The 57,671-nt window shown below is 44.1% G+C and carries 42 protein-coding genes and 1 pseudogene (1 of these 43 running past the window's edge); 19 read left to right on the plus strand and 24 right to left on the minus strand.

All coding sequences use genetic code 11. From position 1 onward, the window contains the following. A pseudogene (locus tag GTW09_RS17830) lies at window positions 1–122 on the plus strand (IS3 family transposase); the annotation flags it as partial. An 802-nt stretch (window positions 123–924) separates the two neighbouring features. Here the strand turns inward: GTW09_RS17830 and GTW09_RS16535 are convergent. Continuing rightward, window positions 925–1,380 (minus strand): CHRD domain-containing protein, encoded by a 456-nt coding sequence (locus tag GTW09_RS16535; protein ID WP_239059454.1) that lies wholly within the window; start codon window positions 1,378–1,380, stop codon window positions 925–927. A 648-nt stretch (window positions 1,381–2,028) separates the two neighbouring features. Here GTW09_RS16535 and GTW09_RS16540 point away from each other — a divergent pair. Further along, complete coding sequence (locus tag GTW09_RS16540) at window positions 2,029–4,329, plus strand: S8 family serine peptidase (protein ID WP_163112754.1); 2,301 nt, start codon at window positions 2,029–2,031, stop codon at window positions 4,327–4,329. Between the two features lie 308 nt (window positions 4,330–4,637). Here GTW09_RS16540 and GTW09_RS17835 read toward each other — a convergent pair whose 3' ends face one another. After that, window positions 4,638–4,796: a hypothetical protein gene (locus tag GTW09_RS17835; RefSeq protein ID WP_420809562.1), complete on the minus strand. Its 159-nt coding sequence runs from the start codon at window positions 4,794–4,796 to the stop codon at window positions 4,638–4,640. 230 nt (window positions 4,797–5,026) lie between these two features. Here GTW09_RS17835 and GTW09_RS16550 point away from each other — a divergent pair, with 230 nt between their 5' ends. Then, complete coding sequence (locus GTW09_RS16550; RefSeq protein WP_163112756.1) at window positions 5,027–6,016, plus strand: proline iminopeptidase-family hydrolase; 990 nt, start codon at window positions 5,027–5,029, stop codon at window positions 6,014–6,016. Between the two features lie 746 nt (window positions 6,017–6,762). Here GTW09_RS16550 and GTW09_RS16555 read toward each other — a convergent pair. The 13 genes from GTW09_RS16555 to GTW09_RS16615 form a co-directional block, all read right to left on the minus strand. Beyond that, window positions 6,763–8,064, minus strand: a complete 1,302-nt coding sequence (locus GTW09_RS16555; protein WP_163112757.1) for a glycoside hydrolase family 2 TIM barrel-domain containing protein — start codon at window positions 8,062–8,064, stop codon at window positions 6,763–6,765. 124 nt (window positions 8,065–8,188) lie between these two features. Then, window positions 8,189–10,936, minus strand: a complete 2,748-nt coding sequence (locus GTW09_RS16560; protein WP_163112758.1) for a TonB-dependent receptor — start codon at window positions 10,934–10,936, stop codon at window positions 8,189–8,191. 12 nt (window positions 10,937–10,948) lie between these two features. After that, entirely contained in the window at window positions 10,949–14,317 is a 3,369-nt protein-coding gene (locus GTW09_RS16565; RefSeq protein ID WP_163112759.1) for a glycoside hydrolase family 16 protein, read from the minus strand. A 763-nt stretch (window positions 14,318–15,080) separates the two neighbouring features. Then, window positions 15,081–15,770, minus strand: a complete 690-nt coding sequence (locus tag GTW09_RS16570) for a thiopurine S-methyltransferase (RefSeq protein WP_163112760.1) — start codon at window positions 15,768–15,770, stop codon at window positions 15,081–15,083. Window positions 15,771–16,047: 277 nt separating this feature from the next. Next, the gene (locus GTW09_RS16575; protein WP_071979382.1) at window positions 16,048–16,404 is read right to left on the minus strand and encodes an outer membrane protein assembly factor BamE; all 357 of its coding nucleotides are present in this window, start codon (window positions 16,402–16,404) and stop codon (window positions 16,048–16,050) included. Between the two features lie 124 nt (window positions 16,405–16,528). Beyond that, on the minus strand, window positions 16,529–18,214 hold the full coding sequence (recN, locus tag GTW09_RS16580) for a DNA repair protein RecN (protein ID WP_163112761.1): 1,686 nt from the start codon (window positions 18,212–18,214) through the stop codon (window positions 16,529–16,531). Between the two features lie 260 nt (window positions 18,215–18,474). After that, a complete protein-coding gene (locus GTW09_RS16585) occupies window positions 18,475–18,819 on the minus strand; it encodes a DUF805 domain-containing protein (RefSeq protein WP_163112762.1) in 345 nt (114 codons plus the stop codon). A gap of 440 nt (window positions 18,820–19,259) precedes the next feature. Continuing rightward, window positions 19,260–19,769: a DNA starvation/stationary phase protection protein Dps gene (gene dps, locus GTW09_RS16590; RefSeq protein WP_163112763.1), complete on the minus strand. Its 510-nt coding sequence runs from the start codon at window positions 19,767–19,769 to the stop codon at window positions 19,260–19,262. 348 nt (window positions 19,770–20,117) lie between these two features. Further along, the gene (gene nadK / locus GTW09_RS16595) at window positions 20,118–20,993 is read right to left on the minus strand and encodes an NAD(+) kinase (protein WP_071979378.1); all 876 of its coding nucleotides are present in this window, start codon (window positions 20,991–20,993) and stop codon (window positions 20,118–20,120) included. Window positions 20,994–21,061: 68 nt separating this feature from the next. After that, window positions 21,062–21,844: a 3-hydroxybutyrate dehydrogenase gene (locus GTW09_RS16600; RefSeq protein ID WP_163112764.1), complete on the minus strand. Its 783-nt coding sequence runs from the start codon at window positions 21,842–21,844 to the stop codon at window positions 21,062–21,064. Next, window positions 21,837–22,889, minus strand: a complete 1,053-nt coding sequence (locus GTW09_RS16605) for an extracellular catalytic domain type 2 short-chain-length polyhydroxyalkanoate depolymerase (protein ID WP_163112765.1) — start codon at window positions 22,887–22,889, stop codon at window positions 21,837–21,839. The genes GTW09_RS16600 and GTW09_RS16605 overlap by 8 nt, the downstream gene beginning before the upstream one ends. 9 nt (window positions 22,890–22,898) lie before the next feature. Continuing rightward, complete coding sequence (locus GTW09_RS16610; RefSeq protein WP_203565809.1) at window positions 22,899–24,218, minus strand: E22 family MetX-like putative esterase; 1,320 nt, start codon at window positions 24,216–24,218, stop codon at window positions 22,899–22,901. Window positions 24,219–24,296: 78 nt separating this feature from the next. Continuing rightward, window positions 24,297–25,592, minus strand: coding sequence for a GntP family permease (locus GTW09_RS16615; RefSeq protein ID WP_071979374.1), 1,296 nt, complete (start codon window positions 25,590–25,592; stop codon window positions 24,297–24,299). A gap of 267 nt (window positions 25,593–25,859) precedes the next feature. Here GTW09_RS16615 and GTW09_RS16620 point away from each other — a divergent pair, with 267 nt between their 5' ends. Further along, window positions 25,860–28,184, plus strand: a complete 2,325-nt coding sequence (locus GTW09_RS16620; RefSeq protein ID WP_163112766.1) for a TonB-dependent receptor — start codon at window positions 25,860–25,862, stop codon at window positions 28,182–28,184. Between the two features lie 138 nt (window positions 28,185–28,322). Beyond that, the gene (locus GTW09_RS16625) at window positions 28,323–28,958 is read left to right on the plus strand and encodes a response regulator transcription factor (protein WP_100971409.1); all 636 of its coding nucleotides are present in this window, start codon (window positions 28,323–28,325) and stop codon (window positions 28,956–28,958) included. Window positions 28,959–29,128: 170 nt separating this feature from the next. On the opposite strand, the gene GTW09_RS16630 is transcribed toward GTW09_RS16625, so the two are convergent. The 3 genes from GTW09_RS16630 to GTW09_RS16640 all read right to left on the minus strand — a co-directional run bounded on the left by GTW09_RS16630 (window position 29,129) and on the right by GTW09_RS16640 (window position 32,082). Next, window positions 29,129–29,797, minus strand: a complete 669-nt coding sequence (locus GTW09_RS16630; RefSeq protein WP_071979371.1) for a glutathione S-transferase family protein — start codon at window positions 29,795–29,797, stop codon at window positions 29,129–29,131. A 144-nt stretch (window positions 29,798–29,941) separates the two neighbouring features. Beyond that, window positions 29,942–31,345 (minus strand): hypothetical protein, encoded by a 1,404-nt coding sequence (locus GTW09_RS16635; RefSeq protein WP_163112767.1) that lies wholly within the window; start codon window positions 31,343–31,345, stop codon window positions 29,942–29,944. A gap of 80 nt (window positions 31,346–31,425) precedes the next feature. Then, window positions 31,426–32,082 (minus strand): hypothetical protein, encoded by a 657-nt coding sequence (locus GTW09_RS16640; protein ID WP_163112768.1) that lies wholly within the window; start codon window positions 32,080–32,082, stop codon window positions 31,426–31,428. 272 nt (window positions 32,083–32,354) lie between these two features. Here GTW09_RS16640 and GTW09_RS16645 point away from each other — a divergent pair, with 272 nt between their 5' ends. After that, complete coding sequence (locus tag GTW09_RS16645) at window positions 32,355–33,074, plus strand: hypothetical protein (protein ID WP_163112769.1); 720 nt, start codon at window positions 32,355–32,357, stop codon at window positions 33,072–33,074. A gap of 80 nt (window positions 33,075–33,154) precedes the next feature. Here GTW09_RS16645 and GTW09_RS16650 read toward each other — a convergent pair whose 3' ends face one another. The 3 genes from GTW09_RS16650 to tnpA all read right to left on the minus strand — a co-directional run bounded on the left by GTW09_RS16650 (window position 33,155) and on the right by tnpA (window position 34,509). Beyond that, entirely contained in the window at window positions 33,155–34,012 is an 858-nt protein-coding gene (locus tag GTW09_RS16650) for a capsular polysaccharide export protein, LipB/KpsS family (RefSeq protein ID WP_163112770.1), read from the minus strand. A 97-nt stretch (window positions 34,013–34,109) separates the two neighbouring features. Then, window positions 34,110–34,253, minus strand: coding sequence for a transposase (locus tag GTW09_RS17840; RefSeq protein ID WP_420809563.1), 144 nt, complete (start codon window positions 34,251–34,253; stop codon window positions 34,110–34,112). After that, entirely contained in the window at window positions 34,249–34,509 is a 261-nt protein-coding gene (tnpA, locus tag GTW09_RS17845; protein ID WP_420809561.1) for an IS200/IS605 family transposase, read from the minus strand. Before tnpA ends, GTW09_RS17840 begins: the two co-directional genes overlap by 5 nt. A gap of 38 nt (window positions 34,510–34,547) precedes the next feature. On the opposite strand from tnpA, the gene GTW09_RS16660 reads away from it, so the two are divergent. Together GTW09_RS16660 and GTW09_RS16665 are read left to right on the plus strand one after the other, a co-directional pair. Next, window positions 34,548–35,777, plus strand: coding sequence for an RNA-guided endonuclease InsQ/TnpB family protein (locus GTW09_RS16660; RefSeq protein ID WP_163112771.1), 1,230 nt, complete (start codon window positions 34,548–34,550; stop codon window positions 35,775–35,777). 285 nt (window positions 35,778–36,062) lie between these two features. Further along, the gene (locus GTW09_RS16665) at window positions 36,063–37,775 is read left to right on the plus strand and encodes a response regulator (protein ID WP_163112772.1); all 1,713 of its coding nucleotides are present in this window, start codon (window positions 36,063–36,065) and stop codon (window positions 37,773–37,775) included. 37 nt (window positions 37,776–37,812) lie between these two features. Here GTW09_RS16665 and GTW09_RS16670 read toward each other — a convergent pair whose 3' ends face one another. Next, on the minus strand, window positions 37,813–41,391 hold the full coding sequence (locus tag GTW09_RS16670) for a sodium:solute symporter family transporter (protein ID WP_163112773.1): 3,579 nt from the start codon (window positions 41,389–41,391) through the stop codon (window positions 37,813–37,815). Between the two features lie 244 nt (window positions 41,392–41,635). On the opposite strand from GTW09_RS16670, the gene grpE reads away from it, so the two are divergent. The 6 genes from grpE (at window position 41,636) to GTW09_RS16700 (ending at window position 49,176) form a co-directional block, all read left to right on the plus strand. Then, window positions 41,636–42,265 (plus strand): nucleotide exchange factor GrpE, encoded by a 630-nt coding sequence (grpE, locus tag GTW09_RS16675; RefSeq protein ID WP_163112774.1) that lies wholly within the window; start codon window positions 41,636–41,638, stop codon window positions 42,263–42,265. A gap of 116 nt (window positions 42,266–42,381) precedes the next feature. Beyond that, window positions 42,382–44,310 (plus strand): molecular chaperone DnaK, encoded by a 1,929-nt coding sequence (gene dnaK, locus GTW09_RS16680; RefSeq protein WP_163112775.1) that lies wholly within the window; start codon window positions 42,382–42,384, stop codon window positions 44,308–44,310. Window positions 44,311–44,502: 192 nt separating this feature from the next. After that, on the plus strand, window positions 44,503–45,636 hold the full coding sequence (dnaJ, locus tag GTW09_RS16685; RefSeq protein ID WP_163112776.1) for a molecular chaperone DnaJ: 1,134 nt from the start codon (window positions 44,503–44,505) through the stop codon (window positions 45,634–45,636). Between the two features lie 265 nt (window positions 45,637–45,901). Beyond that, a complete protein-coding gene (locus GTW09_RS16690) occupies window positions 45,902–46,300 on the plus strand; it encodes a DUF3718 domain-containing protein (RefSeq protein WP_163112777.1) in 399 nt (132 codons plus the stop codon). Between the two features lie 288 nt (window positions 46,301–46,588). Continuing rightward, on the plus strand, window positions 46,589–47,086 hold the full coding sequence (locus tag GTW09_RS16695) for a c-type cytochrome (protein ID WP_163112778.1): 498 nt from the start codon (window positions 46,589–46,591) through the stop codon (window positions 47,084–47,086). A gap of 188 nt (window positions 47,087–47,274) precedes the next feature. Next, window positions 47,275–49,176 (plus strand): propionyl-CoA synthetase, encoded by a 1,902-nt coding sequence (locus tag GTW09_RS16700; RefSeq protein ID WP_163112779.1) that lies wholly within the window; start codon window positions 47,275–47,277, stop codon window positions 49,174–49,176. 78 nt (window positions 49,177–49,254) lie between these two features. Here the strand turns inward: GTW09_RS16700 and GTW09_RS16705 are convergent, their stop codons facing one another. Next, the gene (locus tag GTW09_RS16705; RefSeq protein WP_163112780.1) at window positions 49,255–49,965 is read right to left on the minus strand and encodes a cytochrome b/b6 domain-containing protein; all 711 of its coding nucleotides are present in this window, start codon (window positions 49,963–49,965) and stop codon (window positions 49,255–49,257) included. Between the two features lie 325 nt (window positions 49,966–50,290). Between GTW09_RS16705 and dapB the strand changes: the two genes are divergently transcribed. From dapB to GTW09_RS16730, 5 genes are all read left to right on the plus strand, one after another. After that, window positions 50,291–51,094, plus strand: coding sequence for a 4-hydroxy-tetrahydrodipicolinate reductase (gene dapB / locus GTW09_RS16710; protein WP_163112781.1), 804 nt, complete (start codon window positions 50,291–50,293; stop codon window positions 51,092–51,094). Window positions 51,095–51,511: 417 nt separating this feature from the next. Further along, window positions 51,512–52,642: a glutamine-hydrolyzing carbamoyl-phosphate synthase small subunit gene (gene carA / locus GTW09_RS16715; protein WP_163112782.1), complete on the plus strand. Its 1,131-nt coding sequence runs from the start codon at window positions 51,512–51,514 to the stop codon at window positions 52,640–52,642. Window positions 52,643–52,654: 12 nt separating this feature from the next. Continuing rightward, entirely contained in the window at window positions 52,655–55,876 is a 3,222-nt protein-coding gene (gene carB / locus GTW09_RS16720) for a carbamoyl-phosphate synthase large subunit (protein ID WP_163112783.1), read from the plus strand. Window positions 55,877–55,994: 118 nt separating this feature from the next. Beyond that, window positions 55,995–56,471 carry a transcription elongation factor GreA gene (gene greA, locus GTW09_RS16725; protein WP_071979355.1) on the plus strand — a complete coding sequence of 159 codons (477 nt, stop codon included), beginning with the start codon at window positions 55,995–55,997 and terminating at the stop codon, window positions 56,469–56,471. Window positions 56,472–56,623: 152 nt separating this feature from the next. Continuing rightward, entirely contained in the window at window positions 56,624–57,166 is a 543-nt protein-coding gene (locus GTW09_RS16730; protein ID WP_163112784.1) for an NUDIX domain-containing protein, read from the plus strand. A 69-nt stretch (window positions 57,167–57,235) separates the two neighbouring features. Here GTW09_RS16730 and GTW09_RS16735 read toward each other — a convergent pair whose 3' ends face one another. Further along, on the minus strand, window positions 57,236–57,671 hold the 3' portion of the coding sequence (locus GTW09_RS16735; protein WP_071979353.1) for an Hsp20 family protein. 20 nt of this gene lie beyond the right edge of the window; only the last 436 of its 456 coding nucleotides appear in the window; its start codon lies beyond the right edge, outside the window — the gene reads right to left on this strand; the stop codon is at window positions 57,236–57,238.

Genomic DNA, 57,671 nt, shown 5'->3' on the forward strand with positions numbered 1-57,671 from the left:
GAAGCGAGAGCTGACGTATTCGATTACGTCGAGCGGTTCCATAATCCAAGAATGCGACGTAGACTAGCAAATCAAGACAGCAAGTTTACGTCTTTATCAAACCGTCCGTAAAAACGGGGTAGAACCCGTTTGTTGATTTTGAAGCGCAAGTCGAAAGTAGCGACGGAGATGAAGAATTGATTGTCAATGACAAGGGAGGAAACTCGAGTTCCTTTGCGACCACCATGATTCGCACCAAAGAGGGGAAATATTATGAGTGGTCGGCGACGGGTCGAATTGGCGTGTCACTGGCACAATTTTCGTCTGCCAATGACCTCGCCTTTTCCTTTAGACGAGCAGCATCTCGGTTAGTAGAAATGGGGGGAAAGGAATGGGGACGGCAATGACGACATAAGGTAAAGTGCCCCACCAACAAAAAAGTACCTCTAACCGGTTGCAGAGACATCATCCTAGTTTGCTAAAAGTTAGACTTCTTGTTCCTGAATCGCTATGACCAAAAACGTCTGCAATTGATTCAGGTTGTGTAAAAACTTCACCAACCCAATTAATTACGCAATGCTACGTAATATGTAAGTTTTCTTAGTTTTTAAACTTGGTCAAACTTTAATGTGAGTCACGCTCTCACATTTATTTTTTTCAGGTGAATAATAGATGCGTTTTCTTTGCTTCATTGCAATGTTTCTCCTTAAATAAGGACAGCGTTGTATTCACTAATTGAAATCAAGGTACTTTGAAGACCCACGAAAAGCACTGATTGGCATCAAGAGACAAGGAGCAGACGTCCGTCGTGGCTCCTAAGTGCATTGACGAATCATCATCCATTTTTTTGTCTGAAATGAATATCAGTATTACGCTAATGCGGTAGCGTTTCCCTTCAGTGTCTGGTTACAGCCACAGCAAACGCTGAGGCTGCAAGATTAGCAATCAGTTTCCCTGTTGCATTAACTGCCCTCTAATTGCACCAGCAGGAAAATCTGGATTATGCACATTAATATAATAGTCTTCGGGATGTGTAAGAATTTCTTGGACCACAGGACCTGCAGGGAATTTACTCGATTCAAGTCCTTCTGTCAGACAGTCTGCAGCATTTCCATCTTCAGGGCCCGCCAATACAGCGACTACTGGCCCGTTTGAACCCGCTTCTCCTTTATGGATATGTGCAGCCATGCCTTCACCTACAGGTACCAATTGTATTTTATCTACTGTGATCACATAACAAAGTGTACTGGGATCACCATCAATGCCAAATACATAGGCTTCCCCTCTTCCATTCGGATCGCCGGAGATCCGGTTATTTTTCGTATTACTGACCTCCTGACGACCATCAAGTGACGCTTCCAATACATTATTTGTATGACCAGCCAGCGCTGACCCAGACATTCCCAGAATTGCGATAGATATAGCAAGCTTTTTAAACATGGTGTTATCTCCAAAAATTATTCATATTGACACTTCATAAGCAGGACACTGCCAAGACTAGTGTGAAAGATTCGAAGGCACCTATAACTGCATATACTCGCCACCAGCACTGGATGTCGAAAGATCTCTTCGTCTCTTAACAAGCCAAACGAATGACACTGTATGGTGGATGCAGAATTTTACATTTTTTTTACGATTGTATTTTAATCTGCAACTTTAAAAAATTCGGAACTTAAGCAGAGGACGAAAACGTAAAATGTACGTTATTGCCCCGGTCTTGGCTTGCTTTTTCAAATATGCTGCTCGATGGATGACATGCATGATTTTGTTAAGTTCTTTGGGATATCTACAAAGTAGCAGCATCAAAGGCATGGGTAGACTCAACACCCAACTCACGTATTTATTAATAAACCTTTAATTTTCTCATCTCGAATACTACAAAAGTTAAAATGTAATACTTTCAATTGCTTAAATTTTTTCGATTTATGATTTAGTAAAATCAGATACAAACCAGCATACCTTTGTATCAAATGAAACCTTAGCGAATTGACCACAAAATATAATAGTTACTGTGATGCGGTACGGTTAAAACTTGAGGTTAATTGGGCAATGAAGAAAACAATTCAACGCAATGTAATGTCACTTATCGCCATAAGTGCGACAGTGAGCTCTATAACAATAGCGGCCGAAGAGGCAGCTATGCAACCGGGCACGATTCTTTTTAAAGTTAGTGATAGTGCGGCTCCTAATGAGCTTAAAGGCTTGAATGCTTTACTCAAAGCACAAGGGCTCATGAGTTCAACAACAATGAAGGGAAGCGCGCTGACCGTTGCAAAATTTAACGCACATGGTCGCGAAAAAGCGATAGCAACGCTACTTGAAAAAAGCGGTTATGTAGAGTTTGCACAACCTGACTACATGGTTGAACCCATCCTTCAACCCAACGATCCTAGCTTTTCAAACCAATGGCACCATAACAACATCAATAGTGAGCAAGCATGGGACGTAACTACCGGTAATAATGTAGTTGTTGCCGTATGCGATACTGGCTTTGATGTAAATCATCCTGACCTAGCGGCCAACCTGCGCACAGACTTGGCGTACAACGCACAAGATGGCAGCACCTATATATTTGATGCCAATGGACACGGCACTGGTACTGCCGGTTCACTGGGTGCTGTTGGTAACAACGCCACAGGCGTAGCGGGTGTAAATTGGAATGTCGATATTATCCCTGTGCGAATTGCCATTAGTGACTCGAACAGCTCTGCGTATATTTCGACCATGGCAAAGTGTATCGAATACGCTGCTGATAATGGTGCGCGCATTGTGAATTTAAGTTATGGCGGTATTCAATATGCGGCTATAGACTCAGCAGCGCAGTACCTTCGTAGTAAAGGCGGGCTTTTGTTCATGTCAGCAGGTAATGACGGGCAAGAATTTGCTAGCTACCCAGATTACAGCAGCTTTGTTGGCGTGGGCGCCACCGATCAAAATGATAACCGTGCCAGCTTTTCCAGCTATGGAAATTATGTTGATATAACAGCGCCTGGGGTAAGTATTCGTACCACCTATCCAGATAATCGCTATGTTAACTACAGCGGCACTTCTTTCTCTTCCCCTATCGCCGCGGGTGTTGGTGCTTTGATGATTGCTGCCAATCCCAGCATTACGGTTGAGCAAATTGAAGCCGGCATTTTTTCAACGGCCATTGATATAGGCGCAAGTGGTGATGACAATGTTTTTGGACACGGTTTGATTGATGCCGCAGCAGCAGTTAATTACGCAATAAATGTTGGCAGTGTAATAGCGCCAACCTCACAAATAACGGTAAGTGCTGCCAGTGTGCCTTTTGGCACAGATGTTTTCTTTAGTGGGCTTAACTCCTTTGACGACGATGGCGATATCGTAAACTACGCATGGAACTTAGGCGATGGCACCATTTCTGAACAAGCAGAACTGCCTCATACTTATGGTGCAACAGGTGCTTATCAAGCAAGCTTGACTGTAACCGACAACGACGGTTTGACGAACACGTCAAGTGTAACCATTACCGTTACCACCGAGCTTCCCAATGCCATTATAAGTGATATATCTACTGCGTATTCGTTAGGCGATACCATTGCCTTTGATGCAACTACATCTACTGATCCCGACGGCAGCATTGTTGACTACGCATGGTCGTTTGGCGATGGAGCAGAAGGTAACGGCTCTTTGGTTGAACATACCTACACCGCAACTGGAAGTTATCAGGTTGTACTTACTGTTACAGATAACGCAGGTGCGATAAATACAGATACGGTGATGATAAATGTTATTGATCCACTTTCTCTCAGTGCACCGTCAAACCTAACAGCTCAAACGAGTAGACTTTCAGTTGAGTTAAGTTGGCAAGATACCAATACCAGTGAAACACAATTTATTGTTGAGCGTGGAGAGAAGCTCAGAGGAAAAGTGAGATTCAGTACAATAGCAACCTTACCTGAAAACAGTGAAAGCTATACAGATGTTGTACCGAGTAGTGGCGATTATCACTATAGAGTTACCGCGGCAAATAGCAGTAACTCAGCAACCTCTTCGGTACTTCGGGTGAATGTTTCTGACACAGGTACTCCACCGCCCAGTGATTTAGCAGCACCGAGTAACTTAAGCGCCTCTTTGAATGGTAGCAATGTAACACTCTCGTGGACTGACAACGCCAGTAGCGAGCTTGGATTCTACATAGAGCGCGGAATTAAAGAAAAAGGCAAGATAAGCCATGAACGCATTGCCATCGTTGGCAAAAATTCAGTGCAGTACACTGATAGCGCTGCAGGCTTAGCAAGTGGCAACTACAGCTACCGCGTCAGTGCCTATAACGATGAAGGTACGTCTGCTTACAGCAACACATCTGAGGCTCGCGTAAAATAGCCTTTCAAAGGCGACGTTAAGATATGCACTCCCTCTTGCAATGAGGGAGCGCATATTTTATGAGTTAGCTGCTGTATATTCTATGCCTGCACTTCCGATATAGCGTAACTATAGTGTCACTATTTACAAATCGAGAAAAAATTTATCTATATCACGCTGAATAGGCCCGGCCTCCTCTAAATAGTTCGTAATGCGGTGTTGATGATATTGTCAATTACCCGTTCCATTCGGCTATGGCTTGCAGCTTTAACCCGATTGTTCAACCAATTGGTATAGCAATGTTTGCTCTGGCCGATTCACAGATCTGTTCATGTCGGGCTGGCTTCAAGTCTGGATAAGGTACAAGTATTTTGCTGGTTTACCCAGGTCAGGGCTTTGTGCCCCTCTATTTCTTCTAGCCACAGGTAAGGATCTTCCATTGACTTTGGCTTTACTTCTGTTGTTTCTAAATGTTTAGGATCGGCAATCGGGCTCTCTTCTCGGAGTGAACACCAACTATTCCGAGTATTACAATATACTTGAACAACTTACTGATAAATTCCATGGTAAGTTTTCTTTTCCTTAGTGTCGCCTGTTTCAATCCACTGTTTGGCGCTAACACACCACTATGCGAACGCGCTTGTGTTGTTGTTACGTTCCAAGTAAAACATACTACTAAAATGAATATTTCGCTTTATTCATACTCTAGGAATTAATCATGAACAAAGCCTTTTACTACCTCATGTCTGGTTTATTAAATATAGTATGTCTTTCATTGTTGGCATTCAGTGCATACGCTATATCCCTCGTGGTTAAACCAGATAAGGAACTCATGGTTCCCGTTGAAGGCGGGAACGTTTATATCAGGCTTAACGGCGTCACACACACAGATGCCATTCCAGTGGTGTTTATTCACGGAGGTCCTGGCGGTACACACAATGGCTTTGTAGGCATGACTGAACTGGCAGACGAGCGCATGGTGATTATGTATGACCAACTTGACAGCGGAAAATCAGATCAGCCAAACGACCCAGTAAACTGGCGAGTTACACGTTTTGTTGAATCATTGGATGCTATTCGAAAGCATTTAAAGGTTGAGCGATGGCATCTGGTGGGACATAGCTGGGGCTCAGCCATTGCCTTGGAGTACACAGCAAAATATCCACAGCACACGGTATCGACTGTGCTTGGCGGCACATTTATTTCCACGCCACACTGGATCATGGATGCAAACTTGTTGGTAAACGCAGCCCCTCAAAAAGTACAAGACACCCTTAAACAGTGTGAATCATCTCAACCACCGGAAGCACCAGTCTGCAATGCTGCATATATCAAGTTGTATTCTGCTTATTACACGCCAGGTAAGCCCGATGAAGCGATTATCGCTTATGAAGAAAACGTTGGGGGAAATGGATTCAACCCGGTGATTTACAATGCCATGTGGGGGCCAAGTGAATTTTCGTCTACGGGTGTATTGAAGCACTACGACGCGACCCATTTGTTGGCCGATATCGACCCTACGAGAACGTTGTTTATGATTGGTCAGTACGATTCAGCGCGCATTGATACCGTTCAAGATTATCTTGCGTTAGCGCCCGGCGCCGAACTGGCCGTGGTGCCGGGTGGGGCACATGGTTTTTACGACGACAGACCTTTAGTGACACTGGCGTTGCTGCGCAGTTGGTTAAGGCGCAAGGATGCAAATTAATGTGGTCGATATCTTTTGCTGAACCTTAATTACAGCATCTTAAATGTGCATGGTAGGAACACTACCTACCTTAAATTTCAACCTTCAATTTCTTCAACAAACTTTTCGATTAACTTTCTAAATATGAGCGCTCTGTGCGCCCTAGGGCAGGCCAACGACACTTACAGGTGATAGCAACCATATACAACGGGAAACCTTCGCTACTGGACTTGTTACCGAAATTTGGCACACCTCAAGTGACTGCAAGTGAACAGGCCTAGCTTCTTATCTGCCGCTCGCAACTAGTGCGCCAAGGCCAGCTTCACGTAAACAGAAGCCCTATAAGCCCAAGGCAAATTGAGACAAAAAGCGGAAGGTCAATATTTTTAGTGTAGAAGACCGCTGCGTGCCATTTTCGGAGCATCAAACGCAGTGTGTTGACTAAGATGGATAGAGAGTATTGTTATTAGTGTGCTTCTCGGCTGACAAACGAGGCTGCAAACTAGTTTCTTAGCAAATATGCGGGCGTAATCGCATAAGCATGCCCAAGGCAATTGACCCGACTCTCAATGCGAAAGTCTTTGTCCCAACAGTTAGTGCTTAAATCAACTATTTATATAGAAATCCCTGATGTTGAGCTCAAATCGCTCAACTGGAGGTTCTGTATGAAGCGGCGTGTATGCCTGTTTAGACGGTTTAGCAGAATGTCAAAGCTAAACTCTCTTCGAGCCACTTTTCACTTATAGCTACGTAATGTCTAATACAATCTACTTCACAAAAAACGGAATATTCGCGTGTGCCGCATTTCCATTTCCATCATACACATAGGCATAGAGACGGTAAGCTCCGGGTGTGTTGGGGGCCTTAAACTTAATTTTCTGAACTGAGGCATCTTCTATCAAGCCCTCCACCAGTTCAGGGATCTCTTCTTTATCACCTCCTACTTCGGTGGCGGTAGACTCTTTTCGTATTTCCCACTTAAAGCTTAATTTATCATTATCTGGGTCTACGGCGTTCAATGTTGCCTCATACTCGTCACCCATAAAAAGATAAATATTGTCGAAGGCAACTTTACCGTCTAAGCCTATTGGGCTGACGCGAGGGGTTCTGTTGGCCGGCCATTGTCCAGTCCAGATGTAGTGCATAACATCAACGGCTTCAGTGCGCTCCCCAGAATCTAAAAACATACCATACCAAGTACCTGTTCGCTCTTGCTTTTGACCCCACAAAAAAACGTAGTTACCTATAACTTGTTTTGCTTCTGGCTGAATGGCTTTCAGATAACTTTTAGCGTAATTGCTCGCTTTCTCAGAGCTTGTTGTTTCAACCGGTGCGTTCCATTTTGTTTTATATACCTCCCAGTGTCCTACCGCGCCCCACTCTGTAATCATGTAGGGTCCTTCATACCCATAAGACTTTACATATTTAGGCAAGTTAACCACGTCTGCATAAAGCTGAAAGCTGATGAAATCTAACGCGGGAGCACGTTGTGTGATGGCATCCATAGCATCTTCATCGAAACCTGCCAAGGTGGTGGTGGTTGGATGATGAGGATCTAACTGCTTTATCATTTCGGCAACTTGATTAACCGCGTCGTAAACCTTCGGATTGGTAAAATCAAAGTTGAGCTCGTTGCCAATAAACCAAGTGAGAAGTGCAGGGTGGTCTTTATGTTTAATTACCTGAGCTTTTACTTGCTCTAGTTGTTCAGCAACAGCGACGGGATCGTTGTAATCAAAACCATGTCGCTCACGCGCGAAGTCGATACCTAATGAGACCGTCATACCAAGCTCATGGGCTTTATCTAAGAGGACTGAGGCAGGGTAGACACCACCATCAACAGACCAGGTACGAATAGAATTTGCACCATGAGCAGCCAGTGTTTTTAAATCAGCGCCGTCTACGCCAGCACCTTTAACTGTGTAAGGCTTATCTCCGCGCATAAGCACAAAACCGTCGTCTTGAGTTTTAACTACTTCTACATGAATGGGTTTAGCAAATAGGACTGGTGAGAGGAAAAGTAAGCAGGCTAACAATAAAAACGATTTTTTCTTACGATGTGTTGCCACTACGTCACTCCTTGAAAATTTAAGTTTGTTGCAAAGGCGTCGAGCAGAAAAGTGCGATACCAGTTGCGATACCCTTTTAATAATATCTAAGGGTATCGCGCGGTGATCTTGTTATGGATACCTTTTAATAAGTATAGCGCATACGGACACCAAAAGTTCTTGGGCGCGTAAAGAAGCGAGTGTTATCAAACTGAGTAATGATAGTGGCCGCAGTGCGCACCTCATCAAACAGGTTATTAGCAAATGCTTCAAAACGCAGTGCACCATCGCCATGGGTATATCCAAGCCCGGCGTCGACTGTCCAATAAGCATCTACGCTATCGTCAAGTCGGCGACGAGGGTTATCAGGGTTTTGATAATCTATACTGTTAAAAATGGTTAAGAACTGCTCATCACGCCAGCCAGCGGATATCACGTAATCAATGGTGCCCGAGTTAATATCGAATATTTGACTTAAGCTTGCGTTAAGCTGGTAGCGAGGGGTACGAGGAAGTCTATTTCCATCAATAGATTGAAAAACGGCTTCATCTGGTGCCACGTCAGCTTGGAATCGTGAGTCTTGAATATCTTGGCTGTCTTCAATCTCAGCTTCAAGCCATAGGGCTGTCCAACTAAGATTAATGTCGTAAGGCAGTTCAAATTTGCCATCGAACTGCATGCCGTAAATGGCAGAGTCTGCAGCGTTAAAACTAAATGACACAACCAAAGCTCCAGGCGTAGCGTCGAGTGGGTCAACGGGCGCACCAGAGTTAAATTCAAGCGCTTGCTCTACAGACAGCAAGTTGGTGAATACTTGGTCTCGGTAGTCGTTGTAAAACGCAGAGAAATTGAATGTAGTGGGTACATCTCCCCAATCGAATTCATTTTTAGAGCCAAACTCAAACAACGTAACGCTTTCTTCCTGATAGGTGGGAGCTAGTGTCAGTCCTGTTGTTGGATCGCTGAACGTATCGTTAAAACCACCCGATTTATGACCGGTAGCAATAAGGCCATATACAAGCTGGTCATTGTTTAAATCGTGCTCTAAGCGCAAACGCCAGTCGACAAAGCTATTATCTATGCGGCCATCTTGCACAGTAATAGAGTTATTAGGCGAAATGGGAACGGCAAACGAATGGGTACCATCCTGATTACAAATCAAGTTGTCAGTGACATCGCTGTCTGAGCAGGCTGGACGTACATCTGCGCCACCTGGAGTGATGCCATTTGCGAAAATATCGTCTAGCGTATCGCGTTCACCAAACTGAGCAATACCATCAAAGTAAAAGCTTAAGAACTCGTCGTCAGAAACTGAACCATCACCATCTTGGTCGGGATCATAAATAGAACGTCCAAACCCTGCAAATGCGAATCCTTCAGTACCAACTCTGGCACCCATACAGCAGCCAAACGGATTGCCCGTGTTGACGTCAAAACCGCCTAGCGCAAATGCATAACGTGCATTCACGCCCTGACGGGTTTTGGTGTCCTCGGTGTATCGCAAGCCTATTGTGAAACGAGTATCTGCACTGAACTCGTACGTCGCATCGGCATAAACAGAGAAAGAGTCGGTATCTGTGTTAGGTTGGTTAAACTCTGCCCCTTGGAAAAAACCTCCTCTATCGCCAGCAGACGCTAAAAACGTTTGCTGACGTTCGTCGAACAAGAATACACCGGCAGTGTAGGTTAGACGGCTCGCGTCATCGTCAGATAACAAACGCAATTCGTGAATGATAGATTCAGAGTCAGTCAAAAACTGAAAGCGTGAGAAATCGTCTAATGCTTGTTCGAGAGGATCCAATGCCTCAAAAACGCCCGGAAAATCAGGAGAGAGTGGGGTAGCGGCTTGATAATCGTAAATTAAATCGCGATAGCTACCGTTGTATTCCAGTAACGCGTCTCCCAAGTCCCATGTGACTTCAATTTTAAAGCCGTCGTGAATGGTATCTTGCACTGGCGTAAAGCCCCTACCTACCACGTCACGAGGATCTTCAATATCGTCTGGATCTATACCTAACCCCAGAGGCAGAGCGTAATTAGTTCCGGTATAACCAGTGCCTTGTTCGCGAGCAAAGTCATAAGATAGATAAATACTCAAATCGTTAGTCGGTTCGTAGAGCGCTTGGAAGCGTAAGCCAAGATTATCAGCAGCTTCGGCAAGCTCTAAGTCTAACGGACCAACATCATTATAATACGAGTCATGATCGATTTTAGTGCCGGCAATACGGAACGCGAGCTTGTCAGTGGCCGGTATATTCAAAGCGCCAGTAATAGCACGTTGGTTGTAATTACCAAACTCTATCTCGGCGCTACCATTCCACTGACCAATAGCGGGCCGCCATGGAATAATATTCACCGAGCCCGCGGTTGCGTTTCGCCCGCGCAATGTACCCTGGGGGCCAACATTAACCTCTACCCTTGAGATATCAAAAAACGCCGAACCTATCCCAGATGGACGGGGAATGTACACCCCGTCTAAATGGGTTGCGGCTGCGGGGTCGCCAAGCTCTGTATTATTTGAACTACCAATGCCTCGGATCCAAACTTCCACGTTGCCTTGATTATTACCTATTTCCAGCCCAGGAATAGATTCGGAAATATCAGTAATATCCTGAATACCCTGAGACTTTAAGTCTTCTCCCGAAAACGCAAAGGCGGTACCCGCTAAGTCTTGTAAATCTTGAGTTCGACGTTCCACAGTTACCATTATACGTTCAACGTCGGCATCTTTTTCTTTCGTCTTATCGTCGGCCTCTTGCGCCGCTAACGAACCGCTTACCAAAGATGCGAACACCGTAATATACAGAAACTTGCACAAGGATTTAAAACTGGTCTTGGTTTGCAACATAGCGCCTTGCTCCGCATTGAATAAAGCTTTAGTAAATGATTTCATATTCATGTCCCTCTATTCAGCCCTTGCGAAAACTAGGTTGTCGTAGAAAATGCCGCTGGGGTTATAGTCCGTGGCCGAGTTAGAGAATCCAAACTGAAGTATTTGACCATCTAAGTTTTGCTCAAGCACCGCTTCAACAGTGTATCGAGACCACTCGCTGTTACTGACTTCGCTTAAATCAACGCGAATGTCGACGGTAGAGGCAAAACCATTATTAGGGTCGAGTACACGAATATAGGCATACGCCGTTGTAGGTGGTGCTATTCCGCCTTCAAAGGGCGCTTTGGCATCAAAAGAGAACGTATAGTTACCTGCATCAGCAGCAGAGAATATGCGCTCTTGAAAGCTTGCAGCCTCAATTGTAAGTCCGCCAGCATGGTCGCCGTTGTTATAGTCGCTAAATACATTTAGGTACTGAGAGCCTTGGCTTTCACCTGCCTCACCTGTGGCGTAACTGGTAAACCCACCGGTGTTGTTAGGCGCAGGGAACGGACCGTAGCTGTAGGCAAAGTTTCCATCTGCACCAAACACCGCAGCGAAGCTTAGCCAGTTATCACCGATGGCATCGGCACTTGCGTCGCCACTTTCAAAATCAGTGTTATAGCTAATTCCGCCTTCGGCTAGGTTGAAGTCGACGTTATCTACCACTATGGCAGAGGGGGCAAAACCTGTAGTGCGAGTGGTAAAGCCAAATTCTAGCAATTGTCCAGCCATAGCTTCGCCGTCGATATTGAAGTCAACAGAGTAGGTCTGCCATTCTGTGCTCGAAATCATCGATAAATCGATTTCAACTCTTGCCGTCGTGGCAAAGCCGTTTGAAGGGTCTAGAGTTTGCACATATGCAGTGGCTATTGTGGGTTCAGTAATCGCGCCTTCATCGGGAACTCGGGCATCAAAGCTAAACGTATAGATACCAGAGTCGTCAGCTGTAAGCGTTACTTGCTGGAAGGTTGCAGCCTCTATCAACAGACCGTTTCCGTGATCTTGATTGTTGTAGTCGTTAAATATAATGAGTTGCTGCGAGCCTTGTTCATCACCGCCTAACCCCGTGGCTATATTGGCAAAGCTATTGCTGTTAAGCGGTGTCGGGAAAGGTTGGCCGTAGTTATAAATGAAGCCGCCATTGGCATCGAACACCGTGCCAAAGCTTTGCCAATTTCCACCGAGTGCAGTGGCTGCCGGATTAACTCCTTCAAAGTCCGCAAAGAAACCAAGTGGCAGCACTTCCTCTTCCACAATCTCAGTCGTGGGCTCCCAGCGTATGTTATCTACCGTAAGCGAGGTTGTGGCATTAACGTCTGTTACTGCAAGCACAAGGCCAGAGCTAACATTAGCGGTGTTTAAGCCACTGCTTATCAGCTGACTTAAAGGAATTTCAATTTCCTGCCATTCACCGTCTGCAGGTCGCCCTAAATCTTGCGGACCACTTGTACAGGGGAATACACAGTCTACTTGCATAGTTACGGTATTTGTATCGCTGCCGAAGTCGGAAACGAAAAGGTCAAAAACCACGGCGCCGTTATTATAACCAGAAAGGTTAACGGGCTCGGTGGCGATAAACCATACACCACTTTCGCCGTCGCCGTTGAAGGTGATATCGATAACTTGGTCGCGAGCTGCGTCGTCAGACGTTACTACTTCCCATTCAATTTTATTAACGCCATCTGGATTACTGCCGTCAGTGTAGGTGGCAAAGCCTGAACCGCTGTCTGCCGCACCAATACCAAAGTCCCAAAGCGGGTCAACGCTATCGATAAACACATTTTGTGGAACGGTGGTAATACTCACTATGCCGCAAGGACGAGAGGCTGGAGCACCGCAAAGAAGGTTTATATTGTCGAACTGCATGCGGGCAGCACCGCCAACAGGTTCAAGTATTATAAGGTTGAGTACCTCTTCAATATTCAGAGGACCGCCACCAAAAGCACCAATATTGCTTTGAATAACATCACTGAGAGCAAGTGACACTGATGTCCACTCGTCTTGAGGTAAATCAGTCAGTGGTATTTGTATAAAGCCCACGTTAGGGAACCCGCTATCTACACCAACTTGCAGCATAGTTGCATTGGTGGATGCACTGTCAATAAACACATCAAACGTCAATTCACCGCCATAGAATTCATTGTTGTCTGCGCGACCAACGCCAAATAGCTCAAACGTGTTTCCCTCGGGGTCGTTAATTTGAATGTTTCCACCACCTGAAGTGTTGATTTCAATAACCGTGCCGCGCTCCGTGTCGCCAGAATCGACTTCAGCTACTGTTAACGCTCCATCATTGTCAAATACGCCAATACCCAGTGGACGTTCGCTATTGCTATCTGCAAATAGAACTCCCGGTCCATTGTTGTATAGGGTAAAGCTGTTTATCTCCACATTTTGCGGTGGTGGGGTACCGTCTCCGCCTTGTGTAATGATAAAAGGGTCGACTTGGTCAATACTGTTTTCGCAGCCCAAACCGTCGTTAACCGGAGCAAGTGGGCATTGATAAACCCGAACATAATCCACCAGCATTTGACCAGGGAATACATCGGTATCGTTAGGGTTTGGCATGCCCGCTGGGTCGCCGCCTACAGCAAGATTGAGGAGCAAATGCTGATTTTCGTTGAACGGTGCGTCTTCTTCCCCAACTACGAAGCCTTCACTTTGGTTTTTGAAATAATAGTTCCAGTAGGTATCGCGGCTCACCGTAAAATAATGAACCCCGTCTACAAACCAGCGAATTCGCTGAGAGTCCCACTCGACTGCGTAGTCGTGAAAGCCATCGGTTGGATCTATTTCATAAGTTTTGGTAGCGCTTTCATTTAGGGGGAAACGTTGACCATAATGCACGGTTCCTGCTATGAACGGAGTTGCCTGCCCGAAAGACTCCATGATGTCTATTTCGCCTTTAGCGGCCCACTCACCAAAAGGAGAAGGATCGCTTCCTAGTGTCCAAAACGCTGGCCATAAGCCTAACCCTTCTGGAACTTGAATACGGGCTTCAATTCGACCATACGTAAAATCTAATATTCCCTGTGTGCGCAGACGGCCTGAGGTGAAAGCAAAATTCGGGTCTGGCGAATCACCCACTCTAGCCTCAATAACCAAGAAACCATCTTCTACGCTTATATTATCTGCGGTGTAGTACTGCTGTTCATTGTTTCCCCAGCCAGGCGGCAGTCCCTCGGACGAGCCATCGCCCACTTGTACTTCCCATTTGGAGGTATCTAGCGTGCTGCCGTCGAATTCATCAGACCAAATTAGTTCATAATTCGCTGATGTTGGTGGAGGAGGATTTTCTAAGGTTCCGCCAATCGCTTCATCGTCGTTTTGGCATCCGCCTATTGCAACAGTTGCGCCCGCAGCGAGTGCTATGCTAAGCCAGTTTCGTTTTATGGTCATGCGGCATTACTCTCAATTAACGTAGTGTGTATTAGTTTTGAGTGTTTGCGCTGGTTTCGAAGTGCAAGTAGTGAATAGGTCGAGCACTTAAAAATACGCAGTTCAGCTCTTTCATTTTGGAAGTGAAAGAAGCCATTGAAAAACAACCAACGTGTGTACTTATCTTTATTTTTTTCTTTTCACTGATGCGTTTGTCAGGGCTTTTACAAAGTCGATACCAGATAGCAATGCAGTTTTCACTACACCAGTGTTGCTAAATTAATTACCGTGTTGCCTGACTGAAGGTCCTTTTCGCGACATCCTGAGTGCATTTACTCTCTTAGAAACACCTAGTACTGATTTTTAAATAAAAATACACTAACGAGTTTGTCTGGTTTTGATACTAGTGCAAAGTAGGAATTGTGCAAATTATCCTTTATTACATTTTGTTTACAAATTGAAGCTGCTTAAGTTAATGGCTTGGCACTTGCTAAATCCCCGAGTAAAGGGGATGTATTCGGGGGCTGCTATGAATTACAGAGATAAAATACAGATATCAAATACGGATGAATTTGTGGTTGGATGGTAACAGGTTGTTAACAGTTGGTAGGCTTTGTACTGCGTATGACTTACTTGGTCTCTTGTTTTTCCTTCCTCAGTCACTTATTTCTGAGACGTTATTTAACGCTCCCATCACTGTGCCAGCAAATTATTGGGGGAGAAAACTTCGACGTATGTGAGTTTACGTATACAGCTGATTGGCAAGCTGCACCGAAGGTTTTTACTATGAAAGTGTAAATACTAAATTATCTGCTTTTACCTTTTTCTTAAGTCCACCCTCTAAATCAGAGCGCTCAAGCAATGAGATAGCATAGTGCTCTTTATACATGTTCTCAACCATGCTTTGGCTAACGCAAAATGGAGGGCCCTGTAACTCGCTTTGTTGATAGTCGAATGTGATTAAAAGCTGAGGCGCGCAGCGAGTTAACGATACCATATGCTCAGCGTAACGCTCGCGAAGACCATCGGGTAGGGCGACGAGAGCAGCTCTGTCGTACACGCCAGTAACTTCACCAATATCTTCATGAGTTAACTTAAAAATATCACCAACAAAAATAGTGATGTGACTTGCTGAGTAAACCTTGCCTTTGGGAGATGACTCAATAGTTGGCGTTAAATTAAGGTCTTCGAAGAGTTGCGTAATAGCAATTTCGCTTAATTCAGCACCAACCACTTCGCAGCCTTTAGAGAGCAACCAAGCAATATCTTTTGTTTTTCCACATAAAGGAACAAAAATGCGTTTTTGCGTTTTCTCCGAAGAGGCGCTTTCGTTAACTAAAGCTTCGCTTTCAGCCGTATCGCTTTTTACATTAAGCAGGACATGGCTATATTTGACAAGAAGGGCGTTTCCTTCGGGTTCATGAAATCCGATTTCATTTTTATTCCACTTACTATGCCAGAAGCTATGCTCCATTTTTGTACTCCATTTCGAAAAGCGCGAGTAATCAATAATACTGCTTTGCTAAAAAACGTTGGCTAAATGCTTTTACAAATGCTCTAAGAGCCCAGTCTTTCAATAAGCGCAAACTTAGCGCAGACCATATACCTATGCTCAGACGTTCATTCTTTAACTGTACAACTTCATTATTCTCAATGACTAGCGAGATAACCTGTCTTTGAAACACACTGAAAAGCAGAATTGTGACTACAGGAAAGTCGATACCCAGCTTAATTATCTAGACTCTTTAAATTTACTCGTCTAGCGGGGTGTTAAAATCTTCTGAAAGCTCAAAGTCACCTTCAACAGATGCGACTTTGTTATCTTCAAATTTTATGATCATTTGACGTTGGAAATCGTCGCCGCGATCCTTCATTCCACGCTTCATATCATATACATAATACCAAGTGTCGTTATCGAAAGAGTCTTGAACAACAGGATTACCAAGAACATAAATTACTTGCTCTTTCGTCATATTAATACGCAACTTTTCTACGTCTCGCTGATCCAGAAAGTTACCTTGGGGAACGTCGATTCTAAAAATCCAGTTTGAGCAGGCCGTAGTCGTAAATGTAATGCCGAGAATAACTATAAGATGGTGCAACTTCATGCGTATATAAGTCCAGTATTGCCTTTGTTAGTGCCTAAAGGCTTCCAAAATTAGGAAGCCTCAGCTGTTTTATTGCAAGCGCGAAGGCATGCTACATTGACAACTATGACCAATCAACTGCATTTTAGTTCGATGTTGCGCTTTTAAGCAGCTCTTTTGCGTTCGCCAACGCAGACTTGGTTACTTTGTCGCCAGCCAGCAATCTTGCTAGTTCGTCAATACGGTCTTGTTTGGTAAGCGGAATCATTTGAGTTTCTGTGCTTTCGCCATCGGTGATCTTAGTCACAAACAGCTGATTATGTGCCTGCGCCGCTACTTGCGGTAAGTGGGTTACACACATAACTTGTGATTGCTTACCCAGTTTGCGAAGCAGTGCACCAACAATAGACGCTGTAGGGCCACTTATTCCCGTATCTACCTCATCGAAGATCATAGTAGGCGTGGCATGACTGTCACTTGCGATAACTTGAATTGCCAGGCCAATTCTCGACAATTCACCGCCAGACACTACTTTTTCTAGCAAGTCAGCATCTTGCCCCGGATTGGTAGATACTTTGAATTCAATAGTGTCTAACCCTGATGGCGCAGGTTTTTTTAGTTCATCGTAACGGATGTCAATGCACACCTTTGCATGGGGCATATTCATTTGTTGTATTTGCGATTCTATATCTCCCGCGAAGGCTTTAGCTGCTTTAGCACGGCTTTCTGATAAGCCTTTGGTGGTAGTAAGGTAGTGTTGTCTTGCATCTTCAACGTCTTGCTCTAGAGTTTCAAGCAAGCTTTCCTGCTCACCTAGTGAAGCATACTCTGCGGAAAGTGTTTGGTGATGCTGAGCTAACGCTTCAGGCATTACTGCGTGTTTGCGAGCTAACTCCATTGCTTTTGAATACCGCGCTTCCACTTGCTGCAAACGCAGTGGGTCAATTTCTAGCTGATCGCAATATCCACGCAGCTCGCTCGCTGCCTCCTCCACTTGAATAGAGGCTTCATTTAAAAGCGCTATAATTGGTGTCAAGCTGGCATCGTGGGCTTCAAGCTCCGCTAACTTTTCTATACTCCCTTGAATAACACTAAGTGCATTGCCTTCATCATTCTCGTACAGGTTGTAAACGCTTGTTTGAGCCTGCTCTAATAGGCTTTGACCATTGCTAAGTCTTTTATGCTCCACTTCTAGCTCTTCAAACTCACCATTTTCAATTGCAAATTCGTCAAGTTCTTGCACCTGGTAAGTTAAAAGTTGTAGACGGTCTTCACGCTGCTGTGCTTTCGCGCGCAACTCATCTAGTGTTCTTTGCTTGTTTTTCCACGTTGTGTAGGAGGTTTTTACATCATCGAGCGACTGATTATGGCTGGCGTAACTGTCTATAAGTTGGCGCTGATAATCTTCTTTTAACAATTGCAGGTGGGTATTTTGCCCATGAATTGAAAGTAGCGTTTGCCCAAGACCTTTAAGCTGCTGTAACGATACTGGAGTACCGTTGATAAATGCCTTAGAACGACCTTCCTTTGATATAACGCGGCGCACAAAACAACTGCTGTCATCCTCGTCTGAGGTGAGCTCGTGTTCATCTAAAAATGCCTTTGCACTGGCATTATCAACCAGTGAAAAATGTGCCACTATTTCGGCTTTAGCAGAACCTTTTCTAACTGCGTTTGCGTCTGCTCGTTCACCTAGGCATAAGCTTAATGCATCGATGGCAATAGACTTACCCGCCCCAGTCTCACCCGTCACAGCGGTAAGACCATTTTCAAAATGAACTGAAAGTTGTTTTACAACAGCAAAATTTGATATCGAAAGATTCGCTAACATAACCACACTCTAATAAAGTTGAACATGATGATATATACAGTACTTGTAAATATATACAGTATTTTTGAGATGTAAAGTACAGTCGAATGTAATCTGTCGATTTGCTGAATCAGATTGGAATAAATTTCGCTGGCAGCACTTTGTTTACGGTGCGTTGTTAATGAAAAAAGCTAACGAGAGTAATGGGTTGCTAAAAAAACGCATAAAGAAATAAATGGTTATGCGTTTTTTTAGGCGCGTGCCTAGCCATACTGGTAAGGCTATACAGCGGCTTTAGGGTTGGGTCCGTACTTATTATCTTCAGAGCTATCTTGTGCGAAAAAGATTATTAAAACAATTGTCCCAATGATCGGGATAAGGTTAAGTAACTGCCACCAACCAGTGCGCCCTGTGTCATGAAGTCGTCTAGCACCAACACTCAGCGAGGGTATAAGTAAAGCTAGTGAGAAAATTGCAGTGAGGGCTTCAAAACCAAGAGCATAGGAAATTGTTGCACAAACTACGTAAAAAATAATGTAGAACAAGAAAAACATCCAGTATTCGGTGCGCCTTGCGCGTCCTGTAAAGTCTGCATAATGTTTAAGCGCTTTAGTGAAATATTCCATAATGTAGAATTCCTTTGAAATGATTTGTAACTTCGATGGTTTTGCTCGAAATGACCAAGACCAATCGATGGTCTGTACTCGAGCACTTTTTTATTTTTGTTTTTGTACATCCTTATACCGGATGTAAACAACAATTACTTGTAGGTATTTTCGTGTCGAGGGAGGATTTTGATAACTAAATCATCGTCATCCATGACCATAACAACTACTTTCATAAGTAGCGTACTAGGTTTTTATGTTTCGGTCACTCTAAAGATTTTAAAATGCTCATAGGCTTCTTAAAGAGCACTAGAAATGGAGTGGAGTGAGAATCGAGAAGAAAATTGAAGTTATCTCTATAATGAGGAAAAAAAACGAACATAAAAAAAGAAGGCCGAGATGGCCTTCTTTCTAAATCGTTTGCAATAAACTTTTATTGCACTAGATCACCGCGCTAAAGATTACTGCGCTAGTTCGCCGCTGCCTGACTCAAGGTGGGCGCGCACAAACCACTGGAACTGCTCTAGCTCAGCGAGTTGACCGGTAATCATGTCCTCCGACACGGGGTCTAGGTCGCCGAGGGTTTCAATTGCGCTGCGATGGTCTCCATTTACGCCATCGTATACCTTATCAAGTGCTTTAAGGTGATCGGTTACCAAGCCCTTGCCTAAATCGTAATCATTCCATGAGCGGCCGTCTACTATGGCTTTTGGTGTACCTTTTGGTACTCCGCCTAGTGTGGCAATACGTTCAGCAATAGTATCTGTCATTTCGCGAACAGCATCCACCTGCGGATCTAGCATTTCATGCACACCAATAAAGTTTGGACCCACTACATTCCAATGAATATATTTCAGGGTTAACTGTAAATCTAGAAGCGCTACTAAACGCTGGTCCAACGTTTTAATTGTTGTTGCTGCAGACTCATTGTCCATACCTGGTGCAGTAAATTTAATATCGTTGTTACTCATAATAATAACTCCTTATTATCGCTTTAGTAATTAGGCCTCGGTCGACTTTGATTAATAACGCTTTACTGATGAAAGTGTTATTACTCAATGCTGTCGACACATCGAGAAATCCTAGCTTGCCTAAGGTGTTGCAACGGGTATGCCGTTATGTGCGAAAATTATAAGTTGCTAATATAATTGAGGATTTTGAGAAATGTTAATTTTTCTTTATTTTTCAATGTCATACATGTGGGAAAAAGATGCAGAAGTGTGTAAAAAATGCAGTATTCTTTACATTTCATGCATGATTACACACGTCTGGCTAAATGCTTGGAACAGAGATCGATGAGTTTGGAACACAGCAAAATGCTAGTACAGCTTGCTGCCCCATCCTAATTTCTGGCGTAACACATTAAAGTAGCTGTAGCCTTTAGGGTGGACTAAATGCAGTTTGTCTGCACTCTTATTTATTCTAATTTCGTCGCCGGGTAATACGGGTAGAACAATGTGGCTATCACAGCTTACTTGCAAAGAATCACTGTTAACTTTTGACACCTTCATTGAAACTTGACTGTCTGCATCAACCACTATAGGACGGCTGCTAAGTGTGTGAGGGAACATAGGTACTAATGTGAGCGCATCCAGTTTTGGCATAATAATGGGGCCGCCGGCAGAGAGTGAGTAGGCGGTAGAGCCAGTTGGCGTAGCTACAATAAGTCCGTCGCTTCGTTGGCTAAAAACAAACTGTTCGTCTATGTATATTTCAAATTCCATCATGTGTGCTACTTTGCCATGATGCAGCACAACCTCATTTACGGCCGCGCTGTTACTTTTGAGTTTTTCATGACGGTAAACGCCCACCTCTAAAAGAAAACGTTCTTCAACAAAACATTCACCGTTAAAGATATGGTCAAGCTGCTGAATAATATCGTCGGGATGAATATCGGTTAGAAAGCCTAAGTTGCCTCTATTAACACCCACTACATGAATATCGAATCGAGCCAGTACTCGCGCAGCGCCCAGCATGCTGCCGTCGCCACCAACAACAACTGCAAGGTCTGCCTCTTTGCCAATGACAACAAGATCGCAGCTTTTTAGGTCGTCTGTTTCGAGTTCATTAGCAATACTTTCCTCAACCAATAGTTTGCATCCTTTGGCGAGAAAGTATTCGGCAAGAAGGTTAAGACTATCGTGAGTGGCCTCGTGTTGAGGTTTTCCAATTAAAGCAACGGTTTGGTAGGGCATGGAACGCTAATGTCCTCTCATTTCCAATGTTTCGGACATTAGCACAAGTGTTTTGTAAAAGGGAAGTTTTACCTTGCCGTCCAGCCCCCATCTAAGGTAATTGCTTGACCCGTAATGTTCTTCGCACTGCCAGTCATTAAAAACGCAGCAGTATCGGCCAACTCCTGCACTTCTATAAATTGTTTTTTAGGCATGGGTTCAAGCATGATTTTTTTCACAACATCTTCTTCAGTCATGTTGTTCTCTCTGGCCTGTGCTGAAATTTGTTGTTCTACCAAGGGTGTCTTTACATAGGCAGGGCAGAGAGTGTTAATGGTGATATCAAACTCGCCGGTTTCAAGGGCAACTGTTTTTGCTAAACCCAACAGGCCATGTTTTGCGGCTACGTAAGCCGATTTAAAAGGCGAAGCAACAAGAGAGTGGATGGAACCAACATTGATAATTCGACCAAAGTTTTGCGCTTTCATTGCTGGCAAAAACGCTTGCGTTGTAAGCGCTGGGCCAACAAGCATAATGTTGATCAGTTGTTGCCATTTTTCTGCGGGAAAGTCTTCTAGCTTTGAGACATGCTGAATACCCGCGTTGTTAATAAGAACATCAACGGTTAACTTGCCTAAAACCTCAGGTAGCGATGCAACTTGGCTTGCATCGCAAACATCTACAGCTACAGCGCTGGCGTTGCCATCGTTCATACTGCCAAATTGACTTGCAAGCATGGCTGCAGTTTCCTGAGCAGAATTTTCGTTAATATCTGCCACAATAACGTGGTGTCCTTGTTTAACCAAGGACTCGGCAATCCCTAAACCAATACCGCTTGCTCCACCAGTTATAAATACCGTACGTTTATTCATTGCTGGCGTCCTTTGTTGTTAATTCTGCCTGATTCGAAGAGTGTAAAGACTTCAGCAAGTCACTAACTGCCTTAATTTGATCGCCATCGCGATTGGCATAATCTGGCGAAGCATATCCCCACCAATCCCAACAACCCTGTGGGTTAAGCGGCATAAACAAGGATTTTTTAGTTTGCGGGTACAAGACAACCATATTGTTATCGTCGGCCCAGCGGTTCAATCCTGTTTGGGTCGCGTAAGCATCGCCCACCGCATCTGCATATTGATTACACCCGTGAAAGCTAATGTGAGCGCGACAGGTTTCGCCACTCGCACAGTTCTCTGGCACGTAAACAAACCCCTCACTGGCCAAAGTTTTTGCATTGCTACCAGCAATGTCTTTCTGGCTTATTGTGTGCAATTCACCTGATAGTGTGTCATCAGGCGCTGCTAGGTCATCAACCAAATGATTTAGCATGTCGCCAGCCGCATCATAGTCGCAATTACCAATAAAGGGGCTTTCCGATGTAGTGCAATCGGTACCACTGCTTTTCGTCGGGAATAGGTGTGCAACCGACATATCATTGACATATTTGATATGTTGAGTGTCTGTCCACATTTTGTATTGTTCGAATAAGGCATCGCTTACTTCAGAGGCTATTCGAGTATCTATTGTTCCATGGAATAACCACACTTTGGCGTCTTTCATGTTGCTTAATGCGGCAATTTTTCCTTTCTTTGCATAATCTGTGGCTTGTTTAGTCAGCTCTTCTACATTGGGCAGCGTATCTGTTTTATTAACACACTGAGCTAAAGCGGTTGTTATATCGCCTTTTGCGCAGAAATAAGGCCCGGCTGCCAAAACGCCAACACCTTTCACCCAATCGCTATGCGCTAACTGAAACTGCGTGGCCATGTAGCCACCTGATGAAAGCCCGGATACAGTGACCTCGGTTAAATCTAAATTTAATACCGGCACTGCCTCTGTAGAGCTTTGCCCGTATACAGAAGCTGAAAAACACAGGCCACCTATAACAGCAGCTTTGATAAACATGTTTTTTTTCATAAGAATCCTTTACTCATTTTCCAAAAATTGGCGAATAGCGACTGCCTGTTTTGATATGTTTGCTACACCTTCTAAATGACCTAACGAGCCCTTGAGTTCTGTGTAATCACTGGACATTTCACGTGCTTCTAGCTTCTTGTGCACATCTTGAGCTAAATAGGGCATAAGTAATAAATCTGAATCTGCTGGAATAAATAACGTTTTTGCTTTTATTGCATCAACACCTGCTTCTAAATTGTGTTGATGCCCCGCGACAAACAGTTGGCATGCTCTTACAAGATAGAGTAAGTGGTTGGCATCCATTTTTGCACTGCGAGCCGCAGCGCGTTGCTGCAGCCAAGTGGTAATAGAATGATGATTGTTAATACTCGCCAATGGTTTAGACTCTAAGTTATTGAAGCCTAGCATGTTTCCCTGTGCGTTAAAAAATTCAGGGGTTAATGCATTTTGCGTTATCAACATCAAAGAAGCGGTTAACCCGTCAGAGGGGGGCTTGTCTGGCGAATAGTTACCGCTCTTCCAGTTACTATCAAGCCTTATCGGATTTGCCCAGTGTTCCAGTGCGGCAGTTGTCCAAGCATCGCTTTCACCTGCGCCGATGACCGACACCATTCTAGGTACCCAGTTAGGATAAGCACTTGCCCAGTCGATAGCCTGCATTGCGCCCATTGAAGGGCCTACAACGGCATGAAGTTTCGAAATGCCTAAACTTTCAAGCAGAGCTTTTTGCACGTTAACAAAGTCTCGAATGGTCACTACAGGAAAGTCGAGTCCGTAAGGTTTTCCGGTCGATGGATTTATTGAAGCAGGACCGGTCGTGACCACGTTGTCGTCGTAGGCATTCAAATTCACTAAAGTGTCAGCACTAATTACATAATAGTGGTTGGTATCAATCGCTTTTCCTGGCCCGATAATACTATCCCAATAGCCAGGCGCCGCGTCACTCTTACTGTATTTTCCGGCAGCGTGGGATGAGCCTGAGAAATAATGCGTTATAAGAATAACATTATCTTTGTTCTCACTAAGCGTGCCGTAGGCTTCCCAGCCTACTTTTACATCCTCAATGGTTTTTCCACCAAAGGTTGTAAAGCTGTCCATGCGAAAGATCTGTTTTTCAACAAGTAAGGTTTCGCTCTCTTGTTGGTTATGCACCTCAGCGTTTTCTGTTGCCAACGTTGGGCTTGAGAAAAGCAATACTGCGACTGAAACAAACGCGAGCCCAGGCAAAATAGCCGGCTTCACTGTCAACGTTCTTCCCGCTTTGCGATGTAGAAGCACAGTTCTACAACCAGACATAAGCTGTTGGAGTCTACAAGAGACATAATTCATCGTTAATATCCTTTTATCTCATTCAATTCTTTCGGCTGACATTTTTGGCATCTATTTTTGGTTCTTAGGGAGTTTTAACTAAAAAATACTAAATAGACCAATTGCGACCGCCAAACCAATTAGTGGCACTACTACCGTCAATGCCCCCACTGACCAGTAAGCAGCCTGATGGGTTTCGTGACATATTGCCCTAATGGTAGTGACCACGTACCCATTGTGTGGCAATGAATCTAACGCGCCTGAAGAAATAGAGACAATTCGGTGCAGCTGCTCTGGCTCAACACCTTGGTCTAAATAGTGAGGTGCAACAAGGGGGAGGGCAATGGCCTGTCCGCCAGATGCACTTCCTGTTAACCCCGCAATAACGCTAACAGCAATGGCCGCTCCAATTAACTCATTACCAGGGATTTGAGTCATTAGCGCCACGGTTTGCTGAAACGCGTCGGTATTTTTCGCAATCGAACCAAAGCCAACCACCGCGGCAGTATTGCCGATGGCAATAAGTGCACCTGTTGTACCGGCGTTTATAGCCATCGACAAACTATGGAAGTATTTAAAGTTAATCGCCAGTAAACACAATACGCCACCGCCAAGCGCTAAAATTAGTGCTAGCTGTGCTAGTTCTTCGTGAAATAAGAACGAGATAACTAACACCACGACTAACGGCAGAATTCCGGTAAAGGGGTGGGGTAAATCTCGTTCCCGAATTTCCGGATCGGTATCTCTTGCCACGAAAACCTCACCGTTGTTCACGGCTTTTCGAATCATTTTTGCCAGCCACCAGTAGCCAAAAATAGCCATTAAAATGGCAACAACTAAGCTCACTTCCCAAGCAGCAAAGGGAGACGTACCCAGATATTTAATCGGGATCCAATTTTGAATTTCCGGAGAACCAGCCGATGTCATGGTAAAAGTTACCGAGCCAAAGGCCATCGCTGCGGGAATAAACCGTCTCGGAAGGTTGGCATCTTTAAATAAGCTTACCGCCATGGGATAAACGGAAAATGCTACGACGAACACGCTCACACCGCCATAAGTCAAAATAGCGCATGCTAGCACTACGGCGAGTACTGCTTGTTTGTAGCCAATTTTCGAGATTATCCATCGAGATACCGAATCAGCGGCCCCTGTATCTTCCATGAATTTGCCAAAAAGCGCTCCCAGCAAAAACATAAAAAACCAAGACGCAATGAAACCTGAGAAACCACTCATGTAGGTTTCTACAAAGTTTACATCACCGGTAAAAACCGCGATGTTATTGGTTAGCGCAACCACAAGGGCACACAAAGGGGCGGCGATAAACAGGTTCATCCCACGAATTGTTAATACAATAAGTAGCAGAAGCCCGCCTACCAAGCCAATCATACTTAACATAGTTATTTTCCTTTAAAAATCTGTGACCGCAGATATTCCAAAGCAGTTAAGTCGATTGCAGATTCACTAACCGACTTGCTTTTGCGCAAGTTTATTGTCAACAAATCTAACGTGTTCAAATTACACATAAAGTTTGACGTTACTTTGGCAAAAAGCCCATAGTACGATGGTACTACATACTGTTAACAATTAATTAACTAAAGTAATTCGTGACCGTAGGCAATACATCAAGCAGTGAACAACACTTAAAACAATAAAGGACTTACTATGTCACTTACTACACACACCAAGCGTCATGCGCCAAGCGCAGTCACTCGTCACAGTCTTTGCGCGATTGCGGTTGCTGCAGGTTTATGCGCAGCTCCTGCTTGGGCGCAGCAAAACAATACAAACGAGAATGCAGAAAAAGAAAAAGGCAAGTTAGAGCGCATCGAAGTTACTGCGCGTAGAACCGTAGAGTCGCTTCAAGAAACTCCGGTGGCAATCACCTCGGTTGGCGCTGTAGAGCTTGGCGAGAAAGGCATCAGCGTTTTAACTGAACTTCAGCAATTTTCACCAAACACAACCTTGCAAACCAGCCGAGGAACCAACAATACGCTTACCGCTTTTATCCGCGGTTTAGGACAACAAGATCCGCTATGGGGCTATGAGCCTGGCGTAGGGATTTATGTAGACGATGTCTATATTGCGCGGCCACAAGGTGCCGTGCTTGACTTACTTAACGTGCAACGTATTGAAGTATTACGTGGGCCGCAAGGCACGCTCTACGGCAAGAACACCATTGGTGGTGCCGTGAAATACGTCACGAAAGAAATGAGTGGCGACACAGAGATGAATGTGGAGGCTACGGTCGGGAGTTACAATCAGCGTGATATTAGGTTAATTGGCCAAGTGCCTCTTGTTGAAGATACCGTATATTTAGGGGTGGGCTACGCTAACTTAAATCGCGACGGATTCGGCGAGTACTTACTCAGCGCTCTGCCTAATCAAGATAAAGAAAACTACAACAAAGATTTATGGGCCGCTAGATTGTCGCTGGAAGTTCACGCCAGCGAAGATTTGTTCTTCCGCTTTGGTTGGGACAAAACCGAAGATACGTCTAATGCCCGCGGTGGTTATCGCTTATTGCCTAGCTTGTTAACCGATGCGCCTGTTCCCGATTCAAAATTTGACTCATACACGAGCTTGCCAACATGGAACAAGGTTGAATTAGAAGGCTATAACTGGTTAGCACGCTACAACGTAAATGAGCATTTAGAGCTTAAATACATTGGCTCGTATCGCGAGAGTTATTCACCCACCAACATCGATTTCGATAATACACCACTGCCCATTTTCGATGTGCCTGCGGAGTATGATGACAATAATACGACCCATGAACTGCAAGCCAACTACATGGGCGCTGATTTCGATATAGTCTCAGGCCTTTATTTTTACGATGGCGAAAGCTGCGGTAATTTCGATGCCATTTTAGGCGTGCTGGGGCAGTCTCTGGGCGCACCCGGACTCACCCGTGAGGTAACTGGGTGCAACAATTCAGAGAGCTATGCAGCTTATGCTCAACTTAATTATAACGTGAGCGATAAACTCTCGCTCTCCTTTGGTGCGAGATACACAGACGAAGAAAAAACAGCCTTTGTAAATAATGGATTGGTGTTTGACAACGTATACCCTTACTCAGATTGGATTGACGGCTATGTGCGTCCAGAAGGACAACTGGTTCCTCAGGTGTTAGGTACTGATACCGATGGCGACGGCGTTTTAGATGCACCTGCAGTGCAAAGCTGGTCGAGATTTACGCCTAGGGTAGGCGTTGAATATCAAATGGACGAAAGCATGATGTTTTTCGCCAGTTACTCTCAGGGCTTTAAATCAGGCACGTTTAATCCTCGTGCACAAATTAACGAGCCAGGTGTAAACCCAGAGGTGGTTGATAGTTTCGAATTGGGGATGAAAAGCGACTTAAGTGATACATTGCGCCTAAATGTGACCTTGTTCTCATATGATCATAAAGACAGACAATATATTGGTGTAGAAGGTGATTTGTCAGACCCCACAGCGCTTGATCAGCGACTTCGCAATGCAGCGGAAACAGCTGCGAAAGGTGCTGAATTAGAGATGACCTGGATTGCGTCAGAAAACCTGCAGTTTGACGCAGCATATGGCTACATCGACTTTGAAATTAAAGAAAATAACGCTATTCCTCCGCTTATTGGTTTGGCAAGTACACCAGAGAATACCTTTAATTTTAACGCTAGCTACTTCTTAGAGACGAGCTTTGGCGACATTACGTTTAACGCAAATTACTACTTCCGTGATGACTATTTACTTTTCGAAACCAGCGACCTTATTCAACAAGACGCCTACGGCATGGTTAACCTAAGTGCGCGTTGGGAAAGTGTAGAAGGCGATTGGTACGGCGGTATACATGTGAAAAACCTCACCGACGAAGAGTATTTAACTGGGGGGTATGACTTTGTTACCCGCGACGATGACGGAAACTTCGGTCCCGGGCTAGGAGGCGACACGACGCTAATTGGTTATTATGGCGACCCGAGAACCGTTCATCTAACTCTTGGGTATCGTTTCTAACAAAAAATAAGTCGACGCCTTTACGATAAAAGCCACCCACTATTCGGGTGGTTTTTTGTGGTTATTAATTAAGTACATGGTGTCGTGTTTATGTCATGTTATTATGGTGTTAATGAAGCAGTAGCAAAGGGATGACTTGTGCCTACACGTATTTTGATTGCAGATGATCACCCATTATTTCGAGCAGCAATGTGCCATGCACTCTCCAGCGGCAGCGGCGCAGAGCTTGTTGAAGCGTCGACGTTTCCAGAGACAATGAATATGTTGGCGCAAGATACCACTATTGATGTGGTGTTTTTGGATTTAGGTATGCCTGGAAGTGAGGGCCTTAATGGGCTGTCTGAAGTTCGAGCCGAGTACCCAGACGTGCTGGTGGTGATAGTTACGGCGCAAGACTCGCCCGGTATTGTGCAACGTGCTCTTGCGCTAGGGGCAAGTGGTTTTATACCTAAGTCCGCTTCGGTAGATTGTATTGTAGACGCTGTAAATACGGTGCTTGAGGGTGAGACATGGCTGCCCGCCCATATTGATTTGTCAGCAGACGGTAACGACTCCCTGGATGACTTTGGCGCTCGATTGAGCCAGCTTACGCCCCATCAATTAAAAGTGTTGAGAATGGTGGCAGATGGCTTGTTGAATAAACAAATTGCTTACGAATTAGCTATTTCAGAATCGACCGTAAAACAGCACGTCTCTGCGGTGTTAAAAAAACTGGGTGTGATAAATAGAACCAAAGCGGGTATTGCGTTTAAAAACGCTATGCGAACAGAGTAATAAATCAATAGCGGCTAGCCCATAGCCATTCAGTATCACGTAGCTATGTCTCGGGAAACATGTCTCAGGAAATATGTCTCAGGAAATATATCTCAAGAAAACAGCTTAAAAAACGGTTTCCACGCAGTCTACTGGGCTAGTCTGCTAATGTTTATTCTAGTTGCAAAGTTTTACTTGCCGCTAAACGCTTTTTTCAAATAAGCATTAAATGCAGGGGCTGCTGCTCGTTTGTCTTTTTCGATTTGTTGGACTTCTGGCATTTCTTTAAGCTGCGCTATAAGTGCTTTACTTCCCGGAGCGTGCTCGTACAAATCAACATCAAACAATTTTTTTGCTACGGGCACGGCAAGGTCCATTGTATACAACAGCATGATGTCTGCTGCCGTTAAGCTATCGCCTGCTACATAGGGAGAAAACTCTGCGGCTCGAGCCAATGCTTGGGCACCATTAAACAACGCGCGCTTGACTTCTTTTTTCGTGAGGTCATCTACCGGAACGCCCCAAAAAGCTTCGGTATGACAGCGCCTTGCAGGTAATTCAATATACAATTCAATTAACTTCACGAGCTCTTTAACCTGTGCCCGCTCAAAGGGATTGGTTGGATACAGAGGTTTTTCAGGCGCAACTTCGTCGAGATACTCTAAAATAACGTTGGTCTCTACTAGCACCCCATGCTCAGTTTGTAACGCAGGCACTTTGCCTGTTGGACTGATAGCTAAATATTCTGGCGTTTGGTTGGGATATGTCATTACCGGTTCGTAATCTATCCCTTTTAATGCCAGTGCCAGTTTAATCATGTTGTAATAGTTACTTACATCAAAGCCGTACAGTTTAAGCATGTTTCACCCTCCCTAAAAAAGTGTCATTACACTCCTAGTTTATCCACTCATGTGCAACATATATTTATTGATAGTTGACTATCAAAAGTAGTGGTGAGGCGGGGCGTATTCACTTCAAAATATCAAAACACCTGGTTTACAGGCTTAAAACATCTCGATCTCAAGTTCGCTAAGTATTGTTGTGCCTTGTTTGTTTTTGGCAAAATAAAGGTCATATTTGAGGTTGTCGACATACACTTCCCAATAGTCACCCAATGCAAAAATGTTCTCTTCGCCAAAGATTTTTTTCACGTCTTCTTCACTCAGGCCGTAGCGTAAAAGCCCAAATTCCCAATCGATATTTAACGCTGCGTCTTTGAGAAACGATTCGCTAATAAGCACTTTTCTCAGCATTTTATTGGAATACACTATAGCTAGGCTTTTATCGTAAACATGCAGCGTTTTGCCCTCGTAACCTCTTGATGCAAGTATAGGTTTAAAGGGGATTTGCTCCATGGATATTGGGTCTAGCGTTTCAGAGGCCTTTGTTAAATCAGCGTAGGTTCTAGAATATATCTCTGGCGCCGACTGTATAATTTCAGGATCTATTTTGATTGCTTCATAGCCATAGCCATAGCCATAGCTAAAACTCTTTGCAACGTAGTGAGTGTCATTATTTTCAACGCGCAGTGTTAACCCTATATCAATAAAGACCATATTCTCTGATTTAATTTGATAGACATATTCGTCAATCAACTTGCCATTAAGTTGCTCCTCAATCGCCTTCAAGCTGTGGCCTCGGCTTATACTTCCATTAACTTGCCAAGACGAAAGTGGCCTATCATCAAATTCAAAATAGTTTATCAGCCCAGCAGATAACCATGTGTTTTCACTACTGATGGAAAAAACGCTATTGTTGCGCATTACCACCCACAGATTTCGTCCAAAAGCGTATAACGTATCCTGTTTATTCAGTATCAGTTCGGCAGTGGGAGTACCTAATTTTTCAAAAAGTACCGATAAATCGTCACCTACTTTTAAGCCAAAAACACCATTTTCAAAAGACACAGTGGTGTTAGCCAGAGCGGGAGCCTGTATCTGCTTTTTTCCACTTTGTGCTATTTCAGCAAAATCAAAAGTCATATCACGACCTTTAATAACCGTGTTGTACTCGTATGACATGCTGAGTTTTGTCGTGCCTAATAAACGATTTCTCTCAACTCCAATTTTTGCTAGCGGCTCTTTCTTACAGCCACTAATCAAAGCTGCGCCTGAAATTTTATCGCTATTCTCAGAAGGTTCAGACGGGGAAGTAGGGGATGATAGTTTTGAAAGCAGTACAATCTGACTCGCTCCCCGCTTTTTAGCAACGTCGCTGGCAGTCTTTTTTAAAGCAGATAATTCGTTTCTGCTATCGCTTAACGAAATCTCTTCAATCGTTTCAAAATCGCAGTCTGGAAAATCGTTTGAAATAGGAATGGCATTAGCAACCTCTTCACCATAACTGTACAAAGGAAGTGTTAAACTCATCAAAAGCGTGCTTAATGTTAACTTCGTCAATGCCTTCATCGTTGCTATCCCTATTGCTTAACCTTGTTACTATCGTTTGTTAACGATTACTATTTTGTGCTTCGCTAAAACCGGGCGCATTATTTCGATAGTTCTTTCTCAATATCCAACAAAGTTTGTTTGTATTTTCTCTGATATTCGTCGTCTGAGAGGACTCGTGTTAAATCGCTTTCTACATTAATAATATGCTTTCGCAGCGTGTAAAAGATATCGCCTTTCGCACCTCGCATAAAAATCTCGATATTTTTAAGATGGCTTAAGCAGCAACTTTCAAGTGAGCTATTAAATTGCTTGCCCATGTAATCAATCATAGAGCTACTGCCAAGCGATGCACCGCTGACTGGCGCCAAAGGCATATCGTATACACTTTTTTGAAAGTCTATTGTTGTTCGAAAGGCGGTACGTAACAGCGAGAGAGAAGTTTTTGCTGCTTCCAATTCATATTTTCTCAATTGTGCTTTGAGTTTTTCCGCTTCGGGTGAACTCATTCCAACTATTTTGGCTTTAACAAAAACAGATTCAGCGCTATTGAGTTTTTCCTTTGCATAAATCAGTGCATTAATGTCTGATAGAAAATCACCGGTTAGTTTTTCGTTTAGCAATATTCGCGCTTCTTGAACTTGCTCAGAGTGTTGTGCTGTTGCCCTATTGAATCTTCGTTCAGATTCACTTAGTTCTTTTGGGTCGCTGCATGCAAGTAGGGCACTGGCAAGTAATGCGATGAAGAGCAAGCGCAATGATTTAGTCCTTTGTCATATTTGAAATAATTATTAGGTATTAACCTTTTACTCGGTCCTCGAGTGGCTTCAATTGAGATACTAACCTTAGGTAGCAAAGATAACAATTCTTACTCCGCTATCGATTACGTACACCTTTGTTGACATCAAAGGGGGGAAAGTTAGCTGAAACTCTCTCAAGCGAGATTGGAGTAAAGAGTTAATCCGCTATGCCCAGCTTTGCGTAGATAAGATAATTAATATAAGCCAATACATAATGTGAAGTGTAAATTGTGTTATCCAATATAATAAAGCGCTTAAAGACTAGTTCGAATAAGCCTGCGCTTATAAAGCAGAAAGAAGAGCAGGCTGTGTCTATTTGGCAGGACACCGGCCAAGTATATTATTTAGAAAACACGGTGAAGCTTACCTACACTTCAAACAGCGGTGTAATGACGTTAGAAAAGCTTTCGCTTAACGAACTTCCCGATGTGATTAACGCTCTTGATGCCATGCCAGCAGGCTCACCGCTTGCGAGAGCGACGGTGGCAGAACAAGATGATGCTTATGTGGTAAGCGTTTGCGGCGTGACATGGCAAAAAAGCCAAGATAGTGTTCGAATTAAAGCTCTGCCCGAGGCTGCGCTTCTGCGCAGTAAAACGCATTGTTTTACAAAGTCGCAGGCAGTGTTTAAGCATGCTTTTTTATTGGAGCATGATGACCTGCTAACGCCTTCAGTGGGGAGTAAAAAAGAGGGGGTTTATACTTACAATCGCATATCCATAAAAGAGTTTACTCAACAGTTAGAAAGAGCAAACGAGCGTATTGCGCCGCCTATGCGAAAAGCTATTCCGGTTCATAGTGATAACTTTAAAACCGCATTCACTGAGCATGAGCAGAAAGCTATTGACGTGTTGCTTGGCGATAACATTGATAGTAGAAAAAGCGATAATGCTGAAGACAGAAGCAAGCTCGGTAACGACAACACTGGCAGCAGTACATTTAGTCAATAACAGCAGGCTTTCTTCAATAGAAAGCTAGATCGAAGCGTGTTATATCGCCGAGCGTGTGCTGACTTTCAATGCTTAAAATATCAAGCGCTCGCAATCTTCGACAGTAAATCTTGTTTCGTTAGGCGTTTATTTAGCGCCTCTACGTGCCTTCCATCCATATTGTTCCAAGCCGTTGGAATTGCATAGTGCTCGTTAAGAAAATGCAAAAATCCCTTGGTTATTTCTGGGTTCCCTTGGCAACGCTCAAGCTGATTGAGCGCTTCAAGTAGGCTGCCTTCAGAATGAATGGGCAGACTGACACCGTCCAATCCATAGCATGCATTGCCCATGGTCAAAACCGGCTTATTCAGTAACAATGATTCAATGCCTACCGTTGAATTAATGGTTAATACCGCTTGAGATTTTTCTATCAATTTTTGAGTTTCCCACTGATTCGCAAACACAATTCGTGGGTGTAAATCATCGTGTCGCTTTTTTTCTGATGGATGCTCTTTGATTACAATATGCAAATGTGGGTTATCAACCTTTTCGATTGCTGTAACAAGATACTCAAACAGCTGCCTCATAGTTTTTATCCACGGCGAGTTGGATATTATCTGGCTGCCTGTCTCTACCTGAAAAGGAACAAAAATAAACTGCTCGGGTAGCGAGTGTTCGCGTGCGCCACTGGCTTTTTTAGCGATGGGTTTTCTTGATATCAACTTATTAGGCAGAGGGGCCTCACTGTAGTATTTACGATAAAACTCCCCACTTTTGGGCAGAGAGTTTTTACAATTAACGCCAGACCAATCACATGTTGTTGAATTGGGCAGCAAACCGTTTTCAAAGTAAACGACTTCTCTGCTATCTGCTGTACCAGTTTGAGCAATTGCGGTTCTTTCGTTCTCAACGTCTATTTTTGCATAATTGTCTTTTTCAATGGCTGAACTTGGTGTCATAAATACGTCGCAGGTTGCATTGGATATGTATTTTATCGAAGCTCACCGAGAAAACCCCGTGATCAAAACGAAGTGATGTCGCGGGGATGAATCGGTGTCACAACCCCTGCTCTTGAATATATTTTCGTATTGTCTCTGCACTTGCATTTCCTACAGAACACACAAAGTATCCATCAGACCAAAATGTTTTCTCTTTCCAAAATTGGTTTTTGAGATAAGGAAATGATTTCCAGATTTTAATTGTTGTAACTTGTGCGTATCCTCCTTGCGTGCTGACCTACTGAATATCGAGTGCCGATTGTAATCAGCATATGAATGTGATCCTTGTCTATCTCAACCTCTTCGATCCTAAAGTCAGAAAATAGAGAAACATCGAAAACTGTTTTCTTAACAAACTCACCTAGTCTTCCATTTAGTAAAGGTTTTCTGTATTTAACTACCAGAATTAAATGAAGTGCTATTAGATATTTACAGTGAGATTCAGTCTCATATTCCATCTTGACAATCCGTTCTTATACAGTAGTCTATACAGTATATGGAAAAGACGCTCAGATACAATTACAGGCTAAATCCTACGCCAGTTCAAGAAGCTAAACTCATTGAGTTTGGCGCTACAGCGCGTGGCATTTGGAATCTGTTGTTGTCTGAAAATAGGCGTCGATATGAATACGATAAAACATTCCTGTTTTACAAAGACATGGCTTCTCTCCTTAAGGAAATAAAGCCACTCGAGGAATTTGAGTGGATTAAAGCGTTTGATTCAGCGGCAGGCCAGCAAGTCGCTCGTGACTTAGAAACGGCGATGAAGAATGCGTTTTCAAAAGGTCGTTTGCAGCGGTTTCCAAAGCATAAAATATCCTACAAGAAAAAGAAGCTTCACAATGACTCGTTCCGAGCTGTCAATAACTCCAATTGCATTCGAATCGAAGATGGTGCTATTAGCATCCCAAAAGTTGGCAAAGTGCCAATCGTTTTGCATCGTGAGTTGGTCAGTAATATTAAAACAGTGACTGTCCAGTATCGTCACGGAAAATGGGAGTGCAGTATCACTCAGGAAGTTGAGTGTAAAACCGCTAAACAAGTATTGGAAACGCTCACTGGCTTTGACATCAACTCAAAACAAACGGTGGTAGGTTCTAACGGTTTTATGGCCGACAACCCTAAATTTTTAAAACACTCAAAAGAGAAATTAAATCAATTGCAACGCCAGCTTGCTCGCCGAACCAAAGGTTCAAATCGCTGGCAAAAAACAAAACAACGCATCAATAAATTGCACGGCAAAATCTCAAGGCAAAGACTCGACTTTGCGCACAAAGTATCACGACAGATAATCAATGAAACTGATATAGCGTGTTTTGAAGATCTGAATGTAGCAGCGATGCAAAAGTTCAATGGCAGCATGGTTGTTGATAATGTGATGGGGTTAATCACTCAGCTTTCAAAATATAAGGCCGAGCTTGAGGGTAAGCTCTATCACGAAATTGGTCGCTTTGAAAAATCCACTGGGATTTGCTCAGAATGCGGTCAGCGTCATGTATTATCATTGAACGATAGATATTTCACCTGCTTGTCTTGCGGAACATATCAAAACCGCGACCTCTCAGCAGCTAAAAGTATAGCTCGAACAAGTGAATTAGATTTAATTGCGGCGGGAATCGTCGCAAAGGTTTTAAAGCCTACATCTCAGCAGAAATATTCCATTAAAATGAAAGTCTTCGAGCTATCGAAGTTGGATTGTGGATCTGAGAAAAGAGAAGCAGCTTAGCTCAAAGCTAGACTGTGGAAGCCCAGTGATCAGAGAAGCGATGTCGCTGGGTAGTTCACAAACGCTGAATGTTGCTAAAAATTGACAGATGAATAAAAGATCGCAGCTTAAAACAAAAAAGCAGTAAGCAGTATGGTTGAGGGTGATGTTTAAGAAGGTATTTTACAGCGGTAGCGTAGAGGTTTTTTTAGACATTCTTTAGCCTTTTGTTAGCCTAATTAAGCATTCAGATTTCAATTTATTTACATTATTATCACGCGAGCTATGAAATAAAATGGAATTCAAATGAGTTTGTCTACAAAAAACAAACGAGTCAAAAGTGATTCTCAAGCGCTTTTAAAACCTATCGCCTTTGCGTTTTTCTTTCTGTATCTATTGTTATCACTTAGTCACTTTTTTTTGTTGAGTGAAGACTTCAAATGGACGCTCATTTCACTTTCATCGCTAACCATGATTGTAAGTTTCGTCTTGATGCGAAAAGCCGGTAATATTTCTGCCGACCGTCAGAGCTTTTGGATTTTAATACTTCTCGCGTTCGGTACTATCAATAGTGTTCTGCATTTGTGGCTGTCTCAACTGCCAGAACAAACAACCAATATTTTCTTGGTAATTATCGCCTCTGGAATTGTGTTTTCAAATCGTGCCCACTGGGCCTTTTTGATAGTACTGAATTGGCTGGGGTGGATTGTCGTTAATCTCGCTGTCGATATGCCAATGATGATGCACTTTTTCTTCGCATTATTTATGGGAACAATGCTCAGTTGGTTTGCGCACCTAGCCCGGCGAACACTGGTAAGTAAACAGGCGGAATTACTCCAAGAGAGAGATATCGCTGTAGCCCATGAGCAAGAGGCCATAGCCGCGAACGAAGCGAAGAGTGCATTTCTAGCCAACATGAGCCATGAGATACGCACACCCATGAACGGCATCATTGGTATGATTGAAATTATCAGTCGCACAAATTTAAATGATGATCAGAAGCAGTTTATAGCCACAGCAAAACGCAGCGCAGATTCGTTGTTATTTGTTATTAACGACATCTTAGATTTTTCGAAAATTGAAGCGGGAGAGTTAAGGCTTGAAAATGTCGAGTTTGAGATAACGCATTTCATGAGGGATTTGGTGCAGGAGCAAAAGGTTTTAGCAGATAGCAAAGGGTTGAAGCTTGACTTGGTTACCAATAACACCAAACAGCTGAACGTAGTCGGCGACCCGTATCGTATGAAGCAAGTGTTCAATAACTTACTGTCTAATGCTGTTAAATTTACTGACCGCGGCGGCGTTACAATTAAATATGATGTGGTGAGTATTGATGACACGCTGCGTTTTAGCACTGAAATACATGATACCGGAATTGGAATTTGCGATTCTGCTATTCCCAGCCTTTTCGACTCATTCTCACAAGCCGATACGTCTACCACGCGAAAGTTTGGCGGTACAGGGCTAGGGCTTGCCATTACCAAGCAGCTTTGTGAACTCATGGGCGGGGACATCGCCATAGAGAGTACGTTGGGTAAAGGCTCTATATTTAAGTTTACTATTCCGTTTAAACCGGCGGACCAAACCGAACCGGGAGACTCAGACGAACATCCTGAGGCCTTGCAACCTGTAATGAACCTATCCGTGTTGTTAGTTGAAGACAATGATATAAACCAAGAAGTAATGCTGGCGATTTTGGAAAATATGGGAGTCAATGTCGGCGTTGCGAACGATGGCCTTGAGGCCATAGATATACTGGAGGCGTCTGACTCTACACACTACGACCTTATTTTCATGGACTGCCAAATGCCAAACCTCGATGGCTATGAAACTACTCGTAGAATACGTGCAGGTCATACTGGTGAAGCGCTTAGGCAAATTCCTATTGTAGCACTAACGGCTAATGCGATGGATAGTGAAAAACAGAAATGTTTCGATGCGGGCATGAATGACTATCTCACGAAACCGGTTGATATTGAGTCGTTAAAAAATACGTTGGCGTTATATCAGCGCAACTAATGTATGGAACAGCAACCATACCCGCCATATCAGTGAGCTAGTTGACTCTTTGCTTTATTAATCGCTTTAACGCGCTCGGTTTTATCGGCTTTGGTAAATAGGCAATATCCATGTCTGCAGCAATATCTCGTACTTCTGGGCTTCTATTTGCGGTAATTAATATGCGTAATGGCGCAACATAAGGTAAAGATTCAATGGCGTGTAATACGTCAGTACCGGTCTCTCCAAAGTTGAGATGATAGTCGGCAATAATAATATCGGGCTTCATTTCACAGGCTGCTAAAGCTTCGATTTTGTTTGTAGCTGTTATTACCTCGCCGCCCCAATCGCCCAACAGGGCCTGCATGGCCACTGTCACTTGTTCGTCGTTCTCTATAAGTAGAAGTCGTTTACCTTGAAGAAACTGTGACGCTTGGTTGCTATTAAAGGCGAGTTCATTTTGTGGCTGTGTTTCTTCTTTAAGAGCTTCTACAGTTTTTGAATAGGTAACGCTGCACTTGGGGATGGTGATAGCAAAACAGCTCCCTTTGTGAATTTCTGACTGTAAAGTAATGGTATGGCCAAGCAGTTTGCACATTCTATCTACAATAGTAAGACCTAAGCCAATTCCCTGAGAGTTACTTGAGTGTTCTAGCTGGTGGAATTCGCTAAAAATTTCTTCTTGTTGGTGCCGCGGAATACCTGGGCCGGTATCGTAAACGCAAACATTGAGTGACTGTCTACAGTTTGTAGCAAGTGACTGTCCAGAATTAGCCTCTGTAATAAGTGACTGTCCACAATCAGCATTAGAAGTCGATACGCCCGAGAATGAACCTTGAGATAATGGTGATACCGGCAGCTCTTGTTTTCTTCTCACACCAACTAAAACCGAGCCTGTTTGAGTGTAACGAATGGCATTAGAAAGCAAGTTTTGCACAACACGTCTAAACAGGTGTTTGTCGCTGTATGTCCAGCAACTTGTTTTCACGTACGTGAGGGTTATACCTCTTTCTTTTGCGATAAGGCTAAACTCTTTGCACAGTGAAGCTAAAACATCGTCGATGGCAAAAGTGACCTTATTTGGCTTTAAAACGCCAGAATCAAGCTTCGTCATATCTAACAACATCGACAACAGACTTTGAGCATTATTTAACGAGTCAACAACCCCTTCAGAAAGCCCAGACAACTCACTGTTTTTGGTTTTTTTCTGCAGCATAGAGGCAAATAGTGTGGCAGCGTTAAAAGGCTGCATAAGGTCGTGTCCCGCAGCAGCAAGAAATTTGGTTTTACTCTCGTTTGCTGCGTCGGCTTGTTGTTTGGCGTCTTGCAACTCCTGTGTACGGCGTTCTACCCGTTGCTCTAACTCAGACTTCGATTTTTCCAAAGCGCTTTGGATCGCAATATATTCGGTAATATCACTGTAAGTGGTAACGTATCCTCCACCGGGTAGTGGCGCGCCGTTTAATTCTATTACCTTGCCGTCATGCTGCTTTCTAATGTACTTATGGCGACTCCCCTCAAGCATATATTGAATGCGTTTTTCAATTTCGCTATCGATGTCATTATTGATATTAATTTGCTTGTCGCCACTGATTTCATTACCAAAACGACCAGTGCTGCCGTCAGTGTTGCCAAACAGCCCACGCTTGGCGTTGTACTTCAAGATATCGATTATTGGCATTCCTACTTTTAAAAATCCGCGCGGATAACGGAAAAGCTCAATATAGCGCTCGTTCCATGCCAATAACTGAAGCTTTTCATCGAGAACGCTTATTCCTTGCTCTATGTTTTGTACAGACGACTGTAAAACTTCGTGATTGAACTGGAACGACTGCGATGCTTCTTCCACCCAATCTACCAACTCGGGCAATGAGTCTGTGCCCTTATCAGCAATGGCGCCCAGCAGAATTCTAGCACTTGGTCCTCCAACCTGAGCGGCAAGAAGTTTTTCTACTCGTTGTAAAAGCGAATGGCTTGCTAACCCATTTACCTGAGGATGAGATACGTCAACAGAGAGTTGATTAACCAAAGTGTTATGGGTTTGCGAGTCTAAAACACGCTGGGTTAACGACACTAAGTCGCCTACTCGTATGGTCAGGTATGGGGTAGATGTGGCTAAATCTATGTTGCTGTCGACAACGCTCTTTTTATCTCCAAAAAAACTAATAAATGATACCAACATATAAATGGCGGCATTGGTGATAAGAGATATCAGAAAGCCAATGCCAAGCTGGGCATCGGTAGGCGGCGCATTAAAGTAATAGCTCGACATCACGCTTGGGTATAACAGCAGTGCGCACCAACACAGAAAGCCCGAAAAGAGCCCCGCCAACGCAGCGGCTTTTGAACGCTTTTCCCAGTAAAGCCCAAACATGAGCACCGGCAAGCACTGCCCTAAAAGCGCAATAGCAATAACGCCACTTTTTACAAGAGGAGCAGCTTGACTCACATTGAGGTGATACCAAAGCGCTACTGAAAGAACTACCAATACCGTTAATCGGCGTATGGCGAGTACCTTTGTTGTTTCAAGGGTATGGTTGGGCTCTGTTCTTAAACGCGCTTTTATCCACAGCGGTGTCACTAAGTTGTTGGCAATCATAATGCCCAGGGCCAGCGTGGCGACGATAACCATACTGGTGGTTGCCGACAATCCACCTAAAAAAGCAATGATAGAAAGCGCGGTGTTTTCGGCAAAAAGGGGGAGGGCCAGTACATAAGTATCTGAGTTAACCGACGGTGGCAGCAACATCTTTCCTGCCAACGCCAGAGGGATAAGAAATACTGTCATGCCCAATAAGTAAACCGGGAAAAACCACCTAGCGGTGCGAAGTTCGCCTTCTCCATTCAGTTCAACAAAGTTCATATGAAACTGTCGTGGCAAAACAAACATAGAGCACACACCAAGTAATACATGAGTAACGTAAACAAGAGGGGCGCTATTGGCGTAAATCAGTTCTCGCGCTTGCTCATGTTGAGAGGCTTTAGAAATAAGGTCTAGCACCCCATCGAACATAAAAAAGCAGACAAAAATGCCAACAGACCACAGCGCGACAAGTTTAAACACCGACTCAAAGGCAATAGTCATTAACAAGCCCGGGTGCTTGTCAGTGAGGTTGAGTGTTCGGGTACCAAAAATAATCGCGAATATCGCCATTAATAACGCCACATACATGCTTACGCTTTGGCTGGTTTCTGATGTATTTGGGGTAATAAGAGTAATGCTTTTGGTAATTGCGTCGAGTTGCAAGGCGATATAGGGAATAACACCAACAAAGCAAAGCACGGTAACGAATGCTGCCACAAGGTGAGAATGTTTGTACTTCATGCCAATCAGATCGGCAAGCGAGGTAATATTATGTTGCTGGCAAAGACGGCTTATATGCAATACCACAGGAAATGCAAATACCATAGTAAGGATAATACCCATATAGGTAGGAACGATAGCCCATCCATACTCAGCGGCTTGCGAGGTGGTGCCGAAAAAAGCCCAAGACGTACAGTGCACGCCCAATCCCAAGCTATATAAAATTGGGTGCTGGCGATTATCTTTTAGATATCTTTCTCCCCAAAAGCCAATCGCGAATAAAATGAAGAGATAAACAGCAACAATACTGCCAACCGACCAGATACTCAGCATCAATGATCCTCATGAAATACACGCACTTACGTTAACACGATTTTCACAACATGAAGCAGTGATTTTCACAAGATGGTAAGCGATTGCGTTAGGTCAAAATTATTTTTGAAAAAAAATTTAAATCAAACCACAAATTTTGTGTGGTTACCCTTGATCGCTTAGAAACTAGCCCCATAAATAAGCGCAACACAGTTATTCCCTTTAAGTAGGGTGTTGCCTAATTTAAAAAAGTTTGGAGGTAGGCATGAGCGAAAATCGCGACGTGCAGGCAGATAAAGAAAACGCAGTTGATGAAACAGTGCAAGCAACAGAAGAAGTGGAAGTTGAAGGCCAAGAAGTAGAAGGTTCTGATGCACCTCTAGATGAAGCTTGTCAGCGTATTTATGAGCTAGAGACTGCTTTATCTGAAGCCCAAGCTACGGTTAAAGAGCAACAAGACAGCGTACTTCGCGCCAGAGCTGACGCCGACAATGCACGTCGTCGCGCAGAGGGTGAAGTGGAAAAGGCACGTAAGTTTGCTCTTGAACGCTTTGCCGGTGAGCTTTTACCAGTAATTGATAACTTAGAACGCGCCATTGAATTGTCTGACAGCGACAGTGAGGCTGTAAAGCCTTTGCTTGAAGGCGTAGAAATGACGCACAAAACTTTTATCAGCACTATTGAGAAATTTGGATTAACCCCTATAGATCCGCAGGGCGAAACCTTTAACCCTGATTTGCATCAGGCGATGTCGATGCAAGAAAGTGCAGACCACGAGCCAAATACAGTTATGGCGGTTATGCAAAAAGGTTATCAAATTAACGGCCGTTTGCTTCGCCCTGCCATGGTAATGGTATCGCGCGCACCAAGCGGTGGTGTTGATACGCAAGCGTAAGCCAAGTATTGCGATAAAAGACACAAAAAGTCAGTTTTTTTACTGGCAACTATTGAAAAGAGCGGGAATAACCCCACTATTTTTACAGAATTAAGAAACTTTTCGGAGACACGAAAATGGGTAGAATCATAGGTATCGATTTAGGTACAACTAATTCATGTGTCGCAGTTCTAGACGGCGACAAACCACGCGTAATTGAAAACGCGGAAGGCGATCGTACAACACCTTCAATCATCGCTTACACAAACGATGGTGAAACATTGGTAGGTCAGTCTGCAAAGCGTCAGGCGGTCACTAACCCAGAAAACACATTATTCGCAATCAAGCGTTTAATCGGTCGTCGCTTCCAAGATAAAGAAGTACAGCGTGACATCGACATCATGCCTTTCAAAATTGTAGGTGCTGATAACGGTGATGCATGGGTAGAAGCGAAAGGTGAGAAGATGGCGCCTCCGCAGGTTTCTGCTGAAGTACTTAAGAAAATGAAAAAGACCGCTGAAGATTATCTTGGCGAAGAAGTAACTGGCGCAGTTATCACTGTTCCTGCTTACTTTAACGACTCTCAGCGTCAGGCAACGAAAGACGCCGGTCGTATCGCAGGTCTTGAAGTTAAGCGTATCATCAACGAGCCAACTGCTGCTGCTCTTGCTTATGGCATGGACAAAAAGCAAGGCGATAATGTTGTTGCAGTATACGATTTAGGTGGTGGTACATTCGATATCTCAATCATCGAAATCGACGAAGTAGACGGTGAGCACACGTTTGAAGTACTAGCGACTAACGGTGACACACACCTTGGTGGTGAAGATTTCGATAACCGTGTTATCAACTACCTCGTTGAAGAATTCAAGAAAGACCAAGGCATCGACCTTCGTAAAGATCCGCTAGCTATGCAGCGTCTTAAAGAAGCGGGTGAAAAAGCGAAAATCGAACTTTCTTCTTCACAGCAGACAGAAGTTAACTTGCCGTACATCACAGCAGATGGTTCAGGTCCTAAGCACTTAGCGATTAAACTTACGCGCGCTAAGCTTGAGTCACTGGTAGAAGAACTTGTTAAGAACTCACTAGAGCCACTTAAGCAAGCACTAGCTGATTCAGACCTATCTGTTGGCGACATCAACGACATCATCCTTGTTGGTGGTCAAACGCGTATGCCGCTAGTGCAGAAGTATGTAACTGAATTCTTTGGCAAAGAGCCACGTAAAGATGTTAACCCAGATGAAGCTGTTGCAGTAGGCGCGGCAATTCAAGGTGGAGTACTTTCTGGTGACGTTAAAGACGTACTACTGCTAGACGTTACGCCTCTGTCTCTAGGTATTGAGACAATGGGTGGCGTAATGACTGCGCTAATCGAGAAGAACACGACTATTCCAACGAAGAAGTCGCAAACGTTCTCGACAGCGGAAGATAATCAGTCTGCGGTAACTGTACACGTACTACAAGGTGAGCGTAAGCAGTCAAGCGGCAACAAGTCTCTTGGTCAGTTTAACCTTGAAGGTATTCGCCCAGCAGCGCGCGGTGTGCCGCAAATCGAAGTAACCTTCGACCTAGATGCTGACGGTATCCTACACGTGTCTGCGAAAGATAAAGACACAGGTAAAGAGCAGAAGATCACTATCAAAGCTTCTTCAGGCCTAAGCGATGAAGAAGTAGAAAAAATGGTAGCTGACGCGGAAGCGAACAAAGAAGCTGATAAGAAGTTTGAAGAACTGATTCAAGCGCGTAACCAAGCTGATGGTATGGTTCACGCCACACGTAAACAGCTTGAAGAAGTTGGCGATGCACTAAGTGCAGAAGACAAAGCGCCAATCGAAGAAGCACTTTCAGCACTTGAAACTGCAGTTAAAGGCGAAGATAAAGCTGAAATTGAAGCGAAAACGCAAGAGCTTATTCAGGCGTCTAGCAAGCTAATGGAAGCGGCGCAGGCTCAGCAAGGTGCGGCAGCTGGCGGTGCAGAAGGTGCTGAGCAGCAAGCTTCTGGTAAAGCTGACGATGATGTAGTCGACGCTGAGTTCGAAGAAGTGAAAGACGAAGACAAAAAGTAAGCTGTAGTAATTAGCCCGGTGCGCCGGGCTGTTTAACAGTTCAGGCGCATCAGGATTATCTTGCTGCGCCTTTGTTGTGTAAATGACTTGCCGCTTTTCTTAACTCGCGCAGGTGATTTTCACAACAGTCAGATGTAGATTCAATAGGCTGGGCAATCCCCCTGTTGACAATAAGTAGGGTAAGTAAACGATATGTCGAAACGTGACTACTACGAGGTGCTTGGTGTTGATAAAAGCGCTGGCGATCGCGAAATCAAAAAAGCGTATAAAAAGCTAGCGATGAAATATCACCCAGATCGCACACAAGGTGATAAAGATTTAGAAGTTAAGTTTAAAGAAATCCAAGAAGCTTACGAAATTCTGTCAGATTCACAAAAGCGTGCGGCTTATGATCAGTATGGTCACGCAGGCGTCGATCCAAATCGCGGTGGCGGTGGCTACGGTGGTGGTGCAGATTTCGGCGACATCTTTGGCGATGTATTTGGTGATATTTTTGGTGGCGGCGGTCGTGGCGGTCGTCAATCTCGAGCCCGTCAAGGTTCGGATTTACGCTATAACCTAGAGCTTTCACTTGAAGAAGCTGTGCGTGGTAAGAGTGTTGATATTCGCGTTCCGGCGCTTGCCGAATGTGAGGTGTGTGACGGCTCTGGCGCAAAAAGTGGGTCTTCTCCTAAGACGTGTCCAACGTGTCACGGCAACGGCCAAGTGCAAATGCGTCAAGGTTTCTTCGCGGTTCAGCAAACCTGTCCTACCTGTTCGGGTAAAGGCAAGATCATTGAAGATCCGTGTAACAGCTGTCACGGACATGGCCGTAAAGAGAAAACCAAAACTCTCAACGTTAAAATACCAGCTGGTGTAGATACTGGTGATAGAATTCGCTTATCGGGAGAGGGCGAAGCTGGAGAGAACGGTGCTCCGGCAGGCGACTTGTATGTGCAAGTCCATATTCGCGACCACGAGATATTCCAGCGCGATGGTAATAATCTTTACTGTGAAGTACCGCTTAGCTTTACCACAGCAGCGCTTGGCGGCGAGTTAGAAGTACCGACTCTAGACGGTAAAGTGAAGTTGAAGATAAGCGCAGAAACGCAAACTGGCCGTATGTTCCGGTTACGCGGTAAGGGCGTGAAGTCGGTTCGAACCGGCGCAATTGGCGACCTTATGTGTAAAGTGGTTGTAGAAACGCCAGTGAACTTGTCGTCTAAACAAAAAGAGCTGCTACGTGAACTTGAAGAGTCTATGGGCAAAGCATCGAGTAAGCATAGCCCTAAAGCACAAGGCTTCTTTGACGGCGTTAAAAAGTTTTTCGACGACTTAACTAACTAATTCACTTAAGAATTAATTGGTGAAGGGATAAAGCGCTAAGCAAAGTTTCTTCGTTAAAAACAACGTTTAACGCGTTTGATTCAATGCCAGTTAAAGTATTTAACTGGCATTTTTAACACCCGTTAGCTTTCACTTACCCCCCCAAAAAAAATACGTATACACATACATACTTTATTATTGTTCAACATGTTTTTGTTTTTAGTTAGATAGCGTTTAATAAGCGACATGCACTTACGCACTAACTTAAACCACAGGAATTTTAACCATGTTGAAAATAGTTAAAACCTCATTAGTAATAGCAGCGTCTTCGCTTGCTTTTTCAAACGCTGCACAGGCCGATGGCATCAGCGATGCACTAGCTAACATTTGCACTATCGTTCAAGCTGACGACAAAGGTGAGTTACGTAAAAAAATGCGTAGCGTGCAATCTGACTATCGCTTAAAACTTCGCGACTATTATTCCGGTATTTCTTGCGACGGACAAAGCCTAATTCGCACGGCTTTATTAAACAACGCTGTTGAAGTAGGTACTCTGCTAGTTAAAAAAATGCCGAGTAAAGATTTACAAGAGCCAGAATCCGATGGCAAAACGCTGCAAGCATGGGTAGCGGAACAAGGTCTTCAAGACTCTCCAATTTCTGCTGAGTTAAACGGTCGTATATAAAAACCGATTAAATCAGCAACATCACGCCATGTGATAATACGTTTCAACATGGTAGCGGCGCTACGCCGCACTAGAGGCCCCGTTTAGGGGCCTCGCCTTTTTTATCTCTCCTTTAAAAATATCCATTTTTTCTTACCTTTGTCTGGCTCTAACTATTTTTTGTCAATTAATGCTTGCGATTTATTGTTCTCTTCGTCACGATAAAATCAGGCTTACGCAAAAAGCAATCGTATTTATCTAAGACACATTAATGAATAAAAAACACACGGTGTTAAAAAGGGAACAGGCATGAAACTTATCAATAAAGCTATTATTGCGGCAGCAGTTGGCGTGGCACTTTCAAACGTCGCAATCTTGAACCAGGCAGTAGCCGCAGAGGTTAAGCCTGCAATGTCTGAAAAACACGCAAAGGCGGCAACCAAGTATCGCCAATCTGTTTTTCAGTTAGTAAGAAGTAACATGGGGCCACTGGGCGGGATGGCAAAAGGCGCTTTACCCTTCGACGAATCGGTGATGCAAACAAATGCTGTCAGACTAGAACAGCTTGCAACTATGATGGGCGATTACCTTTCAGTAGACACGCGAGAATACAATGTTGAAACTGGCGCAAAAGACGCTATTTGGGAAAATTTTTCAGACGTTGAAACTAAAGTTGCTGCGCTTAAAACTGCTGCACAGGGACTTCAAGCGGCACTAGACGCTGGTGATAAGAGCGCTTATCGCGGCGCTATAGGAAAAATTGGCGCTAGTTGTAAATCATGTCACGACGATTACAAAAAAGACTAAGTAACCTTGTTTTGTTGCAAAGTGAAAGCACAATTAAGGTTAGCAGTTTTTTCTGCTAACCTTTTTATTTTAAGCTTTATTATTTTAGTAAGTAAAACAAATGCTTATTAGGCATAAGCCTGAAGTCTTATAAGCATCCACAGTCATACTGAAGTAGTGTTGTCATGAACTCTACAACGGATTTGGTTATGAACTACAAACAAGAATATATTGCCTCTACAACCTCTCCAGAACAATTTTGGCTAGATAAAGCCCATAACATTGAATGGTTTTCAGCACCTGAAACAGCGATATCTAGCGCCGAGAACGGTTATCAATCGTGGTTTAAAGGCGGACAGCTTAATACCAGTTACCTCGCGCTTGACCATCATGTTAATGCGGGCCGCGGGGAAAAAGCTGCGCTTATATACGACTCTCCAGTAACGAATACAACGCGAACCTATACCTATAATGAATTGCTCAATGAAGTTGCTACTTTTGCGGGTGCACTTCAAGGCTTAGGTGTATCGAAAGGCGACCGCGTTATTATCTATATGCCTATGATCCCACAGGCTGCAATTGCCATGCTTGCCTGTGCTCGATTAGGTGCTATCCATTCTGTTGTATTCGGCGGTTTTGCAGCTAATGAATTGGCAGTGCGGATTGATGATGCTACTCCATCGTTTATTATTACCGCATCTTGCGGTATTGAGGGGGCCAAGCAAATTCCTTACAAGCCATTGGTTGACAAGGCTATTGAGAACGCGTCACATAAACCTAATGGCTGTGTTGTTTTTCAACGGCCACAGCTGCATGCCGAGCTCGATTCTTCTTTTGATCACGACTGGCATTCTTTAATGGAAAACAGCTCTCCGGTTAGTGCAGTTAAAGTAGACGCTACTGATCCGCTCTATATTCTTTATACCTCAGGCACAACGGGCAAGCCGAAGGGCGTGGTAAGAGACAATGGCGGCCATGCAGTAGCGCTTCATTATTCTATGGGTGCACTGTATGGAATTGATAAAAACGATATATTTTGGGCGGCTTCAGATGTTGGTTGGGTAGTAGGGCACTCTTATATTGTGTACGGTCCACTGATAAAAGGCGCAACATCAGTGATGTATGAAGGCAAACCTGTGGGCACACCAGACGCAGGGGCATTTTGGCGAATGATAGAGCGCCATAGCATCAATATCTTATTTGCCGCGCCTACTGCTTTTCGAGCCATACGTAAAGAAGACCCCGAGGGCGAATTTATAAAGCAGTACGACTTGTCTAGCTTGCGAACAATATTTATGGCGGGAGAGCGGTTAGATCCACCTACGTATTATTGGACTCTAGAGAAAACAAATAAGCCCGTAGTAGACCACTGGTGGCAAACCGAAACAGGTTGGCCAATTTGCTCAAATCCTATGGGTATTGAGTCTATGGCAACTAAGCCAGGCTCGTCTAGTGTTCCCACTCCAGGGTTCAATGTTAAGGTGCTTAAGGGACCAGACACCGAAGCTGAGCCGGGTGAAAAAGGCTCTATTGCTATACAGTTACCTCTACCTCCAGGCTGCTTGTCGACAATTTGGCAAGACCACTCTCGCTTGGTCAACGGTTATCTGAGAGAGTTTGAGGGCTATTACAGCACGGGAGACAACGGCTATATTGATGATGAGGGCTACGTATTTATTATGGGTCGCACCGACGACGTTATTAATGTGGCAGGGCATCGATTGTCCACAGGTGAAATGGAAGAGGTGCTTGCTGCTCATCCCGCTATCGCAGAGTGCAGCGTTATTGGCATTAACGACGCCCTAAAAGGTCAACTTCCTGTTGGTTTAGTGCTTTTGAAAGATGGAGCCAATATTGAAGAGTCGGAACTGGAAAAAGAACTCGTTGCCCAAGTTAGGCAGAGTATTGGCCCAGTAGCCTGTTTTAAGCGCGCTATTGTTGTTAAGCGTTTGCCAAAAACCAGGTCGGGCAAAATTCTTCGTAAACTACTGCGACAGATTGCGGCAGACGAGCCAATTTCAGTGCCCTCTACCATTGATGATCCAAGCAGTGTTGACGAAATAGCCGCATTAATGCGAGACAAAGGGTTGGTAGAAGCAGTTAACGTTTAGCTGCAATTTGGCACCTAGGTGCCAAATTATTAAAGCTCGGACAAAAAATTAACGTAATATGCGGATTGGTATCAGTAACTAGTAATAATACTGGCCTACCGAGGGCTCTGGAGGAATGACCTCTACCACCACGTAAACGATAGCCGCAGAAAGGATTGCAATTACTATGGCTCTGGCTAATTTTGAGTGCTCAATGCCTTGCGGCTCGCCATAGTACTGCTCCTCGTCTTCGGGCATCATTTTATTGCCGTTAATCATAGGCGGGATTAATTTCTGTCTCTTGAAAACCGTGTAAAAAACACTTGCGCCAATATGTAATGCAACAACATAAATAAGCGTATCAAATGCCAGGTGATGCAAACTACTCATTATCTCCAATATATCGCTATCTGCCATCCCTCTGAGAGGACCGTCCAGAAAAATATCGTCGGTCATAAATAGCCCTGAAATGGCCTGAATGAGCACCAGTGTTATCATGATTACTACAAACCAGCCTCCCAACGGATTGTGCCCCACCGATGGCAGGCTATCTCTATCAAACAGGCTTTTTGCATACTCCAATACTGCCACAGGACCTTTAACGAACCCGCTAAACTTGGCGTACTTAGGCCCCCAAATACCCCAAAGTACTCTGAACACAATAAGCCCTAACGTGAAGTACCCTATGTAAAAATGCCACTGAACAGCATCATCAAGCAATTCAGCGGTGACATATTGCCCAAGAATACTGGCAACCAGCAGCCAGTGAAAAAGGCGAGTAGGTAAATCCCAAATAAGCTTTTTTTTCATAATGTATGTTTTCTTTGAATCTTTATTCGATGAGGGAGAAGCATGCATCAACACTCTCTTGGTGTCGCCTGTCTATCGTGCTAGATAAACGTCTATGATATGCAAATTTTTAAGCAAACGTCATGGTTAAATATGAGAAAAGGATAATTAGTTTGAAGAAACGTTTAATTTAACCACTGAACGCAATGGCGAATGCTTGCCTTAAACTCACTTCTTTAATCAACACGCCTTAATAGTCAGCATAATTATTCTCATAATCACATTGCATTAGCGAGTGCATTTGGCAAAATGTGGGCAAGTTGAATATTGATGAATAAGATTGACCATGAAAGTTGGATTATTTGGCGCTAACGGGCGAATGGGTAGAGTGTTAATAGAGGCTCTCGACTTAAACGAAGATGCTGAGCTTAGCGTTGCAACAGTAAGAGATGATTCTCCATGGGTGGGAATGAACGTGGGAGAGTTGGCAGGCATAGGTAAAAAACCTATTAATTGTTCTGGCTTTTCTTCATTAACCGGCAGCGACGCAGATGTCATGATTGACTTCACCCTGCCATCTATCATAGAGACAAATCTGGCTTGGTGTGTAGATAATAAAACGCCTGTTGTCATTGGCACAACGGGGTTGAATAAACAGCAGCTCAATGCTCTTGATGAGGCCGCGAAACAAATTCCAATTGTTTTTGCTGCCAACTACAGTGTAGGCGTGAACCTTATGCTTTCACTAGTAAAACAAGCTGCCAGTGTTCTTGGCGAAACCGCCGATATCGAGATTACAGAGGCACATCACAGGTTCAAGCAAGATGCCCCGTCTGGCACTGCTATGGCTATTGGTGAAGCAATTGCTGAAGAGTTAGGAAGAGACTTAAGTACCTGTGCTGTATACGGCCGAGAAGGTAAAGAGCCTGAGCGAGATCAGGGTACCATTGGCTTCGCCACTGTCAGAGCGGGAGATATTGTGGGAGAACACACTGCGCTTTTTGCTGACATAGGCGAGCGACTCGAAATTACGCACAAGGCGTCGAGTAGGCTAACTTTTGCCAAAGGAGCCGTTCATGCGGCCAAATGGTTGTGCGGTCAGAAACCTGGACTATACTCCATGTCAGACGTACTAAATCTGAAACTATAAAAGCTTGAATGAAATCGGCGAGTGACGTGCGTAACTGTCTGTTTTGCATGGACTATGCGCACGAAAATGCAATAACAGTAAATTTATAGCAATAACACCGCTTGCCCTTATTGTACTACAGTTGCACTATATTTGAGCACTAAGCACTACTTTCGATGGTTTAGTGTAAAAAAGGTGTTATAAGGTTTATTTTATTAAATTATTACAAATAAATTAGACATTTTCGGTGAGTAATGTATACTCGCCGGAATTTGCCAGAATTTCGTATTCTTAGCTAATAAAACGTCTGTAGAGCGCGGTTTTATTAGCTGCAAAGATCGTGAAACGGGAAGTATTGTTATCATTACCTCCCGTTTTTTGTGGGGTTTGTGCAAAAAACTGCACAAACACATAGTTATCCTTAATCTGGAGGTTGACTTGGCTCATTCTGCCCTTTTGGTGTTAGAGGACGGTTCTGTTTTTAAAGGTACTGCTATTGGTGCCGCTGGCTGTTCTGTTGGAGAAGTAGTTTTCAATACTTCCATGACAGGCTACCAAGAAATTCTTACCGACCCATCTTACGCTGAACAAATCATCACCCTTACCTATCCACACATTGGCAACACCGGCACTAACTCAGAAGACGTCGAAGCAGACAAAATCTGGTCTAAAGGCCTTATCATTCGTGATTTACCACTTGTTGCCAGTAACTTTCGTCAACAGCAATCCTTGTCTGAATACCTCAAAGCGAAAGGCGTTGTAGGTATTGCAGATATTGATACTCGCCGTCTCACTCGCATACTTCGAGATAAAGGCGCGCAAAATGGATGTATCATTTGCACTGATGAATTAGACGAGTCTAGTGCTTTAGAGCAAGCGAAAGCATTTCCTGGGCTTAAAGGGATGGATCTGGCCAAAGTGGTCAGTATCACGGAGCCGAAAACTTGGACAGAAGGAAGCTGGGAACTTGGCAAAGGCTACGTAACGCCAAGTGAAAGTAAATATCACGTTGTGGCCTACGACTATGGCGTTAAGCATAATATTCTTCGCATGCTTGCTGACCGCGGTTGCAAAATAACCTTGGTACCTGCTCAAACGACAGCGGATGATGTACTTGCCATGAATCCAGACGGTGTATTTTTATCAAACGGACCTGGCGATCCAGAGCCGTGCGATTACGCCATCGAAGCTATTAAAACTATTGTTGAAACAGGCACGCCGGTATTCGGTATTTGTTTAGGACATCAGTTGCTTGCGTTAGCGAGTGGCGCGACTACCGCTAAAATGAAGTTTGGTCATCACGGTGCAAACCACCCAGTAAAAGACCTAAAACGTAACGTGGTAATGATAACCAGTCAAAACCACGGTTTTGCGGTTGATGAATCTAGTCTGCCAGATAACCTAGAAGTTACGCACGTTTCATTGTTCGATAAGTCGTTGCAGGGTATTCATCGTACCGATAAGCCCGCGTTTAGTTTTCAGGGGCACCCTGAAGCGAGCCCAGGTCCTCACGAAGCTGCGCCGTTATTCGACCACTTCATTGAACTTATTGAACAACACAAGCAGTAGGAACTAGCCGACATGCCAAAACGTACCGACATAAAAAGTATTCTTATTATAGGTGCTGGCCCTATTGTTATTGGCCAGGCCTGCGAATTTGATTATTCAGGCGCTCAAGCGTGTAAAGCACTGCGGGAAGAGGGATACCGCGTTATTCTGGTTAACTCTAATCCAGCAACCATAATGACCGACCCAGAAATGGCCGATGCTACCTACATTGAGCCTATTCACTGGGAAGTCGTTCGCAAAATTATTGAAAAAGAGCGCCCAGACGCGGTTTTGCCAACCATGGGTGGACAAACTGCACTGAACTGCGCGCTAGAACTAGACAAGCACGGTGTGCTTAAAGAGTTTGGTTGCGAGCTTATTGGCGCAACTGCAGACGCTATTGACAAAGCAGAAAACCGCGAGCGTTTCGACACGGCAATGAAAAACATTGGTCTTGAGTGTCCTCGCGCAGAAATTGCTCACACCATGGATGAAGCACACGATGTGCTAAGCCGTATCGGCTTTCCATGCATCATTCGTCCATCGTTTACAATGGGCGGAACAGGCGGCGGTATTGCCTACAACATTGATGAATTCAACGAAATTTGTACTCGAGGCCTCGACCTTTCGCCAACAAACGAGCTTCTAATCGATGAATCGTTACTTGGTTGGAAAGAGTACGAAATGGAAGTGGTTCGCGATAAAGCAGATAACTGCATTATTGTATGTACCATTGAAAACTTCGACCCTATGGGCGTTCACACCGGCGATTCAATTACCGTAGCGCCGGCACAGACACTCACCGACAAAGAATTTCAAATTATGCGAAATGCAGCCATGGCTGTACTTCGTGAAATTGGTGTTGAGACGGGTGGTTCAAACGTTCAGTTTGGTGTAGACCCCAAAACTGGGCGTATGGTAATCATCGAAATGAACCCTCGAGTTTCTCGCTCTTCGGCGTTAGCCTCTAAAGCAACAGGTTTCCCTATCGCTAAAGTAGCGGCGAAACTAGCAGTAGGTTATACCCTAGATGAGCTGGCCAACGACATCACAGGTGGTTTAACGCCTGCGTCATTCGAGCCGTCAATCGATTATGTAGTCACTAAAATTCCTCGCTTTAACTTCGAAAAATTTGCCGGTGCCAACGACCGTTTAACTACGCAAATGAAGTCTGTAGGCGAAGTGATGGCGATCGGGCGTAATCAGCAAGAATCTCTACAAAAAGCCCTTCGTGGTTTGGAAGTAGGCGCCAACGGCCTTAACTCTATGGTGGACCTTGAAGATCCAGAGTCGCGCAATAAGGTGATTTACGAGCTACGCCAGCCTGGTGCCGAGCGAATCTGGTACATTGGTGATGCATTCCGCATGGGCATGAGCGTAGATGAAGTGTTTGACCTTACAAACATCGATCGCTGGTACTTGGTGCAATTAGAAGACCTGATTAAAGACGAAGCAAAAGTTGCTGAACTAGGACTTCCTGGAATCGATGCTGACCTAATGCGCTTACTTAAACGCAAAGGTTTCTCTGATTCTCGACTTGCTGAACTTACCAAGGTTGCAGAAAGTGACGTTCGTGAGGCACGCAGAGGCTTTGGTATTTCGCCGGTGTACAAACGTGTAGATACCTGTGCCGCTGAATTCTCAACCAGCACCGCCTACATGTATTCAACTTACGATGAAGAGTGTGAAGCTGCGCCAACAGACCGTGAAAAAATCATGGTTATTGGTGGCGGTCCTAACCGAATTGGACAGGGTATTGAGTTCGATTACTGCTGTGTACACGCAGCTTTATCTATGCGTGAAGACGGTTACGAAACCATTATGGTTAACTGTAACCCCGAAACGGTCTCAACCGATTACGACACATCAGATCGACTTTATTTCGAGCCGGTAACCCTTGAAGACGTGTTGGAAATTGTTGATAAAGAAAAGCCGAAAGGCGTAATTGTGCAATACGGTGGCCAAACGCCGCTAAAATTAGCGCGTGCCCTTGAAGCTGCTGGTGTACCAATTATGGGGACATCGCCTGACGCAATAGACAGAGCGGAAGACCGTGAGCGTTTTCAGCAAATGGTTAACAAGCTTGACCTAAAGCAACCTGCTAACTCAACCGTTACCAATGTAGAGCAAGCACTAGCGATGGCTGAAGAAATCGGCTTCCCACTAGTAGTGCGTCCTTCTTATGTACTCGGCGGTCGTGCAATGGAAATTGTTTACGATCTTAAAGATCTTAAACGTTACTTAAACGAAGCCGTAAAGGTATCGAACGACGCCCCAGTGCTGCTAGACCGTTTCCTTGACGATGCAATAGAAGTTGATATTGACGCAATATGCGACGGAAAAGACGTTGTGATCGGCGGTATCATGGAGCATATCGAGCAGGCCGGTGTTCACTCAGGTGACTCTGCATGTTCACTTCCGCCACACTCGCTTTCTGCAGATATTCAAGACACAATGCGTGAGCAAGTTAAAGCCATGGCGCTAGAACTTGGTGTTGTAGGGTTAATGAATACTCAGTTCGCCATTAAAGATGGTGAAGTGTATCTTATCGAAGTTAACCCACGTGCCGCACGTACAGTGCCTTTCGTCTCAAAGGCTACGGGTGTGCCACTAGCGAAAGTTGCGGCTCGCGCTATGGCAGGGGTTAGTTTGGAAGAGCAGGGAGTGACTAAGGAAATTATCCCGCCGTTCTTCTCAGTAAAAGAAGTGGTGCTTCCTTTCGCTAAGTTCCAAGGTGTTGATCCACTATTAGGGCCAGAAATGCGCTCTACGGGTGAGGTAATGGGTGTGGGCGACACGTTTGAAGAAGCGTACGCTAAAGCCAACCTAGGTGCTGGTGCGCCACTGCCTAAAAGCGGTAAAGCACTAATCTCTGTTCGTGATACAGATAAAAACAAAATTATTGAACTTGCAAAAGCATTGGTTGAGGCTGGGTTTAGCATAGAAGCGACACGCGGTACCGCAACCACGCTTTATGATGCCGGTATTATGAGTTCAGTGGTGAATAAACTTTCTGAAGGTCGTCCAAACATTGTTGATGCTATTAAAAATGGCGAGTATGCCTATTTAATTAATACAACAGAAGGTCGCCAAGCAATTACTGATTCTGTCTACATTCGTCGCGAAGCATTACTTAATAAAGTAACTTACACCACGACAATGAATGCAGCGTTTGCAACTATACGTGCGAAGTCGGCTGACGATCGCAATAAAGTGGCATCAGTTCAAGAATTGCACGCTAGAATTAATCACTGATGACATAAACTAGGATACGAGGTATCCTAGTTATATTATACTTTTGTGAAACCATTAAAAGTGCGCCAATACGGCGCACTTTTCTGTTAAAAACACTTAGCTAGGCGAGACTGTATTCATGAGTCAGTATCCAATGACAGCGCACGGTGCTCAAATGCTCCGTGACGAATTAAACGAGCTTAAAACAAAAACACGTCCTCGTATTATCGAGTCTATTGCGGAAGCGCGTGAACATGGTGATTTGAAAGAAAACGCTGAGTATCATGCTGCCAGAGAGCAACAAAGTTTCTGTGAAGGCCGTATCCAAGACATTGAAGGTAAGCTATCTAATGCTCAAATTATCGATGTCACGAAAATGGAAAACACGGGTAAAGTTATCTTTGGTACCACGGTGACTATTTTAAATGTCGACACTGAAGAAGAGACAACTTATCGCATAGTGGGCGACGATGAAGCCGACATTAAGAACAACCTTATCTCGGTAAACTCGCCAATAGCCCGAGGCCTCATTGGTAAAGAGCTTGACGATACGGTTACTATTCAAACCCCGGCTGGTAGCGTTGAAGTTGAAATCATTGAAGTTGAGTACATCTAAAAGAGCGTCAAGTCGGTCTTTTGAAGCAATATGCACTCAAGCAAAGATTTGATGAAATGATGTGACACAGACTGTGACGCAACAAGTTGTGGACATTATATAAAACGCCGAGCACATGCTCGGCGTTTTTGTTAGCTCTTATAAGGATATGTATGAAAGACATTGAAACTCTAGACAGTAAAATTGTTTATCAGAATAAGTGGTTAACCGTAAGAGAAGATAAAATTTTACGAGCAAGCGGTAATGAAGGCATCTATGGTGTTGTCGAAAAACCTGATTTTGCCATTATCATTCCTATCGAAGATGACCATGTTTATTTGGTAGAGCAATATCGTTACACCATTGGCGAGCGGCAAATAGAATTTCCACAAGGGGCTTGGGAAGATAAGCCAGACTCGTCGCCGTTAGAGCTAGCAGCGGGGGAGTTAAGAGAAGAAACAGGTTTACGCGCTGGCAAAATGGAGTATGTAGGTTTTCAATATCTCGCTTATGGCTTCTGCAATCAGGGGTACCATATATTTGTGGCTTCCGACTTGAGCCAGGGAGAGCAAGATCTCGACCGTGAGGAAGAAGATCTTAAAGTGATAAAAATGTCGCTGACAGACTTTAAAAACAAAATCATTGCTGGAGACATTAAAGATGCTTCTAGCTGCAACGCATTTGGGCTTGCGAGCTTGAAGGGTTTTTTAGGCTAGAAGAACACACAAAAAACGGCGCCAAAGGGCGCCGTTAAAAACAGGGAAACTCACACAAATATTAGGTTGCTATTGAGAGCGTTCGTTCTCTAGCAATCGCGACCCTATTTCAATGGTGCGTGGTTTTTTAGCGTCTGGAATGACTCGCTCCATATCGATATGTAGAAGGCCATTTTCCATATCAGCAGCCAATACTTTTACATGGTCGCCTAGCTGGAATTTACGTTCAAAATTTCGCTCCGAAATACCTTTATGCAGGTATTTACGCTCAGCATTTTCTTTACCTTCAACTTTTTTATTGCCGGTAATGGTTAACGTATTTTCTTCAACTTGGATGGTGACATCATCCTTGCTAAAACCCGCTATTGCCATGGTTACGCGATATTTGTCATCGCTGAGTAACTCGATGTTGTATGGCGGATAGGTGCTTTGTTTCTCAGAGCGCGCGGCGGCGTCTACAAGAGAAGCAAGATGGTCTGAACCGATGAATGAACGGTAAAGTGGA

Source organism: Alteromonas hispanica (genome assembly GCF_010500915.1).
GTDB lineage: Bacteria > Pseudomonadota > Gammaproteobacteria > Enterobacterales > Alteromonadaceae > Alteromonas > Alteromonas hispanica.

Excerpts from the sequence above, each read along its gene's own strand:
- GTW09_RS16535 (WP_239059454.1), bottom strand. The coding sequence starts at position 1,380 with ATGTCTGGGTCAGCGCTGGCTGGTCATACAAATAATGTATTGGAAGCG.
- GTW09_RS16540 (WP_163112754.1), top strand. The coding sequence starts at position 2,029 with ATGAAGAAAACAATTCAACGCAATGTAATGTCACTTATCGCCATAAGT.
- GTW09_RS16550 (WP_163112756.1), top strand. The coding sequence starts at position 5,027 with ATGAACAAAGCCTTTTACTACCTCATGTCTGGTTTATTAAATATAGTA.
- GTW09_RS16560 (WP_163112758.1), bottom strand. The coding sequence starts at position 10,936 with ATGAAATCATTTACTAAAGCTTTATTCAATGCGGAGCAAGGCGCTATG.
- GTW09_RS16565 (WP_163112759.1), bottom strand. The coding sequence starts at position 14,317 with ATGACCATAAAACGAAACTGGCTTAGCATAGCACTCGCTGCGGGCGCA.
- GTW09_RS16570 (WP_163112760.1), bottom strand. The coding sequence starts at position 15,770 with ATGGAGCATAGCTTCTGGCATAGTAAGTGGAATAAAAATGAAATCGGA.
- GTW09_RS16575 (WP_071979382.1), bottom strand. The coding sequence starts at position 16,404 with ATGAAGTTGCACCATCTTATAGTTATTCTCGGCATTACATTTACGACT.
- recN (WP_163112761.1), bottom strand. The coding sequence starts at position 18,214 with ATGTTAGCGAATCTTTCGATATCAAATTTTGCTGTTGTAAAACAACTT.
- GTW09_RS16585 (WP_163112762.1), bottom strand. The coding sequence starts at position 18,819 with ATGGAATATTTCACTAAAGCGCTTAAACATTATGCAGACTTTACAGGA.
- dps (WP_163112763.1), bottom strand. The coding sequence starts at position 19,769 with ATGAGTAACAACGATATTAAATTTACTGCACCAGGTATGGACAATGAG.
- nadK (WP_071979378.1), bottom strand. The coding sequence starts at position 20,993 with ATGCCCTACCAAACCGTTGCTTTAATTGGAAAACCTCAACACGAGGCC.
- GTW09_RS16600 (WP_163112764.1), bottom strand. The coding sequence starts at position 21,844 with ATGAATAAACGTACGGTATTTATAACTGGTGGAGCAAGCGGTATTGGT.
- GTW09_RS16605 (WP_163112765.1), bottom strand. The coding sequence starts at position 22,889 with ATGAAAAAAAACATGTTTATCAAAGCTGCTGTTATAGGTGGCCTGTGT.
- GTW09_RS16610 (WP_203565809.1), bottom strand. The coding sequence starts at position 24,218 with ATGAATTATGTCTCTTGTAGACTCCAACAGCTTATGTCTGGTTGTAGA.
- GTW09_RS16615 (WP_071979374.1), bottom strand. The coding sequence starts at position 25,592 with ATGTTAAGTATGATTGGCTTGGTAGGCGGGCTTCTGCTACTTATTGTA.
- GTW09_RS16620 (WP_163112766.1), top strand. The coding sequence starts at position 25,860 with ATGTCACTTACTACACACACCAAGCGTCATGCGCCAAGCGCAGTCACT.
- GTW09_RS16630 (WP_071979371.1), bottom strand. The coding sequence starts at position 29,797 with ATGCTTAAACTGTACGGCTTTGATGTAAGTAACTATTACAACATGATT.
- GTW09_RS16635 (WP_163112767.1), bottom strand. The coding sequence starts at position 31,345 with ATGAAGGCATTGACGAAGTTAACATTAAGCACGCTTTTGATGAGTTTA.
- GTW09_RS16650 (WP_163112770.1), bottom strand. The coding sequence starts at position 34,012 with ATGACACCAAGTTCAGCCATTGAAAAAGACAATTATGCAAAAATAGAC.
- tnpA (WP_420809561.1), bottom strand. The coding sequence starts at position 34,509 with ATGGAATATGAGACTGAATCTCACTGTAAATATCTAATAGCACTTCAT.
- GTW09_RS16660 (WP_163112771.1), top strand. The coding sequence starts at position 34,548 with ATGGAAAAGACGCTCAGATACAATTACAGGCTAAATCCTACGCCAGTT.
- GTW09_RS16665 (WP_163112772.1), top strand. The coding sequence starts at position 36,063 with ATGAGTTTGTCTACAAAAAACAAACGAGTCAAAAGTGATTCTCAAGCG.
- GTW09_RS16670 (WP_163112773.1), bottom strand. The coding sequence starts at position 41,391 with ATGCTGAGTATCTGGTCGGTTGGCAGTATTGTTGCTGTTTATCTCTTC.
- grpE (WP_163112774.1), top strand. The coding sequence starts at position 41,636 with ATGAGCGAAAATCGCGACGTGCAGGCAGATAAAGAAAACGCAGTTGAT.
- dnaK (WP_163112775.1), top strand. The coding sequence starts at position 42,382 with ATGGGTAGAATCATAGGTATCGATTTAGGTACAACTAATTCATGTGTC.
- dnaJ (WP_163112776.1), top strand. The coding sequence starts at position 44,503 with ATGTCGAAACGTGACTACTACGAGGTGCTTGGTGTTGATAAAAGCGCT.
- GTW09_RS16690 (WP_163112777.1), top strand. The coding sequence starts at position 45,902 with ATGTTGAAAATAGTTAAAACCTCATTAGTAATAGCAGCGTCTTCGCTT.
- GTW09_RS16695 (WP_163112778.1), top strand. The coding sequence starts at position 46,589 with ATGAAACTTATCAATAAAGCTATTATTGCGGCAGCAGTTGGCGTGGCA.
- GTW09_RS16700 (WP_163112779.1), top strand. The coding sequence starts at position 47,275 with ATGAACTACAAACAAGAATATATTGCCTCTACAACCTCTCCAGAACAA.
- GTW09_RS16705 (WP_163112780.1), bottom strand. The coding sequence starts at position 49,965 with ATGAAAAAAAAGCTTATTTGGGATTTACCTACTCGCCTTTTTCACTGG.
- dapB (WP_163112781.1), top strand. The coding sequence starts at position 50,291 with ATGAAAGTTGGATTATTTGGCGCTAACGGGCGAATGGGTAGAGTGTTA.
- carB (WP_163112783.1), top strand. The coding sequence starts at position 52,655 with ATGCCAAAACGTACCGACATAAAAAGTATTCTTATTATAGGTGCTGGC.
- greA (WP_071979355.1), top strand. The coding sequence starts at position 55,995 with ATGAGTCAGTATCCAATGACAGCGCACGGTGCTCAAATGCTCCGTGAC.
- GTW09_RS16730 (WP_163112784.1), top strand. The coding sequence starts at position 56,624 with ATGAAAGACATTGAAACTCTAGACAGTAAAATTGTTTATCAGAATAAG.